Source organism: Gluconobacter wancherniae NBRC 103581 (genome assembly GCF_007988885.1).
In the GTDB taxonomy this organism is placed as follows: domain Bacteria; phylum Pseudomonadota; class Alphaproteobacteria; order Acetobacterales; family Acetobacteraceae; genus Gluconobacter; species Gluconobacter wancherniae.
In genome coordinates this window covers 1-57,671 of sequence record NZ_BJUZ01000005.1, presented here as the reverse complement: position 1 = coordinate 57,671, position 57,671 = coordinate 1, and the positions used below count along the sequence as shown (strand labels likewise).

Here is a 57,671-nt window from a genome sequence, read left to right as displayed (position 1 = left end):
GGTTGGAGCTGCTCTGGGCCGAAACCTGATCCAGCGCAGGCAGATAGAATTCACGATCCAGAATCGAATACCGTGCCGAATATTCGTTTACGCTCGCCATGCGATGGCGAATCCACTGGCGCGCCACGAAGACGGGCAGCTTCACGTGAAATTTGATCTCGCACATCTCGAACGGCGTCGAATGACGATGGCGCATCAGATAACGGATAAGCCCCGCATCCTCTGATACCTTGCGCGTGCCCCGGCCATAGGAAACGCGGGCGGCCTGCACGACAGCACCATCATCACCCATATAGTCCACGACACGGACAAAACCGTGATCCAGAACCTCGAAAGGCGTGTAAAGCAGCTCTTCCATCGCCGGTACGGTCGGGCGGGAAGTCAGCTGGGGAGCGGTACGTTGCGCGTCGATTTCGGCGCGCTGTTCAGATGTCAGAGCCATGACCTGCCTCTAGCATGCTGACCTCCTTCGGGTCACCAGCCTATTGAGTTTTTCGCAATCCTCTTGCGAAGGCGCGCGTGCAGGCCTATGTTCAGCGGTGCAGGGGGTTCGTCCCTAGCTATGGCGATAAACGGTAAGTGGAATAAGTGTTGTGGACCCGGGGGCAGTGCCCGGCGTCTCCACCAATAAAAACCCCTCAAAAGGGGGTCTGTGGGGACGAAACAGGCTCGACGCGCACGGTAAAGACTTATCTTTTGCCCGGTATTGTACCACCGTCATCGGGCTAAACTTACAAGTGCCAATGATAACTCTAAGGTGCTCGCTGTCGCTGCATAAGCGATAAGCGCGGTTCGGGAGGCACCGGGCAACAGAAGCCTCCCACTTCAACAAGATCGCACAAAGACAACTTGCCTTCGGCGCGCGTCTGTCGCAGACCTGACCCAACTGACCGTACAATATTCAGGTTTTTAACCATGAGCGACGACGACAACAACGGCCATGACGGGTTCGACGACCTGCCGGACAGCCTTCTTCCCTATGATGACTGGGTTGAAGACGCGTATCGCGAAGTCATGCTGCGTGCCATCGAGCACGTTGCAGCCGAAGGCCTGCCTGGCGCCCACCATTTCTACCTGACATTCCGCACCGATCGCCCGGGCGTGGTGGTACCGTCCCGCCTACGCGCGCAATATCCTGAAGAAATGACCATCGTCATCCAGCACCAGTTCTGGGATCTGGCACTGGATCGCGACAAGAACACCGTGTCTGTAGGCCTGTCTTTTGGCGGCGTCGGCAGCATTCTGGTTATCCCGGTTTCTGCCATCACCGCCTTCGCAGACCCACACATCCGCATGGCTCTGCGTTTCGCGAGCGCACATGGCGAACTTGAGGAAGATATCGAAATTCCGGAAGACGCCGTTGAGCCAGACGATATCGATCCGGCTCACCACCCGGAAGTTCAGCTCGAAGAACCCAAAGAGGCGGAAGTCGTCAGCCTCGCAGCGTTCCGCAAGAAGCCACAGAAATAACCCTCTACCTCACGGCACCCTCCTCAGGGTATCCGTGAGGTAGAGGCACAGGGCACGCTCCAGCTCTGGCATGACTGCCCCCTCCCCGTCGGCCTCAACTTTTTCAAGGCCGGCGACCATCCTGAGCATCTGTGACGCCATCCGTGCAATAACAGGCAGCCTTTCCGGGTCTGCCTCCGGTGCGTGTGCTTGCAAAACATCGGCGGTCCGTCTCAGGATTTCGAGCCGCAGCTCCCTTCGCCTCGGCGCCAGATCCTCCCTGATTTCCAGAAAAGACATCGCAAGCTTGCGAAGTTGAAAACGGTTCTGCATATCCTGAACCATATGCCGGGCCAGTTCCTGCGTCGTCATGAGTGGTGCACAGGCCCTCAACTCTGACAACTGGTCGTAACGCAGCGCGACATACCGATCCAGCAGCGCATCCCACACTTCATCCCGATTACGGAAAAACCTGTAGAGCGACCCTGGGGCCGTTCCCGATTCCTCGGCCACGGCAGACATGGTCGTGCCCTGCAATCCACGCTCCGCAAAGAGTTTCGTGGCGGCTTCCAGAATGGCTTCCACCCTCGCTACGCCATGACGTCGGATCGGGATACGTGCCGGTATTTCGACTCCTTTTGACATATGCGAGATAATCCTCAACTATTAGTAGGTGCCTACCCTATTCCAGGACCTCAGGAGTGTCACGCATGACCATATCACTTGATCCCACGACCACCGCACTCGTGATGATTGACCTTCAACGCGGCATCCTCGGCATGGATCTTGCGCCCTATGATTCTGCCACCATCCTCCAGAAATCCCTCTCCCTGGCAGAGCGCTTTCGCAAAGCAGGCGGCCTTGTCGTGCCCGTGCATGTGGCTTTCGGAAAAGATGGGCGGGACGCACCCTGTGGGCTGAGCGATGTCGGTGGACGCGCGGCACTACGCCAGCTTCCTGCGGACTGGGCCGAATTCGCGGAAGGCGTTGTGCAGGAGGGAGATCTGGTCATTCTCAAGCAGCAATGGGGCGCATTCACCGGCACAAAGCTGGACAGTTCCCTGCGACGCCGAGGCATCAAAACCATCGTTCTTACGGGCATCGCCACCAATTTTGGCGTCGAATCAACCGCGCGCTTCGCATGGGAACTGGGATATAACGTCGTAATCGTCGAAGATTCCTGCACCTCTTTCGGCAAGGAAGTGCATGACATGGCCGTAAACGTCGTGTTCCCACGCATTGCCCGTGTCGTCACATCGGATAATCTCACTCTGGATGCCTGAACTCCCACCAGCACTCAGCCTGCACACCACCATCCTACGCTGGCTTGGCCTGCTGTGTCTGTCTGTCCTGGCAGTGGCTGTATTTCTTGCTGTGCATCTGTCTGCTGGCATGATGCTCGGCCCCATGATCGCAGCAATCATTGTTGCGGTCTCCGGGCATGGTGTGCGTGTCCCGAAAAGCCTGTTTTCGCTCTCACAGGCCATTATTGCCTGCATGGTGGCCTCAGGCCTTTCGGCACCTGTTCTGCGAGATATCGTCCAGCATAGCGGCATCATGCTTTTCAGTGTGCTGTCCGTTGTCGTGGTCAGCTTCGGGACCGGTGCCGTTCTGGCATATTTCCGTGTCGTCCCGGGAACATCAGCCCTCTGGGGCTCATCTCCGGGCGGCGCGTCTATGATGACGCTGATGTGCGAGGCTTTTGGTGCGGATGCACGCCTCGTGGCGTTCATGCTCTATTTCCGCGTCATTCTTGTCGCGATTGCTACATCGGTGGTCGCCAGAATTGTCACTGCAGGCCACCATGTCCCCTACCTACCGCCAAGTGGCGTGGGTGACATCTATCCCACAGTCGCCCTCATACTATGTTGCAGCCTGCTAGGCCCCAGACTCCGCATTCCAGCAGCCCCCCTGCTTCTCACGATCCTTCTGGGCACAATTGCGAAACTGACGGGCATATTTACCGTCGCAACGCCTGAATGGCTGCGGGTTCCGGCATATTTTCTTCTGGGCTGGACCATAGGCCTACGGTTCACAGGGCCCGTCCTTCGCCACGCCCTCAGCGCTCTGCCTGCTGTCGCGCTGTCTTCCACCATCCTGATCCTGACCTGTGCGGCGCTGGCATTTCCGGTTGCCAAACTGGCACATGTCGATCTGCTGAGCGCTTATCTGGCCACAAGCCCGGGCGGGCTGGATACAGTCGTCATCATCAGCGCGAGCATCCCTGTGAACCTGCCGTTCATCGTCTCATTGCAGACAGCGAGAATGATTGCTGTCATCGTGCTTGGCCCCATGATCGCGCGACCTTTGGGGCGCTGGCTTGAACAGCACAAGCGCCCGCAACATATTTCCAGTCAGTGAGGGATCTCCGGGGGCATGGCCTCCACCAGCAATCCCGTCCTATACTTGCCACTCAAACTGTCCCAACGAGGCAAATCCATGCGCTTTACCGTTGACCGACTTGACCATGTCGTTCTTACCGTCCGTGACAGAACGGTTTCGGCGTCGTGGTACCAGCGCGTTCTGGGGATGGATATCGAGGAATATGGCCGCAATAATCGCGTCGCACTGAGCTTCGGCGGCCAGAAGATCAATCTTCGCCCTGAAGGATCAGAAGGATGGGAGACAGCAAAGGGCGCCGTTCCCGGCGCATCCGACCTGTGCTTCACCAGCGCCATTGATAGCGAAGATGTTGTACACCATCTTGAAAAATGCGGTGTGGAAGTGCTCAACGGCCCGGCGACCCGCATCGGTGCCCTTGGGCCCATGACGTCCGTCTACTGCCGGGATCCGGACGGAAATCTTATCGAAATCGCATCCTACAAGGGCTGATCGAAGTTTATGTGCGGCAGGGGGACGTCCCCTGCCTCCCAGATCACCAGTTTTTGGAAATCAGCCAAAACTCTTCTGACGTCAGGGTAATCACACCGCAGCCCTCAGTTTCTGCTGCTGCAGCGGCAAGCGCCTGAATACGCTCAATCATAATGGTCTTGCGCTGGTGGGCTTCGGACGTCTCCTTGACCGTTGAAAGCGTCTGGAGGGCGGATTTTGAAGCCCGTGAAACGCGGGCGGCGTCAATAGCGGCGTAAGACATCGTGTGACTCCTTCATGGGATGGAACGGCCCGATCCTAGACCGCCCCAGCATGAGCGCCAACCTTATCGCTGCCGTTCCAGATCGGCACCTGCACCTGGAAGGTCCGTGTCTCCCTGAACCTTCAACACCTTTCCGTTCCACGACAGCGTACGGAGTTTGTGGTCCACAGCGCCCTGCGTGATGATTTCTTTCCCGTCCGGAGAAAAGACGAGCCCCTGAGGCCACAGAGTACCCGGTGCCTGCGCAACCTGTTTGAGATGCCCGTTATTCAGAGCAAATACAGTCACGATACCACGGGCATGATATCGCGCCGAGCTCTCCGGTAGCGCTGAACCATTCTGGGATACCACGGCCAGATAGCGACCATCCGGGGAAATATCAGTCCCTTCCGGAGCATTTGGCACAACTACACGATCCACAACCTTCAGGCTTGGCCCCCGCAGATCCAGCATGGCGATAGCCCCCGGCAATCCCTCCCCATGACCCAGCACATTGACGGATGCATATTTTCCATCCGGCGTCAGGCGCATCGTCCAGGCACCGGGTGCCAGCAGAATGGGGGACGGATCAATATGCAGATCATCACCATCAATATTAATGGTGAAGACCAGATCGCCCTTCCACAGGCTGACAAACGCCTTTTTGCCATCTGCCGAGATCGCTACACCTCCCACGAAGCCCCCCTCGACGGGCATCATCAGGACTTTCTCATTGGAGAGATGGCCATCGCGGAAACTAAACCAGCTGATGGACCCGGACTTGCCGTTCGCCACCATAAGATGAGTGCCATCAGGCGTTAGCCGAACGGACGTAGCCCCCGGCCGGGCCTGTACTGTCTGCACGACCTTTGGTGCGGCACCTTTGAGATCAACGACGCTCACCCTGTCATCGGGTACGATCTTTCCACCTGCTGGGTCCGCTTTAGAAGCTGAACTCACAATCGCATAATGGCCATCTGGCGTCAGTGTCAGGCCGGTTGGGGGGCCGACAACGCTTGCAGGGACATCAACATTTGCCACTACGCGCCACAGGCCATCAGCACCTCGCGTCAGCGTGCTGAGGCTGTCATGCAGCACAGGCCGTGGCAGCACCTGAACACCGTGCTCAAGAAGTGTATGGCCGTCATTGGCGGAGACAACTGTCTGCGCAACAGCCGCAGAGCTGACCATCAGCAGGCCAGACAGGGCCAGACCGGAAAGAAGCAGAACCCGCAATGGGCGCATGTAGAAGCGCTCCCTTTTTTCAGAACATTTCAATGCGGCCAGAACGCCCACACATGCCTGAACCGGACAAATAAACTGCCCGTGACAAAGGAACACAGTCTGGTGAGATGAATAGATCTCACCAGAAGGTATCAGCCACTTTCGGCAACGAACGCCTCATAGGCGTCAAGAACAGCGTCAGGCTTTCCGTCCATGACAATCTTGCCCGCTTCGAGCCACAGGACCCGCGTGCACCACTCCCGCAAAATATCCAGCGAATGCGACGTAAAGACGAGGATCTCAGCCGTTTCCACCATGCTCTCCAGCCGAACACGTGCCTTCGCCTGAAAATTGCTGTCTCCGGCCATGAACCATTCATCCATAAGCAAAATCTGCGGACGGGGAACGGTCGCCAGAGCAAAACCCAGCCGAACAGACATGCCTGCGGAATAGAGCCTCAGTGGAAGATCAAAAAATGGACCCAGTTCCGCAAAAGCCTCGACGTCGGCCTCCAGCGCTTCTGTTTCCTTGACGTCAAGCTGAAGCCTGCGGGCAAAAAGATGTACATTTTCACGCCCGGTCAGTTCCTGATTCATGCCGGAACCAGGATTGATCATCGCATGCGTTTCACCTTCAACCGACAGACTGCCTGAAGACGTTTCATAAATACCACCAAGCACACGCAGTAGGGTGGTTTTACCCGCACCGTTATGCCCGACCAGCCCAAGACGCTCTCCACCCTCAACATCGAACGTAATGTCCTTGAGTGCCAGAACCTCAAGCCCGGAAACGCCGTTCTGCAAAGCTCCTCCGACCTTGGACTTGGTGCTCCCCAGCGAGGCGCGGGCCCGCGCGAACAGGGTTTTTTTGAGAGAGCGCGCACTTCCGTGCAGCACCGGATAAGACAACGAAAGGTTTTGCAGACTGATATGGGCCATCGTCTCAGATCCAGAACACGAGGCGCGCGCGCACCTTCACGAAAACAACGGTGGCAATAAGGCCGAATACCAGACTTGAGCCGATCGCCATTCCCCAAACGGAAAGCGCGGGCGGCGTACCCAGAAGAGGCCCACGCACAATCTCCAGCAGGGCATAAAACGGATTGTAGATCAGCAGCCTGGAGTTCGGGCCCATCTGCTGCGGCATCCAGATGATTGGGGTAACGTAGAAAACGATCTGCATGAGCGAGCCTATGATGGGCGGCACATCCCGAAAACGGGCACACAGACTTCCGAGCAGCATGCAGGCCGCAACCCCGTCCAGCATCCATAAGAGAAGGCCAGGGAGTGCCAGAACCGCGTCAAACCCCGGCCAACGACCGAAAATCACGAAGACGACAAACGGCACAATAAGGTTGAGGCCAAAAACCACGGCATTGCGCGTGAGCATTCTCACCGCCTGAAGCAGGAATGGCTGACGTACCGACCGGATGGATTCCTCTGCGCTCACAAAGCATTCGCAGGATTCCGAAATAAGGCTCGACAGCCCCGCCTGCCAGAGCATCAGCGACAGGGCGAGGAAAGGCAGATACGCACCAAGTTTCATGTGAAACAATGTGCTGTAGATAATGCCCATTGAGGCAACCATAAGCGCTGACGTCACCGTCATCCACAAAGGCCCTAATGCGGATCCACGATATCGCAGACGGATATCAAGTACGCCCAGCATAACACCTAGGCGCCAGAGTCGCGCAGTTTCGACGAGGTCCGCCAGCGCCATGCCCAGCGGGGACATTCGCTTCTTCACCCCTGCCACCAGTGCGGCATTCTGCATCTGAAGGACGTCGTTGTGGGAGCCGGGTGATGCCGGTGAAGTTTCGGTCATAGCTGTCGCGTAGCCGATCAATGGGCAGGACCACAACCAGGGCAATGCTTGTGATTCGGGAAACGGGCGCCTAACCTTGGCACATGCCCTATCAGATTGCGGTGCGGAGACCGAATACCCTGCTGTTCCAGACCCTCGGATTTTCCAAGTTTCGCCGCAATTGTGGTTCAGGACATCCTCAATTCAGCAAGCACGCATCCCTTTCATCAGGTAAGCTCGGCCCGATGCCACGATCGATCTCACCGTTTCAGCTCTCTTCAAGCCGTCTTAGCGCTCTGCGCTCCGGTGCAGCGCTGGGGCTGATCGGCCTGCTGGCGGCATGTGCCGGGACTCCCAATTCCTCCGGGCCACAGCTTCCCGTATCCCAGGAAGCCGCCACGTACCGCGCCCACGCAAAATCTTACTACGCCCCCCCAGGCCCGCCAGACGACCCATGGGGGCCATATATTCGTGAGGCTTCAGAACGCTTCGATGTACCGGATCCGTGGATCCGGGCAGTCATGATGCGCGAATCGCGTGGCCAGCTCTATGACAGCAGCGGCAATTTTACCACTTCCGTACCGGGGGCCATGGGCCTGCTGCAGCTCATGCCGCCAACGTATGATGACATGCGCGTACAATATAGTCTGGGCGACGATCCGTACGATCCCCATGACAATATCCTCGCGGGCACGGCCTACCTCCGCCAGATGTATGACATCTACGGCTCTCCAGGCTTTCTCGCAGCGTATAATGATGGCCCTGGAAGCCTTGACAATTATCTGCGCCGTGGACGCCCTTTGCCACGTGAAACACGCCGGTATGTTGCCGCAATCGGGCCGCAAATTGCCGGAATATGGCCACATAACCGATCAAACGCTGATCTTCTCGTATCTCAGCATGACCCAAATGCACGCGTCCAGTTGGCTCAGAATACTCCTCAAATGTCCGATGAAACGACACAGGAGAGCAACTCCATCCGGGCTGCATGGCGCCAGAAGAACACGCATGAAAATGCCGACGATGCTTCAGCGCCAATGCAGGTTGCCGAAGCACCCGAGGCTGCTGCCACGGCAATTCCCACCACTGCATCTGCAAGCCCTACGAGTGTGAGTGCGGCATGGGCAGCACGCGGCATTCGAACGACGGCACCCCAGACAGTTGCATATCATCCGGATCAGGTTTCGGACGACGACAACTCTGACGGCTCTGATGATCGTGTCACCGCACATGAAATTCCGATCGGGCATCGCCTCCCCGCGCAGCCCATCATGGCCGTCATGCCCACGGCAAAGCCGCAATACCGTCTTGCTCCCCCCATGCGCGCCACAGCGCCAACACATACGACACATCAGGAACCCGCTCCTGATACGTCAGGCCCACATACCTGGGCCATTCAGGTTGGTGCATTTGCCAATGCCGGTCAGGCGGGTGCTGCTGCATCGCGTGCGCATAGCAATGGCGGGGTGACACTTTCATCTGCCCATACGCAGGTCGCAAGCGTAAAAGCTGGCAAGGCTCACCTGTTCCGGGCGCGTCTGACGGGGCTGTCGCATGAAAATGCTGTTGCAGCCTGTCACCGTCTGTCGCACGCTTCGCCGTGCGTCGTGGTTCCTCCCGGCTCTACATTCTAGAATTCATACGATCGGAAACATTACATGCGCCGTATTCTGCAAGCATCAGTTTTCTGCGCAACTGTCCTGACTGGCGCCCTTGCCTGCACTCCAGCGCATGCCGCACTGGAAACCGGATCTACTGCTCCGGATTTTAGTGCCCCTGCCAGTCTGGGCGGTAAGGAATTCACCTACAATCTCGCCGAGGCCCTCAAAAAAGGCCCGGTAGTCCTGTATTTTTATCCAGCCGCTTTCACAAAAGGCTGCACACTCGAAGCCCACGATTTTGCCGAAGCAATACCTGACTTCAAAGCCGCCGGTGCATCCGTCATCGGGATTTCGATGGATCCGATTGCCAAGCTGGACAAATTCTCCGTCAGCGAATGCCGCAGCGCGTTCCCTGTGGCAGCAGACCCGTCTGGCAAGATTACGGCAGCTTACAAAGCGAAAATGCCACTGCTGCACATGTCGAGCCGTACTTCCTACGTTATTGCTCCCGATGGAAAAGTCATCCTGACCTACGCATCCATGTCTCCTGACGATCACGTGGCCCGTACACTTGCCGCAGTAAAAACTCTTCAGGCAAAAACGCACTAAGAAGCACCCTCCCCCGCTGCAGGACTCTTCCCATGGCCCTTTCACGACGTCCCCTGTCTCTCCTGCTGACAGGACTGCTCGCCGCGACAGGGCTATGCACCACCCTTGATGCCCATGCGGCGGACGGTATCCGTATCGTCGAAAGTGTTCCTACAGGGACAATCTATGGCGAGCCCGGCATGCCTCGTGCGCGTGAGGTATGGCTGGAAATGCTACATAACGCGAAAAAAAGCGTCGATATCGCAGCATTCTACATCGCAGAGAAAAAAGGCGAGGCACTCTCCGGCGTGCTCGACGCACTGGAGGAACGCTCCAGAGCGGGTGTTCAGGTCCGGCTTCTGGTGGAGCCGAGCTTCCTGCACGATACCCAGCCTGTTCTGGACCGCTTCAAGGCCTTCCCGAACATTCATATCGAAATTCTACCGACAGATCACCTCACCGGCGGTATCCTGCACGCCAAATATATGATCGTGGATCGTGACGTAACCTTCATCGGGAGCCAGAACTGGGACTGGCGCGCGCTCGACCACAACCACGAACTTGGCGCCGAGATTACAGACGCCCGCTTTGCAGAGAGCATGGAGGGCGCATTTGAGGAACTCTGGGCGCTCGGTGGCGGCAAACTGCTCGCAAAAGAGCAGTACCTCACGGCCGCGCCTCCCGCAGTTCCACCCACAACGGAATCAGACCCGATCTCCTTTGAACAGGACGGTGCGAAGGTACTGGCATTTCCAGCCTTCAGCCCCCCTTCCATGCTGCCACGATGGTACACGGCAGAGCAGCCGGCGCTTGAAAACCTGATCCATCAGGCACGTCATGATCTGCGCATTCAGGTGATGACGCTGAGTGCGATCCGCCAGTACGGGCCACCCGGATATTGGCCTGAAATCGACACTGCCATCCGCGATGCCGCCGCACGCGGCGTGAATGTGAAGATCATCGTCGCGGACTGGGCCCTGCATCAACCTATGCAGGCCTATCTCAAGAGTCTGGCCGTTCTGCCCCATATTACTGTGAAATTTTCTACAGTTCCGATGGCGAAGGAAGGCTTCATTCCTTATGCTCGCGTCGAACACGCAAAATACGCCATCGCCGATGATGATGCTTTCATGATTGGTACCGGCAACTGGGAATGGAGCTATTTCAACAATACCGTTGATGCGTCCCTGTTCGTGCACGGTACAAAGCTGACCGGCACGATGCTCAGTATTTTCGACCGCGACTGGAATGGCCCATATGTCACGACTCTCTCCCCGGCCACGCAATACCAACCAGCCCACAACCACTGATCTTTTCGGAAACCACCATGTTGGTAACTCGAAAGCCCTCAGGCTCTCGGAAGACGTGGTGAGTACTGCAATCTATGGCGGCCCGGCAGACTGCTATCGTTATACGCTCAGACGTACATGGGACCCGTCCGCTCCGCTGGTCATGTGGCTCATGATGAACCCGTCACTCGCTACCGAGATTGGAGACGATCGGACGGTTGCAAAATGCCAGCGTTATGCCCGGGCATGGGGATATGGTGGGATATTCGTCGGTAACAGCTTTGCCTATCGATGCACGGATCAGAAGCGCCTTCTTGAAGTCCCTGATCCAATCGGCCCAGAAAATGACAAACATCTTTTGGAGATGGCAAGGCAGGCAGACCTCGTCGTGTTGGCCTATGGAGCCCCACAGATAAAGACACTCCGTCCGCGGGGCACCGAAGTGGCGCGCATGCTGGGCAAGGCAGGCATTAAGGTAACAGCACTTCGCCTGAGCAAGAGCGGACGCCCTGAACATCCACTCTATCTGCCGTCAGAACTGAAACCTGCGCCCCTAGACCCCGAAACACTGACCTGAGCGCAGGCTCCAGTCTTACTTTGCCGGAGACGGATTTTCGTCAATCTGCCAGGTCAGGACCACGTGGTGATCATGATTTGGATATGTCGCCACCGGTTGAATACGCACAGCAAGGTTCTTGCTTTTATACGCTGACTGAATAGCGCTTTCGTCCGTAACGACTGACTTGTCAGACACTGCACCACCTGGGCGCAGATGTGTCACCGCTGCGAGCGCTTCCGTCGGGATACGGGTATTTCCCTTGAACTCCACCTGATCAAGCACGAGCTGCTGACCCGTCGCCGCAGGATGGGCAGACTGCTCGCCAATCAGCAGAGTCACCATCACCGACGCACCCTTAATCTTCATCTGCTCACCCAGACTGCCGCCAATGTTGCGCTGGCTGTAGAGGTCCGCCACACGCTGCTGGGAAGCCTTGAGATCATCCTGCGTCACATGATCACCTGGCTGATGGCCAAATGCCCGCAGAATATCCTCCGTGGATACCGCCTTGTTTCCTTCAACCTTGACCGCACTCAGCGTCAGGGGTGCAGTCTGGGCAGGAAGCGCACGGGCATACGCATTATCCAACGGAACAACGCTCGTTAATGATGCAGTAAATAGTGCAAACCCGAGAGCTGTACGAACAAAAATTGAGCGGGCGACCATGGGTAATTTATCTCCATATTTCATAAGATTAGTGAAAATTCTCACTTATTACGCACTATTCCCCACAAAGGTTCAATAAGTTCATCGTGACATGCTGTTTCGTCGTATTTTATGAGTCGAAATTCTCGCAGATACATTTCTGAATCCGGATTATTCTTTCCCTTTGCATTGACACCCCCTGCACCATTCTGCGACATGAGATGTTCAAACCTGAAATATGCGATTTTTTCCTGCCCCTCCTCGAGCAGAGAATGCGTTCGCAATTATTAATCCACGATGAAAAGGATAATCGGCACCTCATGGCTGTGCTCAACATTTGCGCTCGGACCCGCACCAAAGCCCGTCCCGAACGACTGAGTGTCGTACTCCTGGGGTTGCTTTCCCTGACCTGGCTGGCCCTGAGCCCCGGCAGGGCAATAGCCCAGTCTGCAAATTCCGAAGGCTCGACCACCGCATCCGGCCCTTCTGCAACGCAGAACACCGGAAACAGCAGAAGCGTGAACACCAGCAGTCCGATTATGGGAAACTCCTTCCGCGGAGCGGCAGTAATCAGCCCCGTCACGGACCCTGGGCCATATTTTTCAGCCCCGATGGGAGCGCAGCATTTCCTGGGAGACTGGGCAGGCGCCCAGCCGTGGCTGCTGAAGCATGGCATTCACCTTCTCGCAGCGATAAATGAGGAATTCGCGGGCAATGTCACAGGCGGCAAGGAACGCGCTTACTCGGATACAGGTCAGTTTGGCATCGAAATGGATGTAGACTGGGACAAGCTCGCCGGTATCCCAAATTTCTGGACGCACGCGATTGTTGTGAACGGGCATGGCCAGAGCGTTTCGCGCAATTTCGGGGACTCTATCGCGGCAGTCCAGGAAATTTATGGCGCGCGCGGAAATGTAGTGGCGCACATGGTAGCGATGTATGGCGAGAGCGCATTTTATCATAACCGCATCGATGTCAGTGCTGGCTGGATTCCTGTGGGCAGTTTCTTTGCTGCATCCCCGCTGTTCTGCGACTTCATGAATGTTGCCATGTGCGGTAACCCAATCCCCAACAAGAGCACTGAAGGCAATCGTGACTGGCCATCAGGCAATCTAGGCGCAGTGGTCCGGGTAGTACCCACTTCCGACACCTATATCATGGCAGGGCTCTTTGCCGTCAGCCCGCACTCCTATAATGGCGGCATTTCGGGCTGGGCCTGGGCGCAGTCCGGGCTTGGAAAATTTTCCACCCCGGTCGAGCTTGGATGGACGCCGTCTTTCGGACAGCACAAGCTGATCGGACACTACAAGATCGGCTATTCCTACGATAATTCGCGCTACAAAAACCTCTATGAAGACGCCAACGGCAACTCATGGCAGGCTACTGGCCTCCCCGCCCGTTATGAAGCCGGACGCAACAGTGCGTGGCTGATCATGGACCAGATGCTCATGCGCAACGGCGAAGGCGCGAGTAACGGCCTGATCGCCATGGCAGGCGCCATGTATAGCGACGGCAAGACCGTTGCGATGCGAGATCACACATGGGTTGGTATGATCGATAGCGGCGCACAATGGGGCCGCCCGCTGGATACGGTAGGTGCCATGTGGCAGCATTTTGATATGAGCCGCACAGCTGCATTGCAGCAGGAATCCTCGTTAGCCCTGAATCTTCCCTTTCAGAGCAACCAGTTTGGCCCTGTTTATGGTGTGCAGAGCCATGAAGACGTTTATGAGCTGTTCTACAGCGCACATGTCGCCCGCGCGATGGCCGTTCAGCCGGATTTCCAATATATCCAGCGGCCCAGCGCCACGACCACCTTCCATGACGCAGCAGTCTTTGGCGTCCAGTTCACGGTTGTCCTTTAAGACCAGCTGGATTGCCTGAACACAGCCCCCTTCAGGGGGGCTGAAACACTTCTCCACACTCATGGACTTGCGAATAATTATCAATATCGTATGGAGCGTGCCAATTCTGTTTATCTGAGGTTACCGTGAGCGCACTCCCTGCAGCGAAATTCCCGCAGCGTCACACCTTCGCAAGTCTGTCGCTTCTCCTTCTCGCAGGCGTCAGCATGTCCGCGCATGCCGCTGCGAGCCAACCCGCCGCCACTCCGGAGAAAGCCGCCGCCCAGACGGACGAACAGATCGTTGTAAAAGCCAAGCGCCGCAACCAGATGGAAGTCACCAGTGGAGGCCAGCTTGGTGCGCTCGGCAACAAGCGCGGTTTGGATGTGCCGTTCAATATCCGCAGTTACAACTCAAGCCTGATCCTGAACCAGCAGTCCCAAACGTTGGGCGAAGTCCTCGAAAACGACCCTTCGGTGCGGACAACGTATGGCTATGGCAACTTCTCGGAAATGTTCGTCATTCGTGGCTTCGTGCTGAATGGCGATGACATTGCCATCAATGGCCTTTACGGCATCACGCCCAGACAGCTCGTCTCGCCACAGCCATACGATCAGGTTCAGGTCCTGAACGGTGCCAGCGCTTTCCTCAATGGCGCAGCGCCCAGCGGGTCAGCCATTGGCGGCAACATCAATCTGATGTTCAAACATGCCACCAATGCCCCCATCACGCGCCTGACGGGAGACTACACCAGCAGCGCCATGGGGGGTGGCAGCATTGATGTCGGACGTCGTTTCGGACCGGAAAAGAACTTTGGTGTGCGCCTTAACGTCGCAGGCATGTCCGGTGAAGACGCAATCAATAACGAATACCGTCATTCTGCGGTTCTTGGTGCGGATTTCGACTGGCACGACAGCAGCAACCGCACGCGCATTTCACTGGACATGAACTATCAAAACCAGGGTGTGGATGGCGGGCGCCCTGCCATCTTCCTGGGAAGTGGTGTGACTTCCGTGCCCAGCGTACCCTCGGCATCACATAATTTTGGCCAGCGCTGGGCCTATAACAACCTCAACTACATCTTCGGCATGCTCAATGCCGAGCACGATCTTTCAGATCATATCACGGTCTATGGGGCGTTCGGGGGCCTCGGAAGCAACGAGGATGGTAACTACTCCTCCCCGACCGTACAGAACGCCACGACAGGCGCGGCCACGGCCGGCAGCATGTACGTACCCTATGCTCAGACCAATGAAAGCACGAGAGCGGGAGTTCGCGCACATTTCAGCACTGGGCCGGTTCGACACGAAATCAACGCCGGTGGCTCATCGCTCTGGGCTGATAGTGGTGCTGCGTACAGCATGGCGCTGACGCCCATCACTACAAACATTTATAACACCCCAGCAGTCGCCGCGCCCGCACAGACCTACTCCAACGGTGTTCTGGATGATCCACAATCAACCAGCAGAACACGCCTGTACAGCCTGTTCTTCTCCGATACGATGTCGTTCTTTCATGATCGTGTCGCACTGACCGGCGGCTTTCGCTACCAGAACATGCTGATCAATGGATATCAGTATTCCAAGACCGGACGAGGCGCCGAAAATGCCCATTACAATCAGGATGCCATCACCCCGGTGGTGGGCCTTGTCATTCATACGACGCGCCAGACATCCCTGTATTTCAACAGGATTGAGGGCTTGTCTCAGGGGCCAACTGCCACGGGCAACGTCATTAACGTAGGTCAGGTTTTCCCGCCCTACAAATCCACGCAGTACGAGGTTGGGGCCAAGTATGACATCGGACGTTTCAGCGCGTCTCTGGCGTTTTACCAGATCTCACAACCTTACGGATATGCAGAGGCCATCGGCTCCACCGGCACATATGCCTACCGCCTCAACGGTCTTCAGCGGAACCGCGGCGTAGAGCTCAGCGTCAATGGTGAGATCCTACCCGGCCTGCGCTTCAATGGTGGTGGAACACTCATTGACGCTTCCCTGCGTAACACAGCAGGCGGTCTCCAGAATGGCCACTCAGCCATCGGAGTTCCGAACTACACAATCAACGGCAACCTCGAATATGATGTGCCGTTCCTGCAAGGCGCAACTGTTGTCGGGCGTGTCGTCAATACGGGGAAACAGTGGGTCAACACGGCCAATACGCTGCATCTCCCCGTCTGGACACGGTTCGATCTGGGTGCACGCTACACGTTCGTCACCTATCACAAGCCCGTCACATTGCGCTTTGGCGTGGATAACATCGCCAACACACGTTACTGGGCATCCTCCTTCAACGGCTACCTCCTTCAAGGCGCTCCACGGACTTTCAAGGTCTCCTTCACGACAGATCTTTAAGCCCGAATACAAAAAAAGCCTGATCGGTTACCGATCAGGCTTTTTCCGCAAATTTCCTGCCCCTCATGAAGGGCAAGGGTTGCGATTTTCAGAACGTGATACCTGTTTCGAAATCAAGCAGCAGCGGGTTCTTGTAGCGATGTGTGCCACCCGTGTTCCAGATATACTGGGCACCCGGACGGATCACGAGCCAAGGTGTCGGGCGCCAGCCATAGTTGAGTTCCATGGCACTCTCGCCTGAAGGCTTGTTGAAATCTGCACCTGCAGCCTGCATCTGACGAGCCCAGATCGTCAGCTTCGGATTGACCCAGAGCATCTTCATACCAAGGCTGATCGTATCGTTCGGACGGTTTGCAAACGTGCCCTTGCGGGTCAAACCCCAGGTGATGAAATACGGAGCAACTGCCGTACGCGGATCACCCCAGGTGAACGAGCCAAAGAAAGACGTTCCACGGCTCGGGTCGGACGCATCGCGCTCAAGCATATGATCAAACTGGAACCAACCACCAAAACGGCCACGAACCTTGGCGGTCGGTGCAGAGATCAGATACTGTGACGGCACGCCGTAGGACGCCAGTTTGGAATATACATCGCTGACCTGCGATGAATCCCAGTAACCACCAATCTTGATGTTCGTCTGTAGCGGGCCACTGAAATCATCATTACCGCCGCGATGCCAGCCGAGCTGGAACGGCACGTAAGTACCCGTCGCACCGTGAAGGTTCATCTTCCAGCCATTATGCGTATTCGAGATCACTGGATCGACTGAATAAGCGCCGAACTGGACGAGATAATGGTTATTGCCCGCAGGATAGAACTTCACCCATGCGCCCGGATGGGCCGTCGGGTAATAACCATAACCTGAATTCATCGCGATGGACTGAGGCATACCGCAGATCGCATTTGATTCGAACTGACAGTACTGGCTCATCCCCCAGTACATTGACGACTGCTCGAAATCATTCTCAGTGTTAATTTCACCGACTTCCGTCGAGACATAATGGTTCCAGGGCATTTCCCAAGATAGACGCGTCAATCGAACCGTCTCACCCGAACCGAAAATCTGCTGTGGACTGTCCAGCGCCGGCAGTGTGGCGCCAAGTCCAAGCCCTTGACGTGCGGTAATCAGAGTATGGATCATACCGAGATTCCAGCCTGTCAGCTTCTTTAGATTGAAATCGACGTTGATGCCGAATTCATCTGCATACCGAACGTTCTTGGACTTGCCCCCCATCGGATTTCCGGCACTGTCTTCGAGATAATGGCCACCAATATTGATGCCCATATTGGTCAGACGTGTCCGATATCCACCCCAGTCGCCGGTCATGGTGCTCTGCGTCAGCCAGTCATGAAAACTCGCCGGGAAAAAGCTGTGCTGGGTGGAGTCACTGATCGCCCCACTATCCTGAGCCGGAACAGGCCCTGCAGATTGGATCGCCGGAAATGTTGGCTGACGCCCCGTATTGCGGATGACCGGCGAACCCATCGTGTGAGGATGGTTCGCAGCAATGTTACCGGTCTGATGAGGAGGCTGTGCAGATGAATGGTGCTTCGCCGCAGTTTTCTTTGTCGTCTCGGCATACGCACCTGAAAGTCCCAAGGGAAATACAGAGCTTATGGCGCAGGCCATCCCCAGAACTTTCAACCACTCACTGCTAACTTGCTGCATGATCTGGAACTGCCCCTCTTTATGCCATCGCGTCGGCTTTCGATCAGAAGGGGCGACTCATACAGTCCAGAACTGGTCCAGAATAGAGCGGAAAGCCAAGGAAACCCTCATCTTTCATGAAACCCGTGCCATCGTCGCAACAATTATCACAACAATACGACTTGGTTTCCGAGGATTTCCGCCAAATTACAAACAGTTCATTCGATGGGCTGTTAACCTTTGCCAATCATCACGTTTACGTGTTCTTCGGCCCAACGACGAGCCAAAGGCTCCAAACAAGCAAGCGCGATCACAATTCCAACAGCTGTAGCGAACAATGTCCTGAAGAGGGGCGCATAAAACGCTGGCCCCACAGACGAGACCATATCGGACGGCATCGCTGCTTCATTAGCGATGATGCTGCCGACATACATTGAGATGCCCCAAAGCAGATAAAGCCCTCCCATGAGGAAGCCGCTGAGCCTTGCAGGTGCATATCGCGCGATCACCGCGAGGCCGAGACCATTGGTCAGGAGTTCAGCCGTGGAGAGCAATCCATAACCAACAACCATGATCCACGGCGAAACAAGCCCATGCGCGGTAATGGACGCCACCCACCATATTGCAAAGGCAGCAGCCGCAAACAGGTATCCGAGGAGCATCTTGCGCGGCAGGGAAATATCGCGCTCCTTGGCGCCAAGCCGGTTGTATAACACCGCAAGGATCGGGCTCAGGATCATGATCCAGATGGAATTCAATGCCTGAAACTGTCCCGCAGATAGATGAAACAGCGTGACGCCCGCAATCTCGTAATCTCCAGAAACAGCGCGCAATGCGAACAGGGTCAGCGATGTCATCATCTGTTGATAGAAGGCCAGATAGAACATGGTCTGGATTGAAAGCAGATATGTCAGACGCAAACCCGGCCGCTCTTGCGCAGGGGCCTGAACATAGAGAACTGCCCATCCCAGGATCAGCACGACGCCAGCCGTAATCACGCAGGTCCGCGCGAGAGCGGCGTTCCCCAGAATCCAGGCAATGACAGCAGTCACGACAACCATGCCTGCCACGACCAACCCCAGCCGTCCCCATTGCATTGAGGAAGTCTCGTTTGCTGCGATGGTCTGGGAAAGCCAACGCGCGCGCCACAGATAATAAACCAGACCAATGACCAGCCCGACGGAACATGCGCCGAAGGCGACGGGCGCTCCATAATTATCCTGCAACCATGGGGTAAGAAGCATCGACACGGCCGATCCCACATTGACCGCCATATAGTAGAGCGTGAATGCCGCATCGAGGGCAGCATTATCACCCTCATAAATTCTGCGGACGAGATTTCCGGCATTGGGTTTGAAAAGACCATTCCCCGCGGCGATCAATGCCATTGCAATCAGGAAAAATTGCGGAGAACCAAGGGAAACAGCAAGCAGGGCATATCCTGCGGCCAACGAAACCGCCCCCAGAACCATCGCTGGGCGGGCTCCCAGAAGCCGGTCTCCGATGAGACCGCCCAACAGAGGCGTGATGTAGGTAAAGGCCGCCAGTGCACCCATGAGAAGATTGGCTGCGGTGTCGGACATACGAAGCTGGCCGACCATAAAGATCGTCAGGGCAGCCTGCATGCCGTAATAGCCAAACCGCTCCCACAGCTCGATTGCCAGAACGACTGTAAAAGCCTGCCTGCGGGTGGCAGGTTGGTGTGAAGCGGTAAGCGTAGATGTAGATCCGGTCATGCGAAGCCCGTCATTTGATGAGACGGGCACGCACCTTAAGGCAAATGCCACTCCCCGGCGAGAAGCTGAGCATGCATGCTGATCAAAACCAGACCTACCACGAAAATCAACGCTACGATAACGCCGAGAATTTCACGCCATGGCCATGATGGAAGGCGTGCTCTGGCGCGACGCATCATACCCACCAGCTCAGCTTTCCTGCTTGCCGAGACATTCTTCCAGCGCAGCAGACGGCTTGCCGATAACAACCCGAAGCGTCACCAGAAGATCCCCCGCAGCATTGTTCTTGTCAGCGCCAATACCACGGCCGCCCAGACGCAGAACCGTGCCACTGTCAGAATGCTTGGGAATGGTCATCGTAACGGTACCCTTGGGAGTAGGCACCCGAAGTTTTCCACCCAAAACAGCCGTCTTGAGATCCACATCCTGCGTAGCCCGCAGATTACGTCCCTCGCGGGTATAGCGCGGATCTGGAGTGACGGTGATCGTCAGCAGGGCATCTCCGGCAACGCCGGGCTGTCCGCCCATGCCTGCACGCCCCGGTGCACCCTTGCCCCGCACGCGCAAAGTCTGCCCGTCTTCAACGCCCGGCGGAATGCGGACTTCCGTATGGCCGCTTTCGCCCAAGGCAAGCTCAAGGGAAGTACCCAGGACAGCCTGCTCAAACGATACCGAAACACTGAAACGACGATCAGAGCCTTTTGTAGCGCGGCGGCCACCAGCGCCTCCTGGCTGGAAATCTCCGCTGAAACCGCCACTGAACATATCCGAGAAGAACGATCCCAGATCTTCCTGATTGAACTCGCCACCGCGGAAGCCCTGTGCGCCTGGCCCCTGCCCACCACCGAAGCCAGCACCATACGGCGCGCGCTCCTGTCCGGCACCGTCTATTTCGCCACGATCAAAACGTGCGCGCTTTTCCTTGTCTCCAAGGATCGCGTTGGCCTGCCCGACCGCCTTGAAGCGCTCTTCGGCCTGTTTGTTATCCGGGTTATGATCCGGATGGTATTCCTTGGCGAGTTTCCGGTACGCACTACGGATTTCCTTGTCCGTAGCAGTTCTGGAAACACCCAGTACCGAGTAGGGGTCGCTCATCTCGTCTCCACATCTAGCGCAACGCTGTCGTCCAGCAGATCGATCAGCACTGCAACCGTAACGTCACGCGAAAAGCCTGCGCTAACTGCACCCTCGATCAGGGCTTCAAGTTTTGGTTTCAGATAGTCCTCTGCAGGATGTCCATCAGACATTGTCATATGATCACTCATTATTCCCAGATGTGTGGCGGACAGCGCACAAGGTCAATGTCTCAGAACAAACTGCGCAACAGAAGGCACAATTTCAGGCGAAAGAGGTAAAGATGCGTCGGTATATGTCCTCAGCATGTCCTGCGGCGCAGAACCTGGCGTTGTCTTGAGCACGTGCGTCATCTGAGGAACCATAAGAACCTCTGCCTTCGGGCACACAGCTTTCAACATTTCTGCATTCCGGGGAAAGACCTGCACGTCCCTGCCACCCTGAACGATCAACACCGGCAACGAGATTTTCGATGCAAGTTTTACGGGATCATAATGCATGACATCAATCAGATATCCCTGAATTTCCTTGGAAAACAGCGGACGCAACGGTACTGCAAGGCCAGAATCATCGAAATGCTCACCAGCCTTCAGTCGGGCAAGCGCTATATCGGCCTGCGGCAGCAAAGGCGCATTGGCCGGATTTCTATGCAATTGCCAGCCGATAAGACGGTCCATGGACACGGCAGCGGTAGACAAGAGCAACAATCCACAGATTCCATCAGGTTTCTGTGCTGCAGCCAGTGCAACGAGCCCGCCCTCACTATGCCCCAGAACCCAGACACAGCGCACGCCAGTCTTCTTGCGAATTGCGCCCACCCAGTTCCGGACATCGTCAACATAATCGGAGATGGTAACCTTATTGGCGTCAGGGATTGCGGCCTGGCTTCCAAACATCCCGCGTTTGTCAATGCGGACGGAGGAAATGCCTCTGTTTGCAAGGCCTTCAGCCAGCAACCTCAGTGTTGCGGGGCGCATGCCAGTGGCGCTGTTACCATCACGATCTGTGGGGCCAGAACCCGGTATCATCAACACTATCGGTGCATGATCGCCCGAGCTCAGGAATGTCCCCGCCAGCGCCCCCTGAGGCCCTGATATCGTCATATCGGTGGAAACGGGGGCAGCGTTTGAAATGCCACCACACAGTACGGCCAGCACCGGCAGAAACGTCCATCTAGACATCAGCATTCCGTTCTTCTCCTGAATGCCAGATCATCAAACCGCTTGAGCGGAAGAATTTAGGCACACGGAACGGACAGCCACCAGCAATTCTCAGCGAGAAAACGCTCGCAACACTGTTCGTGCCAGGAAATTCTGCTTTCCCTTCTCAATGGGAAGCGTCGTGTCTTCGAGAGTTTTACCTTGCCAGCCCGCGCCCATGGCCGTGTAGAGCGACACCGCATCGCGCAAGCGTGCCATGCGCCCCACAACCGCCTGATCCTGCGCGGACAGAGCGGTCTGCTCGGTAGTCAGAACGTTCAGGTATCCGGTCAGACCAGCACTAAACAGCTTGCGGGCCCGATCCCTTGCAAGCCCCGCATCCGTAGACGCCTGCTCAAGCTGTGCAACCAGTTCGTTGTCATGCTGCCAGTCGGTCATGGAGTCTTCGACTTCACGGAACGCCTTCAAGACAGTTTCACGATACTGAAGGCGGCTTGCTTCAGCGCCTGCGCGTGCCTGAGCAATTTCTGCTGTATATCGACCACCGTGAATGATCGGCAACGTCGCCAGCATCATCGCCTGCCAGCTCATGCCACCAAGCTGGAACGCCTGATAGGCTGCAGACGCATTCGGGTTGAACGTGAGCGGAACCACGAATTTTGGATACAGGTTGGAAACCGCAATCCCGATACGTGCCGTGTCTTCAGCGTAACGCCGCTCTGCTTCACGAATATCCGGACGGTTGGCCAAAACGATGGACGGCAACGTGGCCGGGAAGCTCGGCATGGAGGGCAGAGGACGTCGAACCTCAAGTTCCTGTTCAAGCGAACCAGGCATCTGCCCCAGAAGCACAGCGATTGCGTGCGTCAGCCTGTCCTGCTGGGCGTGAAGCGGTGCAAGCCGTGAAAGTTCGAGATGTTCCTCGGTCTGCGCCTGCGCCACGGCAAGAGTGTTACCCAAACCATGAGTGTAAAGACGCTCAGTCAGGTCACGGGAGGCCTGAGCAACCTTGATGCTATGCTCGGTAACATCCAGACGCTCCTGCACGGAACGAAGCGTCACGTAATCAGTCGCAAGTTCGGACAGCAACGAAACCAGAATGGCCCGGCGCTCTTCGATCGTCTCCTCGACGATCCGCTTGCGGGCCTCGACCTGCCGGGAAATATGACCGAAAAGATCAATCTCCCACGAAGCCTTCGCACCATAAGTCAGGATGGAGGCCTGCGGGCGGTTGGCCGGATTGCCTGGTCGCAGGGGCCAGTTATCGACGTTGACCGAATATCGGTCATCACCACCGCCAGCAAACGCATCGAGCTGCGGATACCAAGCGGACTGGGCCTCACGGCGAACAGCCTGCTCAGCAATAATATGCTGGGACGCGGCCTGAAGATCGTAGTTTCCCTTGATCGCCTGCACGACAAGCGCATTGAGCATCGGATCGTGGAACTGCGCCCACCAGTCCTTCATGTCTGCTTCAGTGCGGGCAATCTCCTGAGCTGTCGCCGCGTGTGGCTGCTCGGAGAAGGCATCCGGAACCTTCATGTCGTCCGGTTTGTACTTCGGACCCACAGTGCAGGCACTCAGGGTCAGACAAGTGCCCATTGCAAGGGCCAGGAGCTTGCGGGACATATCAGAGATGATTCTGCAGCCAGGTGGTCAGCTTACCACGAGCGCCAGGCGTTTCCTGACCGATTGTCACGGTTGCGGTCATGCCAGCCGCAAGGGTGATGGTCGGGGGAACATCATCGAACTCCAGACGGACCGGAATACGTTGCGCCAGCCGGACCCAGGTAAAGATCGGATTGACGTCTGGAAGGCCAAGTCGATCCGATACACCGTTCTGGTCATTAATGCCTCGCCCAATACTGACAACATGTGCTGTCAGTATCTGGCGGTATCCCATCAGCTTGATTCTCGCGACGTCACCAACATGCACTCCGTGCATCTTGGTTTCCTCGAAATATCCATTGATCCAGTAACTGTTGGCATCAATGACCGCCATGCGGGGTTCACCGGCATGGGCGTAGTCACCTACACGAAGGTTCAGGTTGGTGACATACCCGTCAACCGCTGCGTAAACCGTGGAACGCTGCAGGTTGAGAAGGGCTGTATTCAGCTCTGCCTTTGCAGCATTCACTTTGGCGCGCTGGGTCTCAACATTCGAATTGAAGTCTTCCTGCTCTTCCGCAGAAACAATGCCACCGAGCCCCATGCGGCGCTTTGCATCAGATGTGCGCAGGTTGAGATCTTCTTCAGCACCCGCAAGACGGGCACGTGCTGCATCAACATCAAGATGAAAACGCACAGGATCGAGAACGAAAAGAGGGTCGCCACGGTGGACCAGCTGGTTGTCTACGACAGGAACGGAAACAACCGTCCCGGAAACTTCAGGGGCAGCATCAACCACATAAACGCGGACACGACCGTCACGTGTCCAAGGCGAGAGGACATAAATGTCCCACATGGTCCGCCCCAATGAAATAGCCAGTGCAAGGACTACAATAGTCAGGACGACTCGTATCAGACCACGGGTCCAGTTCATTGCCGACCCCTCCTAGACATAAAGGATGAGCAAACAGAGAACACAGACATAGAGTGCAATCTCGAAGAGAGCGACATGCCAGAACCAAGCAAGTGCCCCGGTTCGCCACAATATGCTGCGGAGAAACAGGGTCACGAATACTGCGGCTATAGCGTAAACGGCAATAGGAGAAACGAAGACGCCAAATATGTTTACTTCTGCAAGCATCAGGGGTGACCCTTGCAAGCTATCAGCAGACTGTTCGGCGCTTTATCCACGGGACTCCTCGCAAGTCCGCGGCGACTCCTCAAATCGAGGCGCCGTCACGGCGATCTGGTGTCCTTACGCCAAACTTGTGTGGTTGGCCAGACAGTCCCAAACCATTATGCGGGAACCTTGGCGTTATTTCCCGCGGAAGAAAATGTTTTTGATGATTGCTGTGACTTTTCTACCAGTGAACCTTCCGGCTGGTCCGAAAACAAGGCCGGTCAGAGCAGAAATGGCAACTGCCTGCTTGAGTTCGATCAGCTTACGGTCACGGCGAATACGCGCTTCAATTTCCACAGGGTCAGGAATTGAACGGCGGGCGAGTAACGCGAAAACAATAACAATCAGCAGGTCAAGGCCAAGCACGCAAAGAGCGGAGGCAACATAGCTGAGCCCCAAAAGATCCAGCCCGATGGCCCACAGCAGACCATGAAAAGAGATAGCCGCAAACATCAGGAAAACGGCGGCAACTGCACCATATGCAATCCGACGTCCGATTCGGGTCGCGGAACGCGCAAAGATTTTCCCTTGCGCGGAGAGCGCTTCCTGTCCGAGGTCTAGTGGATTGCTCATACTGGTCGATCGCCTTTGTTAGTTACAGAGCGGGAGCAGGCAAGGCGCATGCCCCCTGTCTGATCAAGGGCCGACCGTTACTTTGAAAAGCGACCAGCCACAAAGCCTACGAGAGCAGAGATCAGGACGGCTGCAATAGGCTGTGCCCGCACGCGCGTTGATACGTTTTCAATTTCATGATCCGTGATTTTACGGGCATTTGCAACGGCGTGCTCTGTACGGTCTGCAGCCTGCAACAGAACAGGGCTCACGCTGTCCAGAAGCTGCTGCAGCTGCGAACGAAGACTGTCGATCTGCTCCTGCGTAGACTCTGTGATGGCTTCGACGTTGTCCTTGACGTTGCTGCGGCTCATATTCAAACCCTCTCGACATATATTGAACGGCCACCAACCCATGGCGGCTTATCCGCCTAGAACGCGAGACTATCCTCAGAGGTTGCATGACCATCCGTTCCACCAGCTCCCATCTTTCCATCAACAGAAAAGCTGCTACCCGCCCTGCCCAGCCACCCGCGATGACGCTCGATGGTGTCCGTGCAGGCATTAATTATCTACCTGTCGACCTCACCATCATAAAAGGCACAACCGTTACGGCCTTCGGCAACAGTTCGGATGCACTTTCGCGCCTGCTGGATACAATCGCAGGCTTTTATCCGCTTTTGGGGGGCCGTATCCTGATAGGAAGCGAAGACGTCAGCACACTCCGCGCAGGCAAGCGCGGGATTGCTCTCGTCAGTACGCGCGACCCGCTCTTCGATCACCTCGACGTTCGTGAGAATATTGGCTTTTCACGTCGTGCAGCAGGAATAGACCGCTCTGAAATCCGCGCTGAAACGGGCCGAATGATTGCGTTGCTGGGACTGGACGGACTGGACGGGCGGAAACCCGAAGCACTGACATCAGAGCAGAAACTCCGTGTTTCTCTGGCTCGCGCACTCATGACAGCCCCTGCCGTGCTTTTACTGGATGACCCCCTTTCCCGCCTCGACGCCCACTCGGCGCAAAAAATCTCCAGCCTGCTTGCAACACTTTCCCGAGCACTGGACCTGACTATTTTCCACGCAGTTTCCCGCCGCGAAGACGCACTTCGCCCCGGCGGCCCGGTCGCAGTCTTTCAGAATGCTGTTCTGCTGCAATGTGCTGATGCAGCGCGCCTTTACGAACACCCAGCATCCCCCGAAGTCGCTATCGCATTCGGTGAGGCCAACGCACTTACGGGACAGGTCCTTGAAATTTCAGACGACGTAGCACGTGTCCATCTGGCCTGCGGTGGCGTTGCGGAAGCAGTTGCAACGGAAAACCTGAAAGAAGGCGATGAATGCCTCGTGTGCGTTCGCCCTGATCGGGTCGCTCCTTTCTTCGGTACACAGTCTCTTGGAATGGATGATGATTTGCCTCCGCTTCAGGGCACGCTGGCGCATAGTCTACACCTCGGAGACCATATCCGGATGCGCGTTCGCTTCGCGGATGGCACTGAAATCGAGCTACGCAGACCACCACTTCAAGCCAGGCAGATTCCAAAAACAGGAGCTCCTGTGCAGGTAGCTTGGCCGGCCGCACATGCCACAGCCTTTCCGCTTCGCACCGACCTGTATTAGAATGCTCCCATAAACCGCACTGCAGACAGGCAGTAGCGCCTAACCCACTTCTAAAAGGATGTTCTTTCTGATCCGGCCTGCCCCCCCGCCATTCGCATCAGGCCTGCTGCCCTTGCAGCAGTCAAAAGCGTCATGTGCGTTGCGCGTCGTCAGGTCTGGTTGCCTGACGCTGGCACTGCTGGGCGCAGCATTTTCATCCTTCGCAGCACCAGCACACGCAACCTCCGCCTCCTCAATTCAGAAACAGGACGGCGTGGGCGCTTTTCTGGACAGGGTCGTTGCAAGCGGTGTTTCGCTCTTTTCACCCTCATCGGCATCTGCTCACGCTCAGCATTCAAAGCACACAATCCATCGTGCAAGACGAAAAACTGTGCCCCGCCATACGGCTCCACAGGCACCCGGATGGGGCGTGCCGCAGGGTGTGATTGCCTCCAGCGGTATCGTGACACCAGACAGCACCACGCACCTCGTCGAATGGGATGGAAAAATCGCCACACTGCAAACAGGCGCCACATCCCATCCGCCAGCATGGGCAGCAGTCCTCGTGGATGGTACCCAGCTCGCAAAAGCATGCTCCGCGGGCTGGGTCCGCCCGCTCGAAGCCGCCACAAATTGTGGTCTGCCGGGGGGCCACGAAGATGTAGCACTGGCCTGGGATCGCTCGCGTCTTCCTGGTCAGCCGGGATGGGCCGCCTTCTGGAGCGTCGCCCGCCATCCGGGACGACGTGGCCTGCATTTCGGTGCACGTGGTACACTGGAAATTGCCCTGCTGGCTGACGGCGTTGGGCCTGATGATGTTTACAACCAGCTATCCACACCCGCTGGCGTGGACAGGGCATTCCGCAAACTGGACGTCCTGCGCCCATATATCGTGTGGTGGCGGACCCCTGATGATGCTGCCCGCATCATGCAGCAAAGCGGCGCCCTCATGACAAGCGCGCCCGTCAGCGAAATCACCAGCATCAGCGCACATGTGAAGGCCGGAGCTGCAACGTCCATTTTTGTTGCCGAAACAGACCAAATGATACGCACGCCCCTTTTCTGGGCAGTTCCCTCGACTGTGTCCGACAATGACGCACGCCAGACGCTGGAACGATTGCATATCCAGTCGCCCCATCTAGAGGACGTACCGGACAGCCTGAATGACACACACACACACGCCCTTACTATAAGCGACACATTCTGGCTGGCGAACGGTGATGCACTTGAGCAGCGTTTCCGAACATGGTTCGGCAGCGACACCCCATGATTTTTCATAACCTGCTAATCGTGCTATCCGGACTTCTATCAGGATGCGTTCTCGCGGCCCTATTTCTGCGGGTATTGCCGCGTCCGGTTTGCCGAAACCTGGGCCTTCTTCTTCTGCTACCGACCCTAGGGACAGCATTTATGCTGCCTGCTGTCCACAAAGCGATAATTTCTGGCAGTTATTTACCCTTCTGGCAGGGCGTTCTTCTGGCTACCGCCATTGTCTTCCCAATCGGAAACGCTGTCCTGAGGCGTCCATCAGATTTGACCCGGGCCGCAATAGGACTGGGCGCAGACACCACAGCTCGCCTTCGCCTGATCTGGCTACCACTCCTGCTGCCATCAATACTGTTTTCCAGCCTTTTGGCCGCCGTTCTTTCTTTCACATGTGCAGCACTGGATCTTTCATGAGCGCGGATCTGCCTTTCTGGCAAACCACCCCCCTCGATCAGATGAGTGAAACACAATGGGAATCCCTTTGCGACGGCTGTGGGCGCTGCTGCCTCAACAAACTACGCGACGAAGATACGGACGAAATTGTTCATACGGACGTTGCATGCCGCCTGTTGGATACGCAGACATGCCAATGTACTGACTATCTCAAACGCCACCGCAAAGTACCCGACTGCGTTTCCCTTACACCAGCGATCCTGGCCGATATAGACTGGCTTCCTCCCAGTTGCTCCTATCGCCTGCTTCGGGATGGCTTTGACCTACCCGAATGGCATCACCTCAAAAGCGGAGGCGCAAACGGCGTACACAACGTACAGGCTTCGGTTCAGGGACGGTGCATCAGTGAGCGTCGCGCAGGCCCACTGGAAAACCATCTTGCGCAATGGCCCGGCGAATGGCCAAAATTTGCACCGGCATGTGCTAAATTAAAAAAAAGCGCCTGACTGGCTTTGTAGGCCCGATGAACAGCTTTCCATCAACTCCCGTTATCTGGAAGCGCTCAACGAAAGCAAAACGCATTACACTGCGAATTGAGCCTGTAGATGGGAATATCGTGCTCACTCTGCCACCCAGAGCCACCCAAGCACAGGCAATGGCTTTTCTCCAGGAACATGGTGAATGGGTTGCAAAGGCTCTGGCATCCTTGCCCCCCAAGACTCTCCTGAAGGCTGGTCATTCCATTCCGATCGAAGGCCAGCTTGCGCCCATTATCCACGAGCCTGAAGCCAAACGAGGATGCTGGCTTGACGACGAGGGTCTGCATGTCAGCGGCGCGGCCGAACATACTGAACGTCGTGTTCGCGATTTTCTGCACAAACTGGCATCAAAGCGCCTCAACAACAGTGTTCGCCATTATAGCGGAGCCATGCAGCTTTTCCCCAAGCGCGTAGATCTGCGGGACGTTCGCTCCCGATGGGGAAGTTGCACACGCGAAGGGCGGATTATGCTAAGCTGGCGACTTGTTTTCACCCCACCTCACATCCGTGATTACGTCGTCATCCACGAGCTCGCGCATTTAGAGCATTTCAACCATAGCCCCGCTTTTTGGACGCTTGTTGAAAGATTTTGTACAAAAGGTGCGTCTGGACGTCTTGCCGCGGAGCGCTGGCTGCGCAACAACGGCACTGCTCTCCTGCGCATAGCTTGAGAGAACAGTGCGAGCTTGGCGGAATGGTAGACGCACGAGACTTAAAATCTCGAGTCCGTAAGGACGTGCGGGTTCGAGTCCCGCAGCTCGCACCACTAACTTATTGAAAATACAGAGAAAAACGCACCTCGGCGTTAAAGTGGGGGTTTATCCCACAGTCTTTCCCAGAATGGGAAAGTTAGGCGCATGCTGCGAATCGTCGGATCGCAATACTATTTTAGGCGTTCTGTTCCTCTGGACCTGCGTTCTTGGCTGGGACGAGGCGAAGTCTCGCACCCGCTCAAAACGTCCAGTAAGTTGCTGGCACGGCAAAAAGCAGCCCTGCTCTACGCCAAGACAGGGCAATGCTTTCAGGAGATTCGGCGCATGACGACAGAGCCAACACAAAAAGCCCTGACCGCTGTCGATATCATCCGTTTTTACGAGCAGTTCGTGAAGGATTGGGAAAACTATCACAACGTCCGGCTGAAAGAAGAAGAGGCCAAACATGAGGTCGAAATGGCTCAACAGGCGCTCCGGACAAAAGCCTACACGCAGCAGGTCGACACTTTTCTAGACATCATCGCAGGACATTTCGAACAGACCGATGCTTTCCTCAACGGCTTGAAGCAGACACAGGCTGTAGGTGCGGCCGTCACGAAGACCCGCGAGGCTATGCTGCGTGATGAGATTGCAGGACTTCGCAAACTTGTCGTCGACATCAAAGCCTCAGGCAGCGCTATCGCGTCTGCGCCTGCCCTCTCTGCTGAGGAGAGACCAGAAGACGAACCGCTTAAAGCCTTGCCGTCTCCGACTAAAGAAAACCGCAAGAAGGCCAAGGCCCAGACCATTAGCGCGATGGCTCAACGCTTTGTTCTCAATGATGCCAGTAAGAGTGCAGACACCATCAAAGGCACGAAAACAACACTCGACCTGTTCATCGAGGCCTTCGGGGACCTGCCCGTTAATCAGGTGACGGGAACGACCGCAGGAGATTTTCACGATTTGCTCCTTGGGCTCCCTACGACACATGGGAAATCCAAAAACCGTTTACCCATTCGAAAAGCAGTTGAAGCGGCCAAAGAGCAAGGGCTTGAAACGGTCAGCGGTAAGACCGTGAAGAACCACTTCTCTCGGCTATCGTCTCTCTGGTCCGTACTCGTTCAACGCGAAATCGTTGCTAGGAACCCTTGGGCGCAGTGGTCCTTCAATACGGCCAAGAAGACAGAACGACGCTGTTGGACCGATGAAGAATTGGCTCTTCTGACACAGGCACAATGGGAGCATCGCGGCATTTCCCGTCGAACATACGCAGGGATGGTCAACGTCGCGCTCTACACCGGTTTACGATTAGGCGAAATCTGCAATCTGCGCGGTCAAGACATTGAGAACATACAGGGAGTAGCGTGCTTCCATGTGCGCCCGCACCCGGAAGATGGCTGGTCTCCGAAGTCCGCAGCAGGAACACGGCTGGTTCCGATCCACTCTCGACTCATCAGGGCAGGCATCATGAGTTTTTTGGAGCCAGGCCAGCACTTCCTCTTCCCGGACCTGCCGACATCAAGTGAAGGGGTCAGGGGCGCTGCCTTTGGGCAGGCGTTCTCAAAACTCAAAACCAAGCTCGACCTCCCAGCGGAAATTACATTCCACAGCTTCCGCCACACCGTCTCCACAAAGCTGCGCAATCAGAACGCCAGCTTCCGCGAGCTCTGGATTGACCGGGTGCTGGGACATGAGGCCTCACACCGAAGTCAGGGAACGATGAACTACACCAGTTCCATTGATGTGCAGAACCTGAAAAATGTCATCGAGGCTCTGGAATTCCCAACATTCACATTGGACATTCCGTAGAGCTGACGGCAGCTCTGGGGAAGCAGAGGCCTCTGTGGGATAAGCATTGTGATTGAGATGGTGGTTTTTGATCAGCAAACACATGCTCGCCCCACAATCAGGTCAAAGATTTTCAAGCAATGAGATTTCTGCATATTTTCTGCGTCTCTACGAGACCGCCATAAATCTCGATATATTGCATTATTGTAGATTTGGAAGCAAAATTCCTATTTATTCGAAACCGACGGGATATTTTTTGTTGCACGTGAGAAAATGAAATTATAGGGTAAAAATATTGTTTCAAAAGGTGTCTACTGCAATGAATGAAAATGAAAAACCAAGAATTTTAGCGACAATAGCTTTGGACGAAGAGTATGAGATTTTTTTAGAAAAATTTCCACCTATTCATGATAGTTCCACTACTACACAATTTTTATTTGAACACGAATCCGGCAATGATTCGATTCGTTTGTTTTCAGTACTTTCTAATAAAATGGGAGCTAAAAGCTCTGCACTTGCGGTCGACGTAGCAGTTCAAAAATTCAAACCTCATGCTGTTGTAGTAATAGGAATTGCTGGCGGAATCACAGACGACGTAAAAATAGGCGACGTATGTGTATCAAACGAAATTATCGACGTATTAAACAACAATAAATTTAGCGAACGAGATGAAGAGACAAAATTAAGATTTTCTCCAGATTTCTATATGGTGGATGCAGAGTACATTACATCGTTTAGATTCTTGAAGGTCCACCCAGAACTAAAGCCTATATACAATAAATGGCAAGTTGATACAAAAGAAAATGAAAATTTAATAGGAATTATAAATGAAGAAATACAGTATAGTTTACATATTGGCCCCATAGTATGTGGGCCAGTTTCAGCTAGTAATGCCTTTAATGAGAAATTAAAAGATATAAATAGAAAAGTTATTGCTATAGAAACTGAATCTGGTGGAGTTTTTGGTTGGTGTGAACAAGCTAAAATTCCATCTATAGCCATTCGTGGTATTAGTGATATGGCAGATAGAAATAAAAATTCTGTTGAGACATCAAATTCTGGTAAATTCCGCACGTTAGCTATGCAGAATGCAATTAGTCTTCTGAAGCGACAAATGGAAAATGTAAAATTCTTTGATTTTTTAAAAAAAAAATCTGACGAAGGCGAAGATATAGGAGAAAAATTTGACTTAACTAGCGATATTGTTCCACGTCTCGATAATGAAATAAAAATTCGTCTAAGGGAGGTGTGTTCCTCCTTTAGTTCTAAGTCTGACACTTTCTATTTTCCGTTACCTCGTGTCCAAAAATTTGTTTCAGGTGCAAATTCGGCTGATGGTAATATAAACCAGCCAGAAGGTGTTCTTGAGGCATTAAAAGAAAATAGAAATATATTTGTTAGAATACCGAGAACATTTTCTGGAATTAATCTTGGAATATATTTGTCTTACTATTTGATAAGAAATCAAATTGGAGATAAGCAAATTCTTCCTATTTTAATAGATGGAAAAGATGTTTCTCCTCCAAGAAAAAGTTTTAATAAGCTTTCGCCGAATTATCTAAAAGATGATAATATAAATTATGAATTATTTGAAAAAGTCTATATTATAGAAGAGCCAGATTTTTCATCCCGAACAAAAAATGAATTTTTAAAAAATCAAATAATAGAATCAACTAACTTCGTTGTAATTTTGTCAAAAATAGAAGATAAAGCAGGAACTTTAGACTCTTTTCTGAGTGATACAAACACAATTGAATATACAACGAAAAGAATTTCTTTTTCTGAAACGGCTATTTTTCTTGAGAAGACCTTCGATATGACACCGTCAAAAGCGGAGTCCGTGGCGATTAGGCTTGAAAATACATTCAGAAAATTTAGAATTGAGGTTGACCCTTCTTATTTTACTCTAATTCAAGAAGATACCTTAATAGCTCTTATAAATGCCAATAAAAGAGCCGAGCTAATTCAATTTGCAGTTCAGGGTCTTCTGAGTCTTATAGTAGCTTATGATCCAACTTCTTTGAACTTAAGTCGAACCACATTAGAAAGATTTTTGTCTAGAATTTGTAAATATAAAATAGAAAATAAATTTAGTTACATCAAAGATACTGATTTAGCGAAAATTTCATCTGAATTTTTGCATGAATATGGCTATGAAATAGATCAATCAGAGTTTATCAGTCCTTTTTTTAAATTTGGACTTCTTCACAATTTAGGAGGAAATGTATATTTCTCTCATCCTTATTTGGAGAGCTATTTAATAGCATGCTCCCTGAAGGAAAATGATTCATTAGCGCAAGAATACTTTAATCCTGAATTAGAGAATTTTGATATTTACTCATTTGATTTATATTGCGAAATGGGTCCCAGTGAAAATGTTATAGACTCCGTATGCGATTACTCTGATTTTTATACAAATTTATCTATAGAATTATATGGAGATCAGAATGTTTTCTTTCATAAGAAAACTGATTTAAATTCAATTATTAATACCTTGAATATGGCAGATGTATCGAAAAATATTAATAAAATAGCTGATAAATTACAAAAGGCAGATTCTACTAAGAATGTAAGAGTAGAAAAGCAAAGAATACTTGACACTCAAAATCATGTTATTAGTGGTTTGAATCAAAGAAAAAAAGATGACGATGAAAATCTTGAAGAAAATGTTCAGGAAGAATTTTATATTCTTGATGGTTTGTCGCGAGCATCTGTGATTACTCTTACTCTTATTGGTTCCGGATCTGAGTCTATAAATAAGAATTCAAAAGAGAGAATTATAAAATCCTGTTTGGATTGCAATGATAAATTTGCGAATATTTGGACTATAAACAGATTAAAAATAGATTTTAAAAAATTCAAAGAAGAAATATTATCTTATGATAATATAAAAAAGTTTATGAACGAATCTGATTTTGATGAGGAAATGTTTTCAAAAATAAAAAAAGAGATAGGTGTTTTTGTTTCTTATTTTCAGACAAATTTAATTATGGAGCCCATTTCTCGAATAATGAATAATATTTGTTCTCTGGCGGGAGTACTGGTTCTAAGCCCGATTATTTTTTCTTGTAAAGAATCTGATGGCCTAAAAGACGTACTGAAGGCCGTATGGCTTATGGAGTCAAACCCCAAAAAGGGATACGAATCTATAAAACAAGTATTTTCTAATTATAATGGTTCTTCTGTTGTTAGAGTTTCAGTAAGTCATTTATTGCTAAATAGACTTTACTGGCTTCATTATCAGAATGTTGATTCACATTATTTCTCAAATGCAGCAAAGAGAATAATTGGTCCAACCGGGCTTAATTATGGAGTTAAGACTATAGAGAATGCGATGAAAGGGGTCGACCCAAAAGGAGATAGTAATTAGCTGTCCCAAAAACACCTGATTTTGGAATGGGTGGATTTTGCATGTGCAAAAATTTGTTTTTACAACTACAGAATAGGAATTCAGGAATAAACACCAAGGTTTTATCGGCCGTTAGGCGCTCATCTGGAGGGTTCTAAAAACCCCTTAAGCGACCGGAGATACAATCCATAACCGATTGGCATGACTACAAAAGAGCAGCTTGAATTGAGGGGGTTGCCACCCTCTCAATCTTAGAACGTTGATGAGACACTATTTTTGGCGACTCTTCTAACGCCAGAGGTCGTTGCATGGCGTCAAACAGCCTAACTTCATTCAATGTCCCTTGAAAGTCACCGCACCTTTTGAGGGTCTCAATACGGGCCCTGACCTCTCCAGGAATACGGCGTGGCAGTCGTGCGAGCGTTTCAAGCTGCATGACCATCTGCTCAGCTTTTTCCACCTCTGGCACACGATCTTCGTGCCATTGTGCAATCACGCGAGCGCGTTTGTGCTCCGCATCACGGCATCGGCCCTTAACCCAATCCCGGCAGGCCTTCTCATCAAGAAGAGTCTTGAGAAGATCTGCCCTCCTCTCGAGATAATCTTGACGGGCCATCTCCTGCTCTACTGGAACAGGGATCTGAAGCGGCGCAGGCTTTTGATTGCTTAACCCGAGATGATAGAGAATGAATTCAACACAATATCTGAGGATTTCAGCCAGTTGAGCTAAAGCCTCCTGCAATACCTTTTCCGCGTCTGAGATTTTTCGTTTTCGAAAAAATTCCCATTTCCGCTCTTCAAGCTCATTGAGCGCTTTACGGGCCTCTGCGACCAAAGCATTCGCCTTCCTCAGCTTGGCCCAGCCCTGTCGCATCATTTTCATAACGTCTGCCGTCTGCATATCCAGAGAGACTTTTGACCCATATCTCTTTTCTAACGGATGCCTGGCGTTCAGAACGGCACGGGCCGCTTGCATCTCCCTCTTCCAGTCCTTGAAATAGATCTGCAATCCGGGGCTCAGGCGCTCAGGGTTTTTGAATGGCACAATGCTGAGCAGACGCTCTTGGATCCGAAGTCGTTCTGCCTTCGTCTCGTCTGTATGTTCCCGCTGGCTCAGGAAGGCCCGTCTGGCCTCTCGTGCTTCACTCTTTTGAGCAACTGGGCGCAGGTCCAGAAGCGGCTTCTTGGAGGCTTCGTCTTCAAGAAGCTGTCGGAAGTCTTTCATTCTGACTTTCGTCAGTCGCGTGAATGACCCAATCAACACGCCATCAGCTGTCTCGATGATGTGGGCCTCACGCCCGCGATCTGTTCGGTCTCCAGCCCGCATGTGCCAGTTCTTGCTCGACAGAAAATGTCTGAATTTCCGCAAATCATTCTCTGACTTCTCCCAGAACGTCATGATCTCGCGTCGAGCAGTGGGAAGATCAAAATCCTGGCGTTCCGCCATCCGTCTTGCTTGTGACGTGTAGGCTGCAACGGGAGGCGGTGTCTTCTCAGTCGGAATTAGGGCTTCAACTTTTCTGGCAGCGTCATGCTCTCCGGACTCTCTGAGGGCTTTGACGATAGCTTTGTCATGCCTTCCTGGCACCAAAGCGTGCCCCAACTTTACCTCTGCGAGACGGGCCAGCTTTTCCAACCTGACCCATGAGAATTTGCTACTGAGAACGTGAGACTGCTGCCACTCGGGAAGCAGGAGATGGCCGTGGGTTTTCCCGTCTTTCTGATGAATCACGAAGGTCATTCGTTCGGGATCAGCCTCAAGTTCTCGGCAGATGTCTCCTGCAAAGTCAGACAGCTGCTGATCTGTCATCGTCTCGGAGGGATTAAACGCAATGTGCCTCAGGCCGTATCGAATGCCTTCGCGTTTCGCTTCTTTCATCCAATCCTTGAGCAGATAGTCGCTGCCCGAAATGCGACGGATGGCTTCGTTCTGGGCTCCCGAGAGAACATGACGTGAAACCGCCTGATGCCCGCTGCTGCTCTTAATTCTGGTTTCTTGAACAATCATCGTATCGCACCTTGCGAAGACCTGATCGCCGGTTCAGTGCACCAAGTGCACGGGAACAGAATGAGAGGGGAGTTTTACGCGGCGGATACGCACGGGACGTAGGGTTTTCAACAAACTATCTGTCCGGTCCTTGAGGCGGTCGATGTGCTCCAGCGTATCACCACAGGCCACAGCATCGCCAAGATGGGCGGCGTGGGCGAGTTGGTTCAGGTTATTACCAATGCGGGACAGATCGCTTCGCAGGCTACGGATCTCGGAACCAATGTCGCCGCCTGAGCGATGAGAGACTTCTGCATCGTGCAGCAAGGTTCGAACCCATGCAGCCGTTGTGACATGGCCGAGGGCATGCGCAGCATTGTTCCAGCGTTCAAGCTCTGTGGGCGAAGCCCGAACAGAGAGGCGAGAGGACCGGTGACGGGATGGAGATGGGGCGATAGGCATAACGGGGCATCCTGTTTTCTTTTTCGTTTGTGGGGGTCAACGGGGGAGGTACTCCCCCTTGCCAGCTGTCGAATGGTTACCCTTGGGTAGCCATTCGACACTGCTGGCTCAGCTCAAGAGAACCTCAGAAAACAGGATAGCAATTCAGAAACTGAATTTCAGAAAACGACAGAAGAAAATTAGAGGAGCTATCAAATTTCTTAAAATAAATTCTTCACCGTGGAGTGCCTGCCCGGAAACATCACACCAGACAGGCAAATAATTATTCAAAAACTATTAAGGTAAAGCTTACTCGCATTTACCTTTGCAGGCTGTTGGAACGGCTTTGCCGTCCCTCTTCAAAACGCCCGTGGGAATGTCGTAGACATACGTTACTGCGGGGGTACCCTTAAAACGAAGTGGACGAAAAGCGGGAAAAGTCAGCGTCACACTTTTGCCCGGAACGATAGCGCGCTGTGGTTCATCATCACAATTCCCGAACCAGGCCATCGGAGTTGCAGAGGTTCCTGTTACCTTCACGATGGAGAACAGGGCCGGACAGGCCGTTCCTCCGACGTCCGTTAGAAGCAGATAATCCGCATCTGCTGTCTGGGTAATTTTTTCGACAAACATTCCACTATTGCCGTCGATTTCAGGAGTAGTGAGATGACCATTCACCTTGAGAACATTGTCGGAACCATCTGCTAAACCAAAACGGGTCTGGGCCATATGGATGTCATCTGCCAAAGCCGCACCTCCAGACAAAAAAGGCGCTATGGCAAAAAGAAAGCTCGAAAGTGCGAAACCTGAAATTTTCATGATATGTCCCATCGTTCATTCATAATTTCGTTCGCTGCCAGCTTTCTATTCTAGTCCCAATAGAACTGGAATTTCAGGGCACGCGGGTCATGTGAGACCACCACGTTAACCGTACAGTCTCAGATATTCTTGAAGCCTTTTGTAACGTTTGAGTCCAGTCTCCACACATCGTGCGACTGCCTACAATGAGAGCTCTCAAGAGAGGCTTGACGTTACCAGAATGTCTGCCAGACTCTTGACGAGTATATGGCAATGGAAAGACTGGCGTCGGCGTTTTCGACGTATTTTCAACGGTTTGTGTGCGGGATACGTCCCGCAACATTGGGTTCGAGTCCCGCAGCTCGCACCACATATAAGTTATTGAAAATAAACGGCTTTTAGGGTTTTCAGTAACCCGGAGCCCCCATTCTTCTACAAAGGGCTTCTACAAAACGAGCCCTGTTGTGCTGATTCGTCTGCAATCCGGTTTCCACTTCAGACGCGGAATTCCTCTCCGCTTCAGGCCGATTCTGGGAAAGCGGGAAATCTGGCATTCTCTTGAGACGCCAAACAGAAATCTTGCCAGAACCCGTGCCTGTGCCATGTATGGACTGACCTCTCAGCTTTTCGAGTGCATCAGTCTGGCCATGTCTCACCCGGAAGAAACATCTTCGCTCAACACTGTGATTGAGACGTTTCAGGAAGCTCTCTCCACCTCGGACCTTCATCCTGTCCAGCAGGACCTGTTTCAGTCCATTATCCAGACCTATGACAGTGAGATTCAGGCTCTGAAAGCTCGCTATAACACCATGAATGCCGAGCATCTTCTGGCAAGGATGGAAGACCACCAACGGGTCTCCAGCGTGCTTGAAAAGATTGGTCCCGAAATCAACGCCCTGACAGATATCATTTACAAACTGGGCAAGTCTGCAAGGAACCCGGGCGAGGTCGCTTTGACAAAGCTCGCAGAGCAGGTTGCCGTGCTGACACAACTTGTTCAGCTTCCAGCCCCCAAGCCTTCCCCCCTGTTCTCGGAAGCGTCCGAAACCTTCCTGAGCCTCAAGGCCAAGAAAGCCAAACCCTCCGTCATCGCCGAACATCGCAACACGTATAAAAGGTTTGTCGAAATCTGTGGTGACAGACCTATCCGCGACTATGCGGGAGAAGATGCCTCCGATTTCAAAACAATGATGGAGCAACTGCCGGTCAATTACGGCAAAAACCGCAAGGATATGCGGACCGTCGCTGAACTGGTCTCAGAAGCCAATAGGAAAAATCTGGAGCGTATCTCAGGAAAAGCGACCAAGAACCATTTCACACGACTGTCTGCTCTCTGGCGCCATTATGAACCCATCGGCAAGGTTGACCGCAACCCGTTTGTTGGAGGCTGGAAGTTCGACACCACAGCAAAAACACAGCGTATCCGCTGGTCAAACGATGACCTGATAACGCTCATCGAAAATCCATGGCCGTTCCAAACCATCAGTCAGGCCACTTTTGGTCTGATTGTCGGCATCGCGTCCTATACGGGAATGCGGGAGGAAGAAATCTGCCGACTGCGACCGCAGGATATCATCCAGATCCAGGATGTCTGGTGCATTGTGGTGCAGGTCCACCGTGCTCATAAAGACGCACCCTGGGAAGCATGGGACCCCAAGACTGAAGCCGGTGCTCGCATCGTTCCCCTGTGTCAGCCCCTCCTGGATACGGGCCTCGCAGAGATGGCCGAACGTGCTAAAAACCAGCGACGTCGTTATCTGTTCAAGGACCTGAATTTTACAGGCATGGACATGAAACGGTCCGGAATCTTCCAGAGAAATTTCTCGAGCTTTAAATCGCGCCTCGGCATTGGCCGGGAGAAGGTTTTTCATTCTTTCCGGCACAACGTCTCAACCAAGCTCCGCAATATTCATGAACATGGCGACGGTGGACTTCGAGAGTCATGGATTGATGATTTTCTCGGACATGAAGGCTTGAACAAGTCGGTTGGCAATACCGTCTATTTCGATGACGTGGATATCACAAACCTCAAACGTGTTGCGGATTCCATGTCATATCCTGAGTTTTGGGACCTGAAGAGATTAATGGGAAAACAATAATCCCTCTTCGAAACAAAACTGCAAGACCATCTGCTATACTTCCCTCTCAGGACTGGAGAACATCCCGAAGACCATTCAGGAGAAGGAAGTAAGGCATGTATCTGCGACAAAACCATTATAGACCATTCTGCTTCTCTCCACGCTTATACGGGGAAAGATGCAGGATGATGTGCAGTATGACGAGATAGACCACTGGATAAGAACCACCAGACCAGACATCTGGCGCAGACTGTTGCCCCTGCATGTTTTTTACAAGAACGTAATCACCCAAAAGATCGCAGGAAACTGCGAATTTCTGGCCTGTTTTGAAGAAACCGAACAGGTTGCCATGGACGTCGTGGCCTGGGTTGAAACCCTGCCCGAAGACCTCGTTTCCGGCTTTAACCTTCTCTCCCAATCTTATGACGAGCTGAAACAGACCCAGCGAATCACAGGACAGGTTCTCACACGCAAAGCCAACAGGTTACGCCGTAATCTCCGCAGGGTTCTGGACCTCTCCCCGGAACGGGACAGGATTCAACAGTCTTTTGACGCCGAGAAACTGACAGCCAGCAAAACGTTCATCGTCGTTCCTGACAGACAGAACCCGGACACCGGACTGTCTGCTCATGATTTACGTCAGTGGCATCTCAAAAAACATTACGCAGTCACGCTGGCGATAGCCGACAGCCTGCACGACTTCGCCACGGGATTTCTGGACTATCAGGGACTGTTTCTGACCCTGACCTTACCCGGATCATACCATGCCTGTTCCTATGAAGAGGCCAAAGCCGAAATCTCCAGACGCTGGAAAAGTGTCAGACGCAAAGCCCGGGAGAAGGATATTCTCCTGCCGGGGATGACAGCGCTGGAACTCCAGAATGATGAAACACCGCATTACCATATCCAGCTCTATGTAGACCCCTCCCAGAGAGCCTGGCTTGAGGAACAGATCCTTCAGGCGTTTCCAAATGAAGTGGACCGACAGGCAGACGCCATCAAGGATATCCGCGATGTGCTGTCTGTTTCGCGATATCTCACCAAGGACTATGGAAAGCCCGAAACCAGCCTGACGTTTATTGGACTGACCCGGGACATCCGAAGCCGTTATACGAGTATTCATGCAGGCAAACGCTATGGCACTCTGTCCGATGCAAGAGTTGCCACAGCTCACAGGCTGATAAAGCGAAAAGCCCTTGGTGGAACAGCCCTGCTCCTGATGCGGAGATTTTCCGATGAGAGATTGAACCGGATATCAGCCCGTCATCCCGATTTCCATTATGTCCGCAGAGGAATGCCGAGAACGCTGACCGCTCTGGTGCATGTCATGCATTTCAGAACAGTGAAGGATTTCAATGCATCTCCTGTCAGCCAGACATCCATGGTCAGACGTCAGAATTCAATCAGGACAACAGCACTTCATTCTGATGTCATTTCAAGTTGTTTAGAGGTAGAGGGATCGAAGAACTGTTGGTTGATGCGCTTGGCTGGTGATTTTTGGCTTTTGGCGCTTTGATTGACGGTTCTTTGGGTCACTTTTGATCTGCGTTTTGAGCAGATCAAGGGCTGTCCCCCGCTGGATAGCTATGCGTTTGCGTTCAATCTTTCGAGGAAGAGCAAGCGGCGCATGTTGTAGACACTATTGGCCAGTCCGATCCTCATGGTGGCCCGGGTGATGCCGACAGTTCGGACGAACAGACCCATTTGCGATTTCTGATCAGCAAAGACATGCTCGACACGCGAGCGTATCACCGATTTTCTTGCATTGGACCGCTGGATATGGAGTGGCACGGGTTTGAGATGCGGCTTCTTCGTGTAAACCTTTGAGACAAAGCCCTCATTGGCTTTTGAGCGATACGCTGTATCAGCCCAGACGCTTGAGGCCATATTGGCTTTATCCAGCAGCCCCTCTCTCAATCGCGCGCCATCGCTGGCGGCAGGATCCGTTGCGGGGATCGTTCCGTCATCCTGCCGCTTCGCTTTGGTGAACTTCAGTGTCCAGCGCGCATGGCGATCCTTGTGGGACAATTTGGATGGCTTATCCTGCCAGTCTTCAGGAATACGCCCTACCCGGAGGTCGGCTTTCTCAGCGTTCGTGTTGCGCTACTTTGGAGCGGCTACCAATGTTGCATTCAGGATCTGGCCCGACATCGGCAGATAGCCTGCGTTTCGCAGGGCTGTATCAAAACAATTGAACAGACCCTCAATCGCTCTCGCCTGCGTCAGGCGTTCACGGAACAACCAGAGTGTTTTGGCATCAGGCACACGGTCCGACAGCCCCAGGCCAAGGAAACGCATGAAGGACAGGCGATCGTTGATCAGATATTCCGTCCGTTCATCAAACAAATTGTTGAGCGTCTGGATCACCAGGGTTTTGAACATCAGTACCGGATCAAACGGCGGACGCTCGCCTTTACTCCCATCTGAATAGGCCAAAGCCTGCTCCAGATCAGGGCGGAACGCTTCAAGCTGATCACCAAGCCCGCTCAGCCGAGCAAGCCGCTCTTCAACATCAAAGAAACCAAGCTGTTTCATAGAGCCATTCCCTCAATCAAAACACAGGAAATGGAATCACAGACAACCGTTCAGAGCCAGAGGGTTTTTTCGAACCCTCCATCTGTTGCCACCTGCCTCAGTAGCGGACCGCGGCTCAAGGCAATTCTCACCGCACCATGGCAGAATTCTTCTGCGTGCGTCACAGCCATGGTACCCCGCCCCTCCTGAGTCACGCTTAAAACGCTCAGTCAACACGCATAAAACCGGAACAGGTCCATTTCATGCCCGTCACGGAATGAGAGCAGAACTTCAATTACACTCAACAGGCCATAAGCGATTGTAACACAATCATTTTGTAAATTAAGGAAAAATCGTTAATATTTTAATGTCAATTTATTAAATTTACCAAAAAAATAACGTATTTTCTTGATTTGATAAAAAAAACATTTACGCTCGACTTCGCAAACCCTCAAAAGGATGTAGCAGTTATGAGTGACACTTTCCAAAATGGTGGGACAAATAGCACAACTCAAACCTACACTGCGAGCGTTACAGTAAACCCTTCTTCATCAAACACACTTACCAACACTAAATCAGGACAGCTATTATTTACGCCACCAGCAGCTAATACTGTTTATATATATGGAAATCTAACAAATGCGGGAATTATTTCCTATATTCCCTCAACAGTAGGCTCCGGGAACACCTTTTATCTGGGGAGTGGGTCTTCGAATACACTCAACAATACAGGGTCAATAACCTACAATCAGTCTAATACGACTTCCGAATCAAGTGTTTACCTGCAGTATGGAACAATCAATAACAGCTCTTCGGGAAGCATAACCTTAGAGTCTGCGGGCGCTTCAACAATCAGTGCTCCCTACGTTGTAAATCTTACAAACGAAGGCAACATTCGAGTTCTTGATACCAGCGGATCAGGAATGACGTCCAACTGGGGAAACGGAAGCGGGACCTTTAACAATACCGGCTCTTTTTCCGTAGATGACTCTGCTGGATCCTCAGGATCAACTACAAATCTCAATTTCAAACAAATAGCAAATTCAGGCTCTGTTTCTTTCAGTGTTCCCGCAGCTTCCACAATAATTACACAGGTAGGTTCTGGCGGCTTTGCGAACACAGGAAACTGGTCCATAACATCAAAGGGCAATGGCGCTGGTAATATTCAAATTCAAGGCGGCTCTTCTTCTTATACGAATAATGGAACAATAAACGTAACAGACGCCAACCTTATTATTGCCAATGCTCTTACTGGCTCAGGCGGAACTGTTAATCTCACCAACAATGCTAATTTGACGTTACAGGGAACAAACACCGGCTCTGGTCAGACATTCAATTTTTCCAGTGCAAATAACACTCTTAATGTCTCGAACGGTGCGACATTTAAAGGAATTATCCGTGGCTTTAGCCAAGGCGACCAACTTGACCTGAACGTCACAGGAACAGCAACTTACAATAAAACTACTGGCATTCTAACAATTACTGGATCTTCAAATACTTACACTTATGATGTGGGAAAGGGATACACGGGAACCTTTAGCGATAGCACTGGTGGCGTTGTTACTTATAAGGGCACAACGCCTTGTTATCTTTCTGGGTCAATGATCCGCACTCCCGATGGAGAGAAAGCTGTCGAGGACATATCCGTTGGTGACACGCTCATGTCATGGGATAACGCGGCAAACTCAGACGTGACGAAATCCGTTGTCTGGGTCGGCTCAAAGTCTGTTGTGGCAAACCCGTCACTTCCTATCGATCTTGCAGGCTATCCAGTACGTATTCTTAAAAATGCACTTGCCGATGGCATTCCCTATCAGGACCTACTCGTCACCGCAGAGCATTGCATGTTCCTTGATGGTAAATTCGTTCCCACCCGTATGCTGGTCAATGGGCGTTCGATTTTCTACGATACCTCGATGGTCCGCTTCGACGTCTTTCACATCGAAACAGAAGAACATGCTGTTTTAACAGCCAACGGCGCCCGTTCGGAATCTTTCTTGAACACCGAAAATCATGGCCTCTCGCGCCGTAATGGCAAGATTGTTTCCATCAATGCTCATCGCATCCCGACCTGGGACGATGCCTCAGCTCCACTGGATGTCTCTCGCGAGTTTGTTGAGCCGCTTTTTCACAAAATTGAAAGCAGGGCAGGCATCGGAGAGTGCACCACACAAAGCCATCAGCCGATACTGACAAATGACCCCGACCTGCATCTACTCACCGATACAGGTACAGTGATTTATCAGGCCCGCAAAGGCGATGACCGTGTCATGTTCATGGTCCCCACAGGCGTACGGCAAGTTCGAATTGTATCAAACTCCGGTCGCCCAAGCGATGTAATCGGCCCATTCGTTGATGATCGTCGTGAGCTTGGGGTACTGGTGGGAGGCATCACGCTATTTGAAAGTAACGAGACGCGCAACATTAGGTCTCATCTGGATAACGTTGATCTAGCAGGATGGAACAACATCGAAGACGGCCAAATGCGCTGGACCACGGGTAATGCGGTTTTACCATTAGGTGAGCGTCAACCGAACAGCGTTGCAATACTTGCCCTGCAGATCAGAGCAGCAGGCCCATACATCGTCACGACACCACGGCCGCAGGACAAAATGCTCCTGACAGCCTAATCGTTATACTCAAAAAATTAGCGTATAGTGCTCCGGTTCAGCTTGTCAGAACTGGAGCACTTTTCGTCTACAGAGGCGTTTTCATGGCAACGAGCGTCCTTCTCCAACTTGGCTAAATCCAGACGCCATAATAAGCTCAGGAATCCAATGAATGTTCACGTTGGCTAGTCCACTTTCCGACACTGGTTCAACAAAACGAACGCGAGTTTATTAACCTATATCGCTTTTTGCGCCCGGAACTGAAATTGAGTGTTCAAAAATATATTGAGCGGCGCACCCAAACATAAATGTGGCACTTGCACCCCAAAAAACCGGATCAACTGGAGATTTAATCAAACTTCATATGGAGCGACATATTTTTAGAATTATTACGGTTTGAAATCGAAAGTAGCGCACACATCTACATGAAGCAGATGGTGTGCGCTCTAAAATTAATGGCTTTACGCTTATTTTTTCACACCGAAAATATCTTCAAGTGCATTTTTCATGGCCGTCGCATCCAAAGTTTTTCCCAACCAAAATTCTGCACCAATAATTCCCTGATGTACGAGCATACCCAGACCGGTGAGCGTTATGCATTCGCGTTTCTTTGCTTCCTGTAAAAAACGGGTAACAGGCGGGTTAGGAATTACGTCTGCGACAATCTGACCTTTTTTCAGTGTTTCAAGATCTACAGGAGGAATAGCTTCAGCGTTTCCCAAGCCTATGGAAGTCGCATTGATGATGATATCGACATCATCCGGTACGCTTGCATTTCCCTTCCAGACATGTGCACTGGCTTTAGTGTGTGTTTTGTCTTCAATCAGGTCAGCAATTTTTTCCGCCTTTGCCTTGTCCCGATTGATAATACGAATGTGTTTTGCGCCTGCCAGAGCGAGTTCCACTGCAATGGCACGCGCTGCACCACCAGCACCGAGTAGTAGAATTTTTTTTCCTTCCGGCTCTGCTACTTCTTTGAGAGATGCGAGAAAGCCCTTCCCATCGGTATTATACCCGGTAAGCTTTCCCTTACGTATCGCCACGCAGTTCACAGCGCCAATAATTTTTGCTGATTTTTCAATATCGTCGAGAAAATCAATAACGGCTGCTTTATGCGGCATGGAACAGTTAAAACCAGCCCACTCCATTGCCCGCGCACCATGGACTGCATCTTCAAGGTTATGAGGTTTAACGTCACAATTAATGTAGCGCACGTCCAGACCTGCATGACGGTACGCGGCTTCCATCATGGCAACTGTAGGATTATCTGCACTCGGCGTCGAAAACGAACCTGTCAGTACACTCAAGAAACTCTGGCTACTCATCACTTTCTCCTCTGCGATACATGCACAATAATCGTATCGTCACACGCTTTCACGATGGGCTGTGAAAAGATATGTGGAAAGAGTGAAGCGGTTTTTTTCGGTCAAAACCTCTTGATCATCTTTTTTAGAAACCGTGTGTAATGAGTATTTTTCGGAAATATCCCACTGCCCCGAACAGGAAAGTAGGATATTTCCGATATTCTTTAAAAAATCAGGCTGTCATGCCGCGTAGAACGAAAGGTAGAATTCCACCATTACGGAAATACAGCACTTCATCTATCGTATCGACGCGACACATCAGAGGTACATTATCCGTACTCCCATCTGCACGAATAATGGTCATGTGTAATGTCCCACGAGGCTCGAGCTTCTCGATACCATGAATTTCGATGGTTTCACTTCCGTCAAGCCCCAGTGTCTTGCGCGTTGTTCCCGGCTCAAACGTCAATGGCAAAACGCCCATACCGATGAGATTAGAACGATGGATGCGTTCGAAGCTTTCGACGATCACTGCCTTAACACCCAGCAGTCTTGTTCCTTTTGCTGCCCAGTCTCTCGACGAACCCATGCCGTATTCCTTGCCGCCAAAAATAACCAGCGGCGTCCCCTCAGCAGCATAGCGCGTTGCGATATCGTAGATCGTTCCGGTTGCGCCATCGGGATGATGCACACTCATCCCACCTTCGGTCCCAGGCGCCATTTCGTTGCGAATACGAATATTTGCAAACGTACCGCGCACCATCACGCGATCATTCCCTCGTCGGGAGCCATATGAATTAAAATCGCGATATTCGACGTTATGCTGCCTCAGATATTCGCCAGCCGGCGATGCCTTCGCAATTGCGCCCGCAGGAGAAATATGATCCGTCGTGGTATTATCGCCCAGAAGCGCGAGAATGCGTGCACCCTTGATATCCAACGGCAAAACGGCTTCCCGAGTCAGGCCATCAAAATATGGCGGCTCCTGCACATAAGTCGAATTTTCCTGCCAATCGTACGTTGCAGATGCCGTGGCGACTGCAAGATTCTGCCATTCCTTCGTGCCCTTTGAAATCTGGCTATAACGGTCGACAAATGCCTCACGCGTTACTGCGGAGCCAACAAGGCTGGCGATTTCAGCATTGCTTGGCCACAGATCCGCAAGGCGAATATCCCGCCCATCAGACGCCTGACCGATAATAGCAGTGGTGATATCCTCGCACATGGTGCCCAGCAAAGCATACGCAACCACCAGCGGAGGGCTCGCAAGGTAATTAGCTCTGACATTGGGAGAAATACGGCCTTCAAAATTCCGGTTACCCGACAAAACCGACGCCGCAACCAGCCCATTATTTTCAATAGCATCAACAATAGCAGGCGCTAGCGGACCTGAATTTCCGATGCAGGTTGTGCAGCCATACCCTACAGTTTCAAAGCCCAGCGCATCGAGATCAGCCGACAAACCTGCGCGATCCAGATAATCCGTAACAACCTGAGAGCCTGGTGCCAGAGAGGTTTTCACCCATGGCTTTGGCTTGAGCCCGAAAGCGCGTGCCTTTCGCGCTATAAGGCCTGCAGCAATCAGAACAGCCGGATTAGACGTATTTGTGCATGATGTGATGGCTGCAATTACAATGGAGCCGTGCCCAAGCGAGTAATCAGCTCCAGCCACGGCGACACGCTTTTTTGTGTCAGCCGACTGCACACCCAAACTCTCCGTTAGTGCAGAGTCAAATGCGGTTTTTGCAAGCGCAAGATCAATGCGGTCCTGAGGACGCTTTGGTCCCGAAATAGAGGGGCGAATGGTTCCAAGATCCAGTGACAGAACAGCCGAGAAGACTGGATCCGGCGTGGAGGCATCGCGGAACATGCCCTGCGCCCGCAGATATGCTTCGGTCAAGGCGATACGGTGTTCGTCACGGCCAGTCTGGCGGAGATAATCCAGAGTCAGGGCATCAACCGGGAAAAATCCGCAGGTTGCGCCATATTCAGGCGCCATATTTGCAATGGTCGCGCGATCTGCAACTGGCAGATAATCCAGCGCGGAACCAAAAAATTCCACAAATTTCCCAACAACACCTTTCGCGCGCAGCATTTGCGTGACTGTCAGGACGAGGTCTGTTGCGGTGGTACCTTCTGGTAACTTTCCTTCGAGGCGGAAACCAATCACGTCGGGAATCAGCATGGAAATAGGCTGCCCAAGCATCGCGGCTTCCGCTTCAATGCCACCAACCCCCCAACCCAGTACCCCAAGACCATTCACCATCGTGGTGTGTGAGTCAGTTCCATACAACGTGTCAGGGTAGGCATAATCGACGCCATCAACATTGGCAGTCCATACAACCTGCGCGAGATATTCCAGATTGACCTGATGACAGATACCGGCACCAGGCGGAACGACACGCAGATGCTCAAATGCTTCCTGCCCCCACCGCAGGAAGGCGTAACGCTCGGCATTGCGCTCAAATTCAATGGCAACATTGCGCTCAAGAGCATCGGCCGTACCGGACACATCCACCATAACGGAGTGGTCGATCACCAGATCAACCGGCACCAGTGGATTAACTTTCCGCGGATCCCCGCCAAGCGACACAACACCGTCCCGCATGGCAGCCAGATCGACAACAGCCGGAACACCGGTAAAATCCTGCATTAGGATACGGGCAGGTTTGAACGGAACTTCACGCGTGGACGACGCCGCTTTCAGCCAGTCAGCAACCGCATGCGCATCTTCAACCGTATAAGTTGTGCCGTCCACAAAACGGAGCTGGTTTTCCAGCAAGATCTTCAAGCTGACCGGGAGACGGGCGAAGTCTCCCACACGCTCAACCACGGCCGGAAGAGAAAAATACCGGTATGTGCGGCCCTCGACAGAAAGCTCGCGCGTGCTTTCGAGAAGATCAGATCCGATCTGTTTCATGTGTTCACATTCCCTGTATGCAGAAATTTACTGTCGAAGGCGAGAAGCGCCAGTTACTGTATCGCCTGAAGCAGAGCCTGCGTGACGTCCTGCGTGGTCGCCGTGCCACCCAGATCCCGTGTGCGAATGCCACCGCTGGTGACCACCTGTTCAATCGCCATATCCAGCCGCCCGGAAAGATCCTGACGCCCCACATGAGCGAGCATCATACTGCCTGCCATCATGAGTGCCAGCGGGTTCGCAACCCCCTTCCCCGCAATATCAGGGGCAGAGCCGTGAACAGCCTCAAAGACGGCCACTTTCTCACCAATATTGGCGCCCGGTGCCATTCCAAGACCTCCCACAAGTCCTGCTGCCAGGTCAGAGAGAATATCGCCAAACAGATTGGTTGTTACGATAACGTCATAATTCTCTGGTTTGATAACCAGTTCCATTGCGCAAGCATCAACAATACGCTCCTCAACCGCAATGCGTCCTTCATATTCCGCCGCAACACGGCGACCTTCGTGTAGGAAAATTCCGCTCAGAATTTTGAGAATATTGGCTTTGTGAACAAGAGTGACCTTCTTGCGATTATTCGCCACCGCATATTCAAATGCAAAACGAACAATGCGATTGCACTCTGCGCGCGTATTGAAGCCTGCACCATAGGCAACAGCTTCCGGGTCATCGCCGACAGGAAGATAATGCTCCATCGCAGCATATAATCCCTCAATGTTTTCGCGAACGACAACAAGGTCCACGTTTTCGAAGCGCCCTCCTGGAACGATCGTTTTCGTGGGGCGAAGATTTGCATACAGGCCAAACTGCTGACGCAGCGTGACATTAATTGATCTGAACCCAGTTCCGACTGGTGTCGTCAGAGGCCCCTTCAGCGCAAGCCCTGTACGGCGCAGACTGTCGAGTGTCGATTCCGGTAGGGGCGTCCCTTCGGCTTCCAATGCCCCCATACCCGCAGCATGATGCTCCCAGACAAACGGTGCATCCAGAGCCTTCATCACAGTCGTCACAGAAGACATGATTTCCGGGCCGATTCCGTCACCGGAAATGAGGGTGGCGGGAATGGTTTGAGTCATCGGAACGGGTCCTCTTTGCAGGCTCTTTTGCCGGTTTTCCAGACATCAGAGCTCATTGTAACAATCCAGCCGGGAGCCGACGGCAAACGGACCCTAGAAGGGAAAGCGGAATGATACCAATATAGAACACGTACTTTATCCATACCCAGAAGGTATGACATGCTCGAACTTCGACACCTGCGTTCCCTGATTGCAATTTCCGAGGAAGGCAATCTGACCCGTGCTGCCGAGAGGTTGGGAATACAACAACCACCACTGACACGCCTGCTCCGCGCCCTTGAAACAGATCTCGGCATCCAGCTTTTTGAACGACACGCCCGCGGCGTCCATCCGACATCGGCAGGCCGAAGCATGATCAAAGGCGCATATGAAGTCCTTGAACGCGTCGAGGATACTCTGGAAGATGTCCGACGTGTCGCGAGAGGCGAAAGCGGAGAGCTATCCATCGGATTTACAAATTCCGCAATGTGCCATCCAAGCCTCCCGGCTGCTTTGGGTGAATTTCGTGAGGCTTGGCCTGACGTACTTCTTTCGCTTACGGAAGGAAATTCAACCCTGCTACTCGGTGGAATCAGGGATGGCACAATCGACGCGGCATTCATCCGAACATCAATTGCAGACCTGTCTGACATCGCAGTCGAATTGATTCTTGATGAGCCAATGGTTGTTGCCCTCCCATCAACTCATCGCTTTGCACGCTCTCAGCCTTCTGGGGGCCTGATGCTGAAAGATCTTGCGGATGAAGACTTCATTCTTTACCAGAGCCAATACAATAACGGCCTATACAAAACAGTGATCGATGCCTGCCTTGGCGCTGGTTTCACACCAAATATCAAACAAAAAGCGCCGCAGTTGATGTCAGCTCTGAATCTTGTTGCAGGGGGTCTAGGCGTCTCGCTAGTGCCGCAGTCTGTGCATCAACATCATATCAACAGGGTCAGCTACGTACTACTGGCACCCAATACACCACTCACAGCACCACTTTATCTGGTGTTTCGTTCTTCCAAAATGTCCGGCGCCAAACTGTATTTCATTCATCAGGCTCGACGAATTCGCACGGCTGAAAAAGCGCATAAAACACGTATGACAGAGGCCTGATCTATAAAGAATTCGATCAGGAATATAAAAATGGGCGTCCCACATTCCTGCAGGACGTCCAAAATCAATTCGGTTTCACACGAAGCCCAACACCAAGCGGCGCTTCCGGAAGGACCGCTCGCTGATACGCTTCATGAAACCGATGGAGTTGCTTTTCCCATAGCGCCGGATCACTCCCCTCCGACAGAACAACACTATCCACGCCACAGCGTTTCAGAAAAGCAGCCTGATCCGGAAGAATATGGCCCTCTGCCCGGATTTCACCGTTGAAGCCTAAATATTCTCTCAAAGCCCGTGCCTGTGTGAACGGGCGTCCATCACGGAAGATCGGAAACCTTAGAACAACCAATTCCAGATGCGCTAAAAACGGCTTCAACCGTTCAGGGTCATGCTCTGCTTCAAGCAGCACAGCACGGGCATCCGGAAAATTCTGTAATTCATCGAGGGGAACAAGCTGTTCATGGAAGTTTGAGGCGCGTGCCCCAAGATCAAACAGCTTCATATGCAGCGTCCTTGAAGGGGACATCCCCTAGCCGAGAGAGTGTATCCAGGAATGTTTCACCAGCCGTACGCTTGCCAAGATAACAGTCCACAATGCGCGCAATGGCGTCTACCGTGTCGTCCTCTGGCAAAGCCGGACCGAGGATGGAGCCAATAGCCGCACCCTGATCAGCCCGACCACCCAGAGTAATCTGGAAAAATTCCTCTCCGCGCTTATCCACACCAAGCAAGCCAATATTACCTGCGTGATGATGCCCGCAAGCATTGATGCAGCCAGATATATTGATGCTCAAAGCACCGATTTCTGCCTGCAAATCCGCGTTTCCAAAGCGCGCGCCAAGCTTTTGCGCAATCGGAATGGACCGTGAATTGGCCAGAGCGCAATAATCCAGACCTGGGCAAGCTACGATATCACCAATAAGGCCAACATTCGCGGAAGCCAGACCAACCTCTCTCAGGCTCAACCACAGATCGTGCAGCCTGTCCTGACGAACATGTCCAAGCACTACGTTCTGTAGATGCGTAATCCGCAATTCGCCAAAGGAATGCACGTCAGCCAAATCGGCAAGGCGCTTCATTTGCACACTCGTTGCGTCCCCAGGAATACCGCCAGCCGGCTTCATGGAAACAACAGCAATTATGTGCCCAGATGCGCGATGCTCGTGGGTATTGCTCCGCACCCAGAGATCAAATTCACGATCTGCGATACGCTGCTGAGCAAGCACTTCAGACGCATTATCCGGCGCCACAAGTTCCGGCACAGCAAAACGTGCACGGATCGCCGCGACGGTTTCAGGCGTAAGGCGGTAGTGATCAGGATTCATGAGGGCGAGTTCAGCCTCCACTGCCTCGCGATAGGCTTCGATGCCGATAGCCTGAACCAGAATTTTGATCCGCGCCTTGTAGATATTATCGCGCCTGCCATGAGCATTATAGACACGAACAATAGCTTCAAGCGTCGCCAACAAACGATCTTCAGGAACAGCGTCAAAAATTTCCTGCCCTATGATCGGTGTGCGCCCCATGCCTCCGCCAACAAAAATCCGAAAAACGGTACCGTCCACCCCGGGACGCGCGAGAATGCCGATATCATGAAAACGCGCAGCCACACGATCGTTAGGGCTACCGGAAATAGCGATCTTGAACTTACGCGGAAGAAACGTAAACTCAGGATGCAGCGTAGACCACTGCCGGAGAATTTCAGCATGGACCCTCGGGTCCACAAGCTCGTCAGCCGCCGCGCCCGCAAATTCGTCAGACGTCACATTGCGAATGCAGTTACCGCTCGTCTGGATGGCATGCATATCCACGTCGGCAAGCTCACGCAGAATGGCAGGCGTGTCTTCAAGACGTATCCAGTTGAACTGGATATTCTGACGCGTCGTGAAATGCCCATAATCACGATCATAGCGATGGGCAATATCCGACAGCTTTCTCATCTGCCTGCTGTCAAGAATACCATACGGGATGGCAATCCTGAGCATATAAGCATGAAGCTGCAAATACAGACCGTTCATCAGTCGTAGTGGCTTGAACTCATCTTCTGTCAGTGTTCCGTCAATCCGACGCTGCACCTGACTCTCGAATTCTTCAATGCGTGACTGAAGAAAATTACGATCAATCTGGTCATATTGATAATGACCTACAGGAGCGTTCATCTTACGCCTCCGTTGCAAACTGTGGATGAACAGTCGGTCCATGCGCCCGAATGCGCTCACGAACACTCACAGGCTCAATGGCTGAGCCGTCCTGAACTGCCACTTCATAGACACCGACAACGCCATCACGCTGAGCATTGTGCTTCGCGTTCTCAAGTGCCAGTTCCGCGGACTCAGCGTCATACGTCTCGGCGTGGCGGATCTGAGGTAACCATTGTCCGAAAGCATCCCGCCAAACAATCTGTCCATCCAAAAGGCGGTTAGCTGTCAGGACGAGCTTTTCGCCTGCAGACAGCCGGGTTGGACGTTTCATTTCAAGAGATCTCCTGGTGTACGGCAAGCGGGGACTGGGCAGCGGTCACAGCAACGGTGACGTTCCGAAGATCACGACGATGCTTCACAACCTCCCCCACAATCGTGAGTGCTGGTCCACGAAGTTCAGCGGAACTGGCAAGATCGGCCAGAGTTTCCAAGGTTCCGACAATCACACGCTGGTCTGCACGTGTTCCCTTTTCGATGATCGCTGCTGGCCAATCAGGGGGCAGACCATGCGCGATCAGCTGACACGCAAGCTCACCGAGTGGCGCAAGCCCCATATAGATCGCTAGTGTCTGACCTTTCCGTGCAAGGCTCGGCCAGTGCAGGTCGAGTGTCCCATCAGTGCGGGCGTGGCCGGTCAGAAACAGGCAACTTTGTGCACAGTCCCGATGTGTCAGTGGAATACCTGCCGCAGCCCCACAGCCGCTTGCAGCTGTAATACCCGGAATGATCCGGACGGGTATGTCGGCATCCACAAGAGCCTCCATTTCTTCACCACCACGTCCAAAAATAAATGGGTCGCCGCCCTTCAGACGCAACACACGCTCACCACGCTTTGCACGACGAATAATCTCGGCATTGATTTCGTCTTGAGGCAAAGTGTGGTGGCTACGACGCTTACCCACAAAAACACGATCTGCATCCCGACGGACGCGATCCAGGATTTCTGCAGGCACCAGATGATCATATAAGACACTGTCAGCGTTCTGCATCAGACGCAGCGCGCCCAGTGTCAAAAGGTCCGGATCTCCTGGCCCAGCTCCAACAAGCCACGCTTCGCCCGTACAGGACGTGCGGGTAATTGCTTCTTCAAGACAAACTCTCGCAGCATCCGTATCCCCCCCTAAGGATGCTTCATAACCCGGACCATCCAGGAAATCCTCCCATGCGCGCTTGCGTTCAAGCATATCGGGGAGAGCTTCACGGATCCATGGGCGTTGAGCGTGCATGAAACGCGCAGTGTCACCCAAGCCGCTTGGCAACATGGCTTCAATCTGAAGACGCAGTCTGCGCGCCAGAACAGGCGCTGCGCCCCCTGTAGAAATCGCCACCTGTACCGGATGCCTGTCGACCAGAGCAGGCGTGATGAAACTGGATGGCTCCGGCTCGTCAACCACACAGACAAGAACATTAAAAGACCGAGCAATCTGCGCCACACGCCGATTCAAAACACGGTCATCAGTCGCTGCAAAAACAATGCGTGTCTGTGGAATACGTTCTTCCAGAAGAGCGTCCGTCACCTGCCCTTTAACGACCAACAGGCGCCCTTGTTCTTCCCAAAGCTGAATTTCATCGCAGGTATCCGCAGCCAGAACACAGATCTCCGGGCAGCGCCCCAGAAGAAGGCGAAGCTTATTGGCGGCCACGTTGCCGCCCCCCACAACAAGAGCCTTGGTATCATCAAGGCGAAGAGCAATCGGAAGAAAGGTACCAGGATTCGTCATTACATTAATGAGAATGCTTCATTAGAAACGAAAATCCAACAGAAATGATCGTGATTTAGTGAATTATTTTATTCACTAAATCATTTCATTAAATTGAGAATGAGATGGGAGCGCGGTTCGGGCGTCGCAAACCAGCATCCTCAGCCTCACGTATCAGGTCATCCAGCGTCACTCCGGACATTCTTTCGGAAACTTCCTTATCCAAAGACTGCCAGAACGGCCCAACAACCTTTTGAAACAGGCGGCTACCCTGTGACTCTTCGTCTGCTTCCCTCTCAGCCAGAGTAGCAGCCTCCACTATTTCCTTAAGAGAAATCGTTCTCTGAGCCCGAGCCAGCCGATATCCACCCTTAGGCCCACGAATGCTATCGAGAAGCTGGGCCCGAGACAAAGCCTGCAAGACAGGCTCTATGCCCCGTCGAAGCATATCACCGCGGCGCGCAATGTCGGCACCACTCACAACTCCTGCGCGCCCCGCATAAAAAGCAACATCCAACATGATGGAAACAGCCGTGAGGGCACGGTCGCGACGTAGGTACATCGGGAAATCCACAGAAAAGAATGACAAAAAGAGGCTTTTGATCAAATCATGCGATCATTTTTCGTGAATTTGTTATATTTTCTAAAAAAAGTCAATCTTTCAAAGCGACTTGTAACAGACGCTCCAAGAACGGCGCTGCAAAACGACACACTTTCTGATAGAGGAAATATATGATCAAAAAGGCTCCATCTTCCGTATCCTTCCATGAAACATTCTCCGCCCCGCGAGGTCGCGTGTATGAATCTTTCTTACAAACTGTAGGCGGAACGCCGCTTGTGGCGTTACCCCGCCTGACAGAACAGGATGGCCTTAAAGCCCGCGTCCTGCTCAAGCTGGAGTTTTTTAACCCTCTTGGCTCGGTCAAGGATCGGATAGGAGTTGCCATGCTCCAGGATGCGACCCACAGAGGGATCATAACACCCGGCCGCACGGTTCTTATTGAGCCTACTTCAGGAAATACAGGAATTTCCTTGGCATTCGCCGCAGTTGCAATGGGCTACCGGCTGATCGTCACAATGCCAGAGGGTGCCTCAATAGAGCGTCGAAAAATGCTTGCCCTGATGGGAGCTGAAATTGAACTAACACCCACCACGCTGGGTATGAGTGGTGCTATTCAAAAAGCGGAAGAATTGCTCGAAACCCTGCCAGACGCATGGATGCCCAGTCAGTTCACCAATGAGGCAAACCCTGCGGTACACGCAGAAACAACAGCTGAAGAAATTTGGATTGATACAGATGGCGCAGTGGATATGGTTATTGCTGGTGTAGGAACGGGAGGTACAGCTTCCGGCATTGCACACCGCCTAAAGCCACGAAAAAAGACGCTCAAGGTTTTTGGTGTAGAACCCCAGGAGAGCGCAATTCTAAACGGGGATGAACCAGGACCACACGGCATTCAGGGTATAGGACCTGGTTTCTGTCCTGAAACACTAGATCTAAAGGCACTGGATGGAATTATCGAAGTCGCAGAGCGTGACGCTATAACGACGGCTCGGCGATGTGCCTCGATAGAAGGTATTCCCATCGGGATTTCAGCAGGCGCAGCGCTCCATGCAGCTCTCGAGCTTGGCAAACGTGCGACCAACAAACAAAAAACGATCGTGGCAATCGTCCCATCGTTCGCGGAACGCTATCTCTCTACAAACCTGTTCTCAGGACTTGGCTAAGGCTCAACGTTCATAAACACAAAATACTGGCGGCAAAGCAATTTGTCGCCAAATACGGAGCGAGACGAAGGCCGGATGCTGGCTTTGGTTTGGGATGAGGTTTTTGATGATGGTTGTGAGACGAACAGTGACGGTCTCATGAGGCATTTCCGCTTTGCGCCATCTGGGCGCTGGCGTTTTTGATTAGTTTTTAGTGAGGGTATTTA

At 52.8% G+C, this 57,671-nt stretch carries 51 protein-coding genes, 1 tRNA gene, 1 other RNA gene and 2 pseudogenes (1 of these 55 running past the window's edge); 25 read left to right on the top strand and 30 right to left on the bottom strand.

Annotation, left to right across the window (positions count from 1 at the left end; translation table 11 throughout):
* Positions 1–442, bottom strand: partial view of an FAD-dependent thymidylate synthase gene (thyX, locus tag GWA01_RS12635; RefSeq protein ID WP_146798635.1) — the beginning only. 479 nt of this gene lie to the left of the window's left edge; the window shows 442 of its 921 coding nt (coding positions 1–442); it begins with the start codon at positions 440–442; the stop codon falls past the left edge of the window.
* Positions 443–501: 59 nt separating this feature from the next.
* Here thyX and ssrA point away from each other — a divergent pair.
* Both ssrA and GWA01_RS12625 read left to right on the top strand, forming a co-directional pair.
* Positions 502–825: a transfer-messenger RNA gene (gene ssrA, locus GWA01_RS12630) on the top strand.
* A 90-nt stretch (positions 826–915) separates the two neighbouring features.
* A complete protein-coding gene (locus GWA01_RS12625) occupies positions 916–1,470 on the top strand; it encodes an SspB family protein (protein ID WP_146798633.1) in 555 nt (184 codons plus the stop codon).
* Between the two features lie 9 nt (positions 1,471–1,479).
* On the opposite strand, the gene GWA01_RS12620 is transcribed toward GWA01_RS12625, so the two are convergent.
* Entirely contained in the window at positions 1,480–2,094 is a 615-nt protein-coding gene (locus GWA01_RS12620) for a TetR/AcrR family transcriptional regulator (protein ID WP_146798631.1), read from the bottom strand.
* A 65-nt stretch (positions 2,095–2,159) separates the two neighbouring features.
* Between GWA01_RS12620 and GWA01_RS12615 the strand changes: the two genes are divergently transcribed.
* The 3 genes from GWA01_RS12615 to GWA01_RS12605 all read left to right on the top strand — a co-directional run bounded on the left by GWA01_RS12615 (position 2,160) and on the right by GWA01_RS12605 (position 4,281).
* Positions 2,160–2,732, top strand: coding sequence for an isochorismatase family protein (locus GWA01_RS12615; RefSeq protein WP_146798629.1), 573 nt, complete (start codon positions 2,160–2,162; stop codon positions 2,730–2,732).
* Positions 2,725–3,810 (top strand): AbrB family transcriptional regulator, encoded by a 1,086-nt coding sequence (locus tag GWA01_RS12610; RefSeq protein ID WP_146798627.1) that lies wholly within the window; start codon positions 2,725–2,727, stop codon positions 3,808–3,810. The genes GWA01_RS12615 and GWA01_RS12610 overlap by 8 nt, the downstream gene beginning before the upstream one ends.
* Before the next feature lie 78 nt (positions 3,811–3,888).
* A complete protein-coding gene (locus tag GWA01_RS12605) occupies positions 3,889–4,281 on the top strand; it encodes a VOC family protein (protein ID WP_146798625.1) in 393 nt (130 codons plus the stop codon).
* Between the two features lie 43 nt (positions 4,282–4,324).
* On the opposite strand, the gene GWA01_RS12600 is transcribed toward GWA01_RS12605, so the two are convergent.
* The 4 genes from GWA01_RS12600 to GWA01_RS12585 form a co-directional block, all read right to left on the bottom strand.
* Positions 4,325–4,543, bottom strand: a complete 219-nt coding sequence (locus GWA01_RS12600) for a hypothetical protein (RefSeq protein WP_146798623.1) — start codon at positions 4,541–4,543, stop codon at positions 4,325–4,327.
* Positions 4,544–4,606: 63 nt separating this feature from the next.
* Positions 4,607–5,767: a lactonase family protein gene (locus tag GWA01_RS12595; protein ID WP_228118652.1), complete on the bottom strand. Its 1,161-nt coding sequence runs from the start codon at positions 5,765–5,767 to the stop codon at positions 4,607–4,609.
* 131 nt (positions 5,768–5,898) lie between these two features.
* Entirely contained in the window at positions 5,899–6,684 is a 786-nt protein-coding gene (locus GWA01_RS12590; RefSeq protein WP_146798621.1) for an ABC transporter ATP-binding protein, read from the bottom strand.
* A gap of 4 nt (positions 6,685–6,688) precedes the next feature.
* Entirely contained in the window at positions 6,689–7,570 is an 882-nt protein-coding gene (locus GWA01_RS12585) for an ABC transporter permease (protein WP_146798619.1), read from the bottom strand.
* A 224-nt stretch (positions 7,571–7,794) separates the two neighbouring features.
* Here GWA01_RS12585 and GWA01_RS12580 point away from each other — a divergent pair, with 224 nt between their 5' ends.
* Genes GWA01_RS12580 through GWA01_RS12565 form a run of 4 tightly spaced genes read left to right on the top strand, consistent with a single transcriptional unit; the run spans position 7,795 to position 11,604 of the window.
* Entirely contained in the window at positions 7,795–9,183 is a 1,389-nt protein-coding gene (locus GWA01_RS12580; RefSeq protein ID WP_146798721.1) for a lytic transglycosylase domain-containing protein, read from the top strand.
* Positions 9,184–9,207: 24 nt separating this feature from the next.
* Complete coding sequence (locus GWA01_RS12575; RefSeq protein ID WP_146798617.1) at positions 9,208–9,759, top strand: peroxiredoxin; 552 nt, start codon at positions 9,208–9,210, stop codon at positions 9,757–9,759.
* A gap of 32 nt (positions 9,760–9,791) precedes the next feature.
* Complete coding sequence (locus tag GWA01_RS12570; protein ID WP_146798615.1) at positions 9,792–11,048, top strand: phospholipase D-like domain-containing protein; 1,257 nt, start codon at positions 9,792–9,794, stop codon at positions 11,046–11,048.
* Positions 10,996–11,604, top strand: a complete 609-nt coding sequence (locus tag GWA01_RS12565) for a DUF1643 domain-containing protein (RefSeq protein ID WP_146798613.1) — start codon at positions 10,996–10,998, stop codon at positions 11,602–11,604. Before GWA01_RS12570 ends, GWA01_RS12565 begins: the two co-directional genes overlap by 53 nt.
* A gap of 15 nt (positions 11,605–11,619) precedes the next feature.
* On the opposite strand, the gene GWA01_RS12560 is transcribed toward GWA01_RS12565, so the two are convergent.
* The gene (locus GWA01_RS12560) at positions 11,620–12,252 is read right to left on the bottom strand and encodes an FtsQ-type POTRA domain-containing protein (RefSeq protein ID WP_186819573.1); all 633 of its coding nucleotides are present in this window, start codon (positions 12,250–12,252) and stop codon (positions 11,620–11,622) included.
* A gap of 299 nt (positions 12,253–12,551) precedes the next feature.
* Between GWA01_RS12560 and GWA01_RS12555 the strand changes: the two genes are divergently transcribed.
* A complete protein-coding gene (locus tag GWA01_RS12555; protein WP_146798609.1) occupies positions 12,552–14,096 on the top strand; it encodes a carbohydrate porin in 1,545 nt (514 codons plus the stop codon).
* A gap of 125 nt (positions 14,097–14,221) precedes the next feature.
* Complete coding sequence (locus GWA01_RS12550; RefSeq protein WP_229316091.1) at positions 14,222–16,429, top strand: TonB-dependent receptor; 2,208 nt, start codon at positions 14,222–14,224, stop codon at positions 16,427–16,429.
* An 88-nt stretch (positions 16,430–16,517) separates the two neighbouring features.
* Here the strand turns inward: GWA01_RS12550 and GWA01_RS12545 are convergent, their stop codons facing one another.
* The 11 genes from GWA01_RS12545 to GWA01_RS12505 form a co-directional block, all read right to left on the bottom strand.
* Entirely contained in the window at positions 16,518–18,098 is a 1,581-nt protein-coding gene (locus tag GWA01_RS12545; RefSeq protein ID WP_146798607.1) for a carbohydrate porin, read from the bottom strand.
* Between the two features lie 212 nt (positions 18,099–18,310).
* Positions 18,311–19,813 carry a peptide MFS transporter gene (locus tag GWA01_RS12540; protein WP_146798605.1) on the bottom strand — a complete coding sequence of 501 codons (1,503 nt, stop codon included), beginning with the start codon at positions 19,811–19,813 and terminating at the stop codon, positions 18,311–18,313.
* A 35-nt stretch (positions 19,814–19,848) separates the two neighbouring features.
* The gene (locus GWA01_RS13065) at positions 19,849–19,998 is read right to left on the bottom strand and encodes a hypothetical protein (protein ID WP_186819579.1); all 150 of its coding nucleotides are present in this window, start codon (positions 19,996–19,998) and stop codon (positions 19,849–19,851) included.
* A 4-nt stretch (positions 19,999–20,002) separates the two neighbouring features.
* Positions 20,003–20,908, bottom strand: a complete 906-nt coding sequence (locus GWA01_RS12535) for a DnaJ C-terminal domain-containing protein (RefSeq protein WP_146798602.1) — start codon at positions 20,906–20,908, stop codon at positions 20,003–20,005.
* Complete coding sequence (locus GWA01_RS13060) at positions 20,905–21,066, bottom strand: hypothetical protein (protein WP_186819578.1); 162 nt, start codon at positions 21,064–21,066, stop codon at positions 20,905–20,907. The genes GWA01_RS12535 and GWA01_RS13060 overlap by 4 nt, the downstream gene beginning before the upstream one ends.
* Before the next feature lie 45 nt (positions 21,067–21,111).
* Positions 21,112–22,074, bottom strand: coding sequence for an alpha/beta hydrolase (locus GWA01_RS12530; protein ID WP_146798600.1), 963 nt, complete (start codon positions 22,072–22,074; stop codon positions 21,112–21,114).
* A gap of 84 nt (positions 22,075–22,158) precedes the next feature.
* On the bottom strand, positions 22,159–23,676 hold the full coding sequence (locus GWA01_RS12525; RefSeq protein ID WP_146798598.1) for an efflux transporter outer membrane subunit: 1,518 nt from the start codon (positions 23,674–23,676) through the stop codon (positions 22,159–22,161).
* A gap of 1 nt (position 23,677) precedes the next feature.
* The gene (locus GWA01_RS12520) at positions 23,678–24,589 is read right to left on the bottom strand and encodes an HlyD family efflux transporter periplasmic adaptor subunit (protein WP_146798595.1); all 912 of its coding nucleotides are present in this window, start codon (positions 24,587–24,589) and stop codon (positions 23,678–23,680) included.
* Positions 24,590–24,601: 12 nt separating this feature from the next.
* Entirely contained in the window at positions 24,602–24,796 is a 195-nt protein-coding gene (locus tag GWA01_RS12515) for a DUF1656 domain-containing protein (protein WP_146798593.1), read from the bottom strand.
* Between the two features lie 174 nt (positions 24,797–24,970).
* Complete coding sequence (locus tag GWA01_RS12510) at positions 24,971–25,408, bottom strand: hypothetical protein (protein ID WP_146798591.1); 438 nt, start codon at positions 25,406–25,408, stop codon at positions 24,971–24,973.
* A gap of 77 nt (positions 25,409–25,485) precedes the next feature.
* On the bottom strand, positions 25,486–25,761 hold the full coding sequence (locus GWA01_RS12505) for a hypothetical protein (RefSeq protein WP_146798589.1): 276 nt from the start codon (positions 25,759–25,761) through the stop codon (positions 25,486–25,488).
* Positions 25,762–25,847: 86 nt separating this feature from the next.
* Between GWA01_RS12505 and GWA01_RS12500 the strand changes: the two genes are divergently transcribed.
* The 9 genes and pseudogenes from GWA01_RS12500 (at position 25,848) to GWA01_RS12465 (ending at position 35,032) form a co-directional block, all read left to right on the top strand.
* Positions 25,848–27,005, top strand: a complete 1,158-nt coding sequence (locus GWA01_RS12500; protein WP_146798587.1) for an ABC transporter ATP-binding protein — start codon at positions 25,848–25,850, stop codon at positions 27,003–27,005.
* Positions 27,006–27,117: 112 nt separating this feature from the next.
* On the top strand, positions 27,118–28,254 hold the full coding sequence (locus GWA01_RS12495) for an extracellular solute-binding protein (RefSeq protein WP_228118651.1): 1,137 nt from the start codon (positions 27,118–27,120) through the stop codon (positions 28,252–28,254).
* A gap of 140 nt (positions 28,255–28,394) precedes the next feature.
* The gene (locus tag GWA01_RS12490) at positions 28,395–28,664 is read left to right on the top strand and encodes a hypothetical protein (protein ID WP_228118650.1); all 270 of its coding nucleotides are present in this window, start codon (positions 28,395–28,397) and stop codon (positions 28,662–28,664) included.
* The gene (locus tag GWA01_RS12485) at positions 28,661–29,149 is read left to right on the top strand and encodes a YcgN family cysteine cluster protein (protein ID WP_146798581.1); all 489 of its coding nucleotides are present in this window, start codon (positions 28,661–28,663) and stop codon (positions 29,147–29,149) included. Before GWA01_RS12490 ends, GWA01_RS12485 begins: the two co-directional genes overlap by 4 nt.
* 17 nt (positions 29,150–29,166) lie before the next feature.
* Positions 29,167–29,853 (top strand): M48 family metallopeptidase, encoded by a 687-nt coding sequence (locus tag GWA01_RS12480; RefSeq protein WP_146798579.1) that lies wholly within the window; start codon positions 29,167–29,169, stop codon positions 29,851–29,853.
* Positions 29,854–29,862: 9 nt separating this feature from the next.
* A tRNA-Leu gene (locus tag GWA01_RS12475) sits at positions 29,863–29,948 on the top strand.
* A gap of 91 nt (positions 29,949–30,039) precedes the next feature.
* Positions 30,040–30,207: pseudogene (locus GWA01_RS13385) on the top strand (DUF6538 domain-containing protein); the annotation flags it as partial.
* Positions 30,208–30,219: 12 nt separating this feature from the next.
* Positions 30,220–31,683 carry a tyrosine-type recombinase/integrase gene (locus GWA01_RS12470; protein ID WP_228118649.1) on the top strand — a complete coding sequence of 488 codons (1,464 nt, stop codon included), beginning with the start codon at positions 30,220–30,222 and terminating at the stop codon, positions 31,681–31,683.
* 298 nt (positions 31,684–31,981) lie between these two features.
* Positions 31,982–35,032, top strand: coding sequence for a phosphorylase family protein (locus GWA01_RS12465; protein ID WP_146798577.1), 3,051 nt, complete (start codon positions 31,982–31,984; stop codon positions 35,030–35,032).
* Between the two features lie 184 nt (positions 35,033–35,216).
* On the opposite strand, the gene GWA01_RS13285 is transcribed toward GWA01_RS12465, so the two are convergent.
* The 3 genes from GWA01_RS13285 to GWA01_RS12450 form a co-directional block, all read right to left on the bottom strand.
* Positions 35,217–37,019, bottom strand: coding sequence for a hypothetical protein (locus GWA01_RS13285; protein ID WP_228118648.1), 1,803 nt, complete (start codon positions 37,017–37,019; stop codon positions 35,217–35,219).
* Between the two features lie 33 nt (positions 37,020–37,052).
* Positions 37,053–37,460, bottom strand: a complete 408-nt coding sequence (locus GWA01_RS12455) for a MobC family plasmid mobilization relaxosome protein (RefSeq protein ID WP_146798575.1) — start codon at positions 37,458–37,460, stop codon at positions 37,053–37,055.
* Between the two features lie 288 nt (positions 37,461–37,748).
* Positions 37,749–38,258 (bottom strand): hypothetical protein, encoded by a 510-nt coding sequence (locus tag GWA01_RS12450; protein ID WP_146798573.1) that lies wholly within the window; start codon positions 38,256–38,258, stop codon positions 37,749–37,751.
* A gap of 443 nt (positions 38,259–38,701) precedes the next feature.
* On the opposite strand from GWA01_RS12450, the gene GWA01_RS12445 reads away from it, so the two are divergent.
* Positions 38,702–40,336 carry a tyrosine-type recombinase/integrase gene (locus tag GWA01_RS12445; protein WP_146798571.1) on the top strand — a complete coding sequence of 545 codons (1,635 nt, stop codon included), beginning with the start codon at positions 38,702–38,704 and terminating at the stop codon, positions 40,334–40,336.
* 157 nt (positions 40,337–40,493) lie between these two features.
* Positions 40,494–41,831 (top strand): replication endonuclease, encoded by a 1,338-nt coding sequence (locus tag GWA01_RS12440; protein WP_228118647.1) that lies wholly within the window; start codon positions 40,494–40,496, stop codon positions 41,829–41,831.
* A gap of 68 nt (positions 41,832–41,899) precedes the next feature.
* Here GWA01_RS12440 and GWA01_RS12435 read toward each other — a convergent pair.
* A pseudogene (locus GWA01_RS12435) lies at positions 41,900–42,850 on the bottom strand (IS5 family transposase).
* Positions 42,851–43,299: 449 nt separating this feature from the next.
* Between GWA01_RS12435 and GWA01_RS12430 the strand changes: the two are divergent.
* Positions 43,300–45,459, top strand: coding sequence for a Hint domain-containing protein (locus GWA01_RS12430; RefSeq protein ID WP_146798559.1), 2,160 nt, complete (start codon positions 43,300–43,302; stop codon positions 45,457–45,459).
* Between the two features lie 446 nt (positions 45,460–45,905).
* On the opposite strand, the gene aroE is transcribed toward GWA01_RS12430, so the two are convergent.
* The 3 genes from aroE to GWA01_RS12415 all read right to left on the bottom strand — a co-directional run bounded on the left by aroE (position 45,906) and on the right by GWA01_RS12415 (position 50,738).
* A complete protein-coding gene (gene aroE, locus GWA01_RS12425) occupies positions 45,906–46,763 on the bottom strand; it encodes a shikimate dehydrogenase (RefSeq protein WP_146798556.1) in 858 nt (285 codons plus the stop codon).
* A 211-nt stretch (positions 46,764–46,974) separates the two neighbouring features.
* On the bottom strand, positions 46,975–49,662 hold the full coding sequence (acnA, locus tag GWA01_RS12420) for an aconitate hydratase AcnA (RefSeq protein WP_146798552.1): 2,688 nt from the start codon (positions 49,660–49,662) through the stop codon (positions 46,975–46,977).
* 53 nt (positions 49,663–49,715) lie between these two features.
* A complete protein-coding gene (locus GWA01_RS12415; protein WP_146798548.1) occupies positions 49,716–50,738 on the bottom strand; it encodes an isocitrate/isopropylmalate dehydrogenase family protein in 1,023 nt (340 codons plus the stop codon).
* Positions 50,739–50,897: 159 nt separating this feature from the next.
* On the opposite strand from GWA01_RS12415, the gene GWA01_RS12410 reads away from it, so the two are divergent.
* On the top strand, positions 50,898–51,836 hold the full coding sequence (locus tag GWA01_RS12410) for a LysR family transcriptional regulator (protein ID WP_146798544.1): 939 nt from the start codon (positions 50,898–50,900) through the stop codon (positions 51,834–51,836).
* A gap of 64 nt (positions 51,837–51,900) precedes the next feature.
* On the opposite strand, the gene GWA01_RS12405 is transcribed toward GWA01_RS12410, so the two are convergent.
* The 5 genes from GWA01_RS12405 to GWA01_RS12385 form a co-directional block, all read right to left on the bottom strand.
* A complete protein-coding gene (locus GWA01_RS12405; RefSeq protein ID WP_146798542.1) occupies positions 51,901–52,338 on the bottom strand; it encodes a DUF934 domain-containing protein in 438 nt (145 codons plus the stop codon).
* On the bottom strand, positions 52,325–53,995 hold the full coding sequence (locus tag GWA01_RS12400; RefSeq protein WP_146798540.1) for a nitrite/sulfite reductase: 1,671 nt from the start codon (positions 53,993–53,995) through the stop codon (positions 52,325–52,327). Before GWA01_RS12400 ends, GWA01_RS12405 begins: the two co-directional genes overlap by 14 nt.
* A 1-nt stretch (position 53,996) precedes the next feature.
* A complete protein-coding gene (locus tag GWA01_RS12395) occupies positions 53,997–54,308 on the bottom strand; it encodes a DUF2849 domain-containing protein (RefSeq protein WP_146798538.1) in 312 nt (103 codons plus the stop codon).
* Between the two features lies 1 nt (position 54,309).
* The gene (gene cysG, locus GWA01_RS12390; RefSeq protein ID WP_186819575.1) at positions 54,310–55,767 is read right to left on the bottom strand and encodes a siroheme synthase CysG; all 1,458 of its coding nucleotides are present in this window, start codon (positions 55,765–55,767) and stop codon (positions 54,310–54,312) included.
* Positions 55,768–55,846: 79 nt separating this feature from the next.
* Entirely contained in the window at positions 55,847–56,299 is a 453-nt protein-coding gene (locus GWA01_RS12385; RefSeq protein ID WP_146798534.1) for an RrF2 family transcriptional regulator, read from the bottom strand.
* A gap of 170 nt (positions 56,300–56,469) precedes the next feature.
* On the opposite strand from GWA01_RS12385, the gene cysK reads away from it, so the two are divergent.
* Positions 56,470–57,465: a cysteine synthase A gene (gene cysK / locus GWA01_RS12380; protein ID WP_146798531.1), complete on the top strand. Its 996-nt coding sequence runs from the start codon at positions 56,470–56,472 to the stop codon at positions 57,463–57,465.
* Positions 57,466–57,671: the final 206 nt, after the last annotated feature.

Excerpts from the sequence above, each read along its gene's own strand:
- GWA01_RS12430 (WP_146798559.1), top strand. The coding sequence starts at position 43,300 with ATGAGTGACACTTTCCAAAATGGTGGGACAAATAGCACAACTCAAACC.
- GWA01_RS12440 (WP_228118647.1), top strand. The coding sequence starts at position 40,494 with ATGCAGGATGATGTGCAGTATGACGAGATAGACCACTGGATAAGAACC.
- aroE (WP_146798556.1), bottom strand. The coding sequence starts at position 46,763 with ATGAGTAGCCAGAGTTTCTTGAGTGTACTGACAGGTTCGTTTTCGACG.
- GWA01_RS12605 (WP_146798625.1), top strand. The coding sequence starts at position 3,889 with ATGCGCTTTACCGTTGACCGACTTGACCATGTCGTTCTTACCGTCCGT.
- acnA (WP_146798552.1), bottom strand. The coding sequence starts at position 49,662 with ATGAAACAGATCGGATCTGATCTTCTCGAAAGCACGCGCGAGCTTTCT.
- GWA01_RS12625 (WP_146798633.1), top strand. The coding sequence starts at position 916 with ATGAGCGACGACGACAACAACGGCCATGACGGGTTCGACGACCTGCCG.
- GWA01_RS12515 (WP_146798593.1), bottom strand. The coding sequence starts at position 24,796 with ATGCTTGCAGAAGTAAACATATTTGGCGTCTTCGTTTCTCCTATTGCC.
- GWA01_RS12570 (WP_146798615.1), top strand. The coding sequence starts at position 9,792 with ATGGCCCTTTCACGACGTCCCCTGTCTCTCCTGCTGACAGGACTGCTC.
- GWA01_RS12470 (WP_228118649.1), top strand. The coding sequence starts at position 30,220 with ATGACGACAGAGCCAACACAAAAAGCCCTGACCGCTGTCGATATCATC.
- GWA01_RS12615 (WP_146798629.1), top strand. The coding sequence starts at position 2,160 with ATGACCATATCACTTGATCCCACGACCACCGCACTCGTGATGATTGAC.
- GWA01_RS12580 (WP_146798721.1), top strand. The coding sequence starts at position 7,795 with ATGCCACGATCGATCTCACCGTTTCAGCTCTCTTCAAGCCGTCTTAGC.
- GWA01_RS12490 (WP_228118650.1), top strand. The coding sequence starts at position 28,395 with ATGCTGCCTGCTGTCCACAAAGCGATAATTTCTGGCAGTTATTTACCC.
- GWA01_RS13285 (WP_228118648.1), bottom strand. The coding sequence starts at position 37,019 with ATGATTGTTCAAGAAACCAGAATTAAGAGCAGCAGCGGGCATCAGGCG.
- GWA01_RS12505 (WP_146798589.1), bottom strand. The coding sequence starts at position 25,761 with ATGAGCCGCAGCAACGTCAAGGACAACGTCGAAGCCATCACAGAGTCT.
- GWA01_RS12405 (WP_146798542.1), bottom strand. The coding sequence starts at position 52,338 with ATGAAGCTGTTTGATCTTGGGGCACGCGCCTCAAACTTCCATGAACAG.
- GWA01_RS12620 (WP_146798631.1), bottom strand. The coding sequence starts at position 2,094 with ATGTCAAAAGGAGTCGAAATACCGGCACGTATCCCGATCCGACGTCAT.
- GWA01_RS12385 (WP_146798534.1), bottom strand. The coding sequence starts at position 56,299 with ATGTACCTACGTCGCGACCGTGCCCTCACGGCTGTTTCCATCATGTTG.
- GWA01_RS12465 (WP_146798577.1), top strand. The coding sequence starts at position 31,982 with ATGAATGAAAATGAAAAACCAAGAATTTTAGCGACAATAGCTTTGGAC.
- GWA01_RS12600 (WP_146798623.1), bottom strand. The coding sequence starts at position 4,543 with ATGTCTTACGCCGCTATTGACGCCGCCCGCGTTTCACGGGCTTCAAAA.
- GWA01_RS12560 (WP_186819573.1), bottom strand. The coding sequence starts at position 12,252 with ATGGTCGCCCGCTCAATTTTTGTTCGTACAGCTCTCGGGTTTGCACTA.
- GWA01_RS12480 (WP_146798579.1), top strand. The coding sequence starts at position 29,167 with ATGAACAGCTTTCCATCAACTCCCGTTATCTGGAAGCGCTCAACGAAA.
- GWA01_RS12455 (WP_146798575.1), bottom strand. The coding sequence starts at position 37,460 with ATGCCTATCGCCCCATCTCCATCCCGTCACCGGTCCTCTCGCCTCTCT.
- GWA01_RS12510 (WP_146798591.1), bottom strand. The coding sequence starts at position 25,408 with ATGAGCAATCCACTAGACCTCGGACAGGAAGCGCTCTCCGCGCAAGGG.
- GWA01_RS12585 (WP_146798619.1), bottom strand. The coding sequence starts at position 7,570 with ATGACCGAAACTTCACCGGCATCACCCGGCTCCCACAACGACGTCCTT.
- GWA01_RS12590 (WP_146798621.1), bottom strand. The coding sequence starts at position 6,684 with ATGGCCCATATCAGTCTGCAAAACCTTTCGTTGTCTTATCCGGTGCTG.
- GWA01_RS13060 (WP_186819578.1), bottom strand. The coding sequence starts at position 21,066 with ATGACAATGTCTGATGGACATCCTGCAGAGGACTATCTGAAACCAAAA.
- GWA01_RS12415 (WP_146798548.1), bottom strand. The coding sequence starts at position 50,738 with ATGACTCAAACCATTCCCGCCACCCTCATTTCCGGTGACGGAATCGGC.
- GWA01_RS12485 (WP_146798581.1), top strand. The coding sequence starts at position 28,661 with ATGAGCGCGGATCTGCCTTTCTGGCAAACCACCCCCCTCGATCAGATG.
- GWA01_RS12540 (WP_146798605.1), bottom strand. The coding sequence starts at position 19,813 with ATGACCGGATCTACATCTACGCTTACCGCTTCACACCAACCTGCCACC.
- GWA01_RS12520 (WP_146798595.1), bottom strand. The coding sequence starts at position 24,589 with ATGAACTGGACCCGTGGTCTGATACGAGTCGTCCTGACTATTGTAGTC.
- GWA01_RS12545 (WP_146798607.1), bottom strand. The coding sequence starts at position 18,098 with ATGCAGCAAGTTAGCAGTGAGTGGTTGAAAGTTCTGGGGATGGCCTGC.
- GWA01_RS12555 (WP_146798609.1), top strand. The coding sequence starts at position 12,552 with ATGGCTGTGCTCAACATTTGCGCTCGGACCCGCACCAAAGCCCGTCCC.
- GWA01_RS12565 (WP_146798613.1), top strand. The coding sequence starts at position 10,996 with ATGTCACGACTCTCTCCCCGGCCACGCAATACCAACCAGCCCACAACC.
- GWA01_RS12610 (WP_146798627.1), top strand. The coding sequence starts at position 2,725 with ATGCCTGAACTCCCACCAGCACTCAGCCTGCACACCACCATCCTACGC.
- GWA01_RS12395 (WP_146798538.1), bottom strand. The coding sequence starts at position 54,308 with ATGAAACGTCCAACCCGGCTGTCTGCAGGCGAAAAGCTCGTCCTGACA.
- GWA01_RS12575 (WP_146798617.1), top strand. The coding sequence starts at position 9,208 with ATGCGCCGTATTCTGCAAGCATCAGTTTTCTGCGCAACTGTCCTGACT.
- cysK (WP_146798531.1), top strand. The coding sequence starts at position 56,470 with ATGATCAAAAAGGCTCCATCTTCCGTATCCTTCCATGAAACATTCTCC.
- GWA01_RS12500 (WP_146798587.1), top strand. The coding sequence starts at position 25,848 with ATGACCATCCGTTCCACCAGCTCCCATCTTTCCATCAACAGAAAAGCT.
- GWA01_RS12410 (WP_146798544.1), top strand. The coding sequence starts at position 50,898 with ATGCTCGAACTTCGACACCTGCGTTCCCTGATTGCAATTTCCGAGGAA.
- GWA01_RS12595 (WP_228118652.1), bottom strand. The coding sequence starts at position 5,767 with ATGCGCCCATTGCGGGTTCTGCTTCTTTCCGGTCTGGCCCTGTCTGGC.
- GWA01_RS12400 (WP_146798540.1), bottom strand. The coding sequence starts at position 53,995 with ATGAACGCTCCTGTAGGTCATTATCAATATGACCAGATTGATCGTAAT.
- GWA01_RS12525 (WP_146798598.1), bottom strand. The coding sequence starts at position 23,676 with ATGTCCCGCAAGCTCCTGGCCCTTGCAATGGGCACTTGTCTGACCCTG.
- GWA01_RS12535 (WP_146798602.1), bottom strand. The coding sequence starts at position 20,908 with ATGAGCGACCCCTACTCGGTACTGGGTGTTTCCAGAACTGCTACGGAC.
- GWA01_RS12450 (WP_146798573.1), bottom strand. The coding sequence starts at position 38,258 with ATGAAAATTTCAGGTTTCGCACTTTCGAGCTTTCTTTTTGCCATAGCG.
- GWA01_RS12530 (WP_146798600.1), bottom strand. The coding sequence starts at position 22,074 with ATGCTGATGTCTAGATGGACGTTTCTGCCGGTGCTGGCCGTACTGTGT.